The sequence below is a fragment of the Ruegeria sp. BJ5 genome, assembly GCF_056537865.1.
Window position 1 is genome coordinate 280,383 of sequence record NZ_JBQFSH010000002.1, and the last position, 56,508, is coordinate 336,890.

The window sequence follows — 56,508 nt, forward strand, 5'->3', positions numbered from 1 at the left end:
AATGGGTCGGCGCTTTTTTGTTGAAGCACGGTGCTCTATCGTTCATTCACTCAAGAGTTTCAGGTCAGCATGACCGAATGTCCCGAGGTGCCGTTGCCAAAGCAGGAGATGCCATGACAGAGCGCAAGCAGAAGGTTCTGGATGCAATTGATACGGCCAATTCGGCCGATCCCACCCAGGAAGACGGCCGCCCCGCCGCGCTGCTTTATGGCGAACGGATGAGCGCTGAGTTGGATCGACTGTTCCCCGACGCCTCCGAGCCGTTGCAGATCGCCGCCCGCGGCCAGCATGTCGAGCGCTGGAAGCTGGCCCGCTCGGAATACCCTGAAGGGCGCGCGGGCTATCTGGCCTGGCGCAAGGCCCAGGCCGAGCATCACGCGCAGGTCGTGGCCGAGTTGATGTCCGAGGCCGGTTACGATCAGGCCGAGATCGACGCCGCCCGTCGCATGTTGCGCAAACAGGGCATCAAGCGTGACGACGACGTTCAGGCGCTGGAGGACGTGATCTGCTTTGTCTTTCTGAAATGGTATTTTGCGCCCTTCGCCACGAAACACTCGGACGAAAAGATCCAGCGCATCGTCGAAAAGACCGCCCGCAAGATGTCGGCCGAGGCGCGCCGACGCGTGCTGGACGAGTTCGACCTACCCGAAGACCTAGCCAGCGCCTTCAAGGATTGACGGGTCATGACTGATGACATGCAGCTGTTGATCGACCTGCACCTGCCCAACGACCGGCAAGGCCCCGGCAGCGACGCGGCAACGCAACTGGCGCTGACGCTGGCGGGCGTACAAGCCGATCCCGGACTGAAGATCGCTGATATTGGCTGCGGAACCGGCGCGGCGGCCTTCTGCCTTGCGCGCCATCTCGGCGCATCGGTTACGGCAGTGGATTTCCTGCCGGAGTTTCTGGCCGAGTTAAACAGGCGTGCACAGGACTCGGGTCTGGCGGCCCGGGTTCAGACGCTTGAGGCGTCGATGGAGGACCTGCCCTTCGACGATGCCAGCCTTGACGTGATCTGGTCGGAAGGCGCGATCTACAACATGGGGTTCGAGAACGGTTTGAAAGCCTGGCGTCGGTTCCTGAGACCCGGCGGGGTCCTGGCAGTGTCCGAGCTGACCTGGCTGACCGATCGACGCCCCGAACCGCTGACAAGGCACTGGGATGAGGCCTATCCCGAAGTTGCAACCGCCGGAGAGAAGATCCGCCAGATCGAGACCGCTGGCTATGAACCAGTCGGCTATTTCCCGCTGGGCACCGACTGCTGGATGGAGAACTACTACCTCCCCCTTCAACGCAGCTTCCCTGCCTTCCTTCACAGGCATGGCAATTCCGAGCAGGCCAAAGCCATTGTCGATGCCGAACAGGCCGAGATCGCTTTGTATGAAACCTATTCCGACTATGTCAGCTATGGGTTCTACGTGGCACGGCGTCTGCCGGACTGACCGAATCCGTCATGGCCCGGCGGTAAACCTCGATCATCCAGCCCAGCATGGTGGCGTTCAGGATGTGCCACATGAAATGCGTTCCCATCGGGATGCGGGCGCAAAGCGGAGCATCGAGCGCACGGAAGGTGATCGACGCGATCAGGATCGCAGCCCCGACCGCCAGGCCCCGGGCCAATTGCGGCCTGCGCACGCGAAAAAGATACGCATAGATCAGGATCAACAACGGCACCGGAGCATATGCGGACGACCCGCCCAGCCCGGGAACCAGTTGAAACAGCGGAATGGTTAACGCCGCATAGGGAATGAACAAGGCCGTCAGCCCCACCGCCTTCGGCGTGGATAGCCGCCAGATGTCCCGGTTCACAGCGAAGATATAGACAAGGATGAACAGCAGAATCGGCGTCGTATCCGCCAGCGCGGCCCAGACCTGCGCATGGGTATGAAACAGATAGCTGCCAATGCCAATCACCGCCAGAATGGCGACCAGCAGGTTGGCCAAGGGCAGACCCTGCCCCCGCACCCGCCGCCACATCACCCATGCCGCCAGCAGAAAGGCCGCGTTGGTCACGGCGTTTACGGGTTCGGCCCAATAGGCCGGCGACAGGCGCTCGCAATAGCCGTCGATTTCTCGCATCCAGTCCATGGATTTTTACATAGCCGATGCTAGGCTGGCCCTGAACCGGTTTCAGGAGGGTCTTTCATGAAAATCATCTGGTTGGGGCATGGCAGCTTTCGAATTCACGCGGCGGGACAGGTCCTGCTGATCGACCCCTGGCTGAGCGGCAACCCGATGCTGCCCGAGGATCAGCACGACGCGGCCGCCCAAGGCGCCACGCATATCCTGTTGACCCACGCGCATTTCGACCACGTCGCCGACGTTCTGCCGTTGGCCAAACGCCTGAACATTCCCGTCGTGGGCCAATACGACGTCATGGCGCATTGGGCCGAGGCCGAAGGGATCGAGACCATCGGCTTTAACAAGGGCGGCCGGGTCGACCTGAACGGGGTCAAGGTCGACATGGTGCCGGCCTCGCACAGCTCGACCTTCGCCACACCCGATGGCCCTCGCACCGGTGGGTCCGAGGTGGGGTTCATCCTGTCGGCCGATGGTCACACGGTCTATGTCTCGGGCGACACCACGATCATGGCCGACATGGAGTGGATCGGCGACTATTACAAACCCGATATCGGCGTTTTGTCGGCGGGCGGCTATTTCACGATGGACATGAAAGCCGCCGCCTATGCCGCCCGGCGGTATTTTGACTTCAAGACGGTGATCCCCTGCCACTACCGGACTTTTCCGATCCTGGAACAATCCGCCAAAGACCTGGCGGATGGGCTGCCGGGCGTGACCGTCATCGAACCCGAGGTCCTGCAGGAGATCGAGCTTTGACACCCGCGCTGGCCTTCTCGGCGGAAGAATACGCGGCGCGGCTGGCCAAGACCCGGTCCGCGATGGCCCAGCGGGGTGTCGAGACCCTGCTGGTTGCGGACCCGTCGAACATGGCCTGGCTGACGGGCTATGACGGCTGGAGCTTCTACGTCCCGCAGATGGTGATCGTCCCCCGCGACGGCGCGCCCTTGTGGTGGGGCCGGACGCAGGACAAGCCCGGCGCGGCGCAGACCACCTGGCTGGACCCCGCCGACCTGTTCGACTGGCCCGAGGAACATGTGCAGCACCCCGACCATCACCCGGTCGAGTCGCTGGCATCGCTGCTGCGCACGCGCGGCTGGACGACCCATCTGGGTGTCGAGCTGGACAATTATTACTACTCGGCCGCCAGCCACCGGATCCTTGAGACCGCGTTCGGCCGCGATGCGCTGGTCGACGCGACCGGGTTGGTGAACTGGCAGCGCGCGGTCAAAAGCGAGGCCGAGATCGCCTTGATGCGCAAGGCCGGTCAGTTGACCGCACACATGCACGCAGTGCTGCGCGACGGGTTCCGCGCCGGGGTTCACAAAAACGTGCTCGTGGCCGAGGTTCAGGCGGCGGGCATCGCCGGGCTGCCGGGGCTTGCGGGCGACTATCCCGCGATTGCGCCAATCGCGCCCTCGGGGGCCGAGGCCTCGGCCTCGCACATCACCTGGAACGACCGTCCGCTGACACCGGGCGAGGCGACCTATTTCGAGATCTCGGGCTGCCACCGCCGTTATCACTGCCCGGCCAGCCGCAGCCTGTTTCTGGGTGACCCACCCACCGATATCCGGCGCGCGGAAACCGCGATCCTGACCGCGATTGAGGACACGCTGGCCGCCGCCCGCCCCGGCGCCACCTGCGAAGAAATCGCCGCCTGCGTCTATGACAGCTTTGCCCGGGCCGGCTATGTCAAAGGCAATCGCACGGGCTATCCGGTGGGCCTGAGCTATCCGCCCGATTGGGGCGAGCGCACCATGAGCCTGCGCCCCGGCGACAGCACCGTTCTGCAGGACAACATGACCTTTCACCTGATGCCGGGCCTGTGGACGCCGGATTGGGGGCTGGCCATCACCGAAACCTTCGTGGTCACGCCGACGGGCGGGCAACCCTTGGCGGACATACCCCGCGAACTGGTCGTGAAACCGGCCTGAGCGCGCCTCAGCCCTTGGATCCGCCGCCACCGCGCTGCGCGGCAAAGAAATCGCGCAACAACCGGACGCAGTCCTCGGCCGCCATGCCGTCATAGACCTCCGGCCTGTGATGGGCCTGAGGGTGCGAGAACACCCGCGCCCCATGCGCCACGCCGCCCGATTTCGGATCGGCGGCCCCGTAGTAGACCCGCCGGATTCGCGCCGCCGCCAGCGCCGCGGCGCACATGGCGCAGGGCTCCAGCGTGACATACAGGTCATGCCCCGTCAGCCGCTCGGACCCGACGGCCCGGCAGGCGGCGCGCAGGGCCAGGATCTCGGCATGCGCGGTCGGGTCATGCAACTCACGCGTACGGTTGCCGTCTGCCGCGATGATCCGCCCATCGGGCGCCACGATCACCGCGCCCACCGGAACCTCGCCCCGATCACCTGCCGCGCGCGCCTGTTCCAGCGCCTTGTCCATATGCGTTCTGAAGACCATGCCCCTGACTGCCCCAGAAACCCACCTTTCGCAAGGCGCGCCGATGCGCTATGCGCAGGGCATGAGCAACACCCCTCCTCCTGGCGACCGGATCGCCAAAGTGCTGGCCCGCGCCGGCATCGCCTCGCGCCGTGAGGCCGAACGCATGATCGAAGCCGGCCGCGTAACCGTGAACGGCAAGACCATCGACAGCCCGGCGCTGAACGTCACGCCCAGCGACAAGATCACCGTCGACGGCAAGCCCGTGGCCGAGCCCGAACCCGCGCGTCTGTGGCTGTATCACAAGCCAACCGGCCTTGTGACCACGAACCGCGACGAAAAAGGCCGCCCCACGATCTTCGACAACCTGCCCGAGGACATGCCCCGCGTCATGAGCGTCGGCCGGCTGGACCTGAATTCCGAGGGCCTGCTGCTGCTGACCAATGACGGGGGCATCAAGCGCAAGCTTGAATTGCCCTCGACCGGCTGGCTTCGCAAATACCGGGTGCGGATCAACGGCCGCCCCAAGGACGAGGATTTCGCCCCCCTGCGCCAGGGCCTTGTGATCGAGGGCGAAAGGTTCCAGCCCATGACCGTGTCGCTGGACCGCCAGCAAGGTGCGAATGCATGGCTGACGATCGGACTGCGCGAGGGCAAGAACCGGGAAATCCGCCGCGCGATCGAAGACATCGGCTTTACCGTGAACCGGCTGTTGCGCGTGTCCTACGGGCCGTTCCAGCTGGGCGATCTCAAACCCGGCGAGGTCGAGGAAATCCGCCGCCGCGTTCTGCGCGACCAGCTGGGCCTGGAACCCGAAACCCCACCGGCTGTTGCGAAACGCCCAAGCCGCCCTCAAAGATCCCGCAGGCCGGTCGGCAAGAAATCACGCAATTGACGCGGGTTATCGAACCTTCCCCCTAGCGCCAAGCCCCTTGATCCCCTAGGTTTTCAAGGGGACAACCGCAGTTGGAGGACGTCATGTCCGGGACCGGAGTGCAAAAAATGGCCTACGCGGCCCTGCTGGTGCTGTTGTTCGGCGTCTGCACCGGTTGGCTTGGAGGGCTCTGACGCCATGGCCAAGCGATACGGCGGAAAGTTCAGCCCCGACGGCCAGTCTGACGCCGACGCGCCCGCCCCACGCGGGCAATACGATGGGGCCCGGGTAAACCCGGTCGGCGCACGCGCCAATGTCATGTTCGTTCCGGCGATCCCGCTGGTCTTTCTGTCGCTGAACGACGGCGCGATCGGGATGACCCTTGGATTGGTCGCCGCCGGCATTCTGACCGCTGCAGCTTTTCTGCTGCGCGAAGGGCTGAAGGCCGAGGATGCTTACAACGCGCGCCGCACCGCGCGCCGCCCAGCCTTTCCACGCAAGATCTTCTCATCCGTTTTGACCGGGCTGGGGGTGGGTCTGGCCGCCTATCGCAATGACTATCTGGATGCCGAGGCCGCCAGCCAGGTCAGCCTGCTGGCGCCGGTCTTGTTCGGCGGCGTGGCCACAGTGCTGCATTCCGTCGCCTTCGGCCTCGACCCGATGAAGAACAAGGGCATGGAGGGTGTGGACACCTATCAACAGGACCGGGTCGCCCGCGTAGTCGAAGATGCCGAAGCGCATCTGAACCAAATGACGGATGCCATCAAACGGGCCGGCGACCGCAGGATCGAAGCCCGGGTCGAGCGGTTCCAAACTACCGCCCGCGACCTGTTCCGTACGGTCGAGGAAGACCCGCGCGATCTGGCCGGTGCCCGCAAATACCTGACCGTCTATCTGCAGGGCGCCCGCGATGCGACGATCAAGTTTGCCGATGTCTATGCGCGCACCCGCGACCCTCAGGCTCTGTCAGATTACTCGGCGCTGCTGGACGACCTCGAGCAGAATTTTTCGGCCCGCACCCGAAAGATGCTATTGGATGACCGCAGTGATCTGACGGTCGAAATCGACGTGCTGCGCGAAAGGCTGCAGCGCGAAGGCGTCCGGCTCGACTGACCGGCCAAACCAAGAACAGGGAAGCTTCTCATGTCTGACGAAATCAAGAAAAAGGCGGCCGAGGCCGAAACGCTGGTTCAGGAAGTTGCAGCCGTCTCATTGCCCGAGCCGAGTTCCGAGATCGTGCCACTGGAAGAAGCCGACGAACCGGTGGGTGCCGAAATCCGCAAGCGCATGTCTGAAATCGACATGGGCGACACCAACTCGATCGTTGCTTTTGGATCGGCTGCGCAGGCCGAGCTGCAGGAAATCAGCCAGGCCATGCTGGCTGACGTGCGCAACAAGGACGTCGGCCCCGCCGGTGACAGCCTGCGCGACATCGTCACCACGATCCGCGGCTTTTCCGTGTCTGAACTGGACGTGCGCCGCGAGCGCAGCTGGTGGGAGAAACTGCTGGGCCGCGCCGCACCTTTCGCCAAGTTCACTGCGCGCTACGAAGAGGTTCAGGATCAGATCGACCGGATCACCGACAACCTTCTGTCGCACGAGCACACGCTGCTGAAGGACATCAAGTCGCTGGACCTGCTGTATGAAAAGACGCTGGATTTCTATGATGAACTGGCGTTGTACATCGCCGCCGGTGAAGAGAAGCTGACCGAACTTGACAGCCATGACATCCCCGAGAAAGAGGCCGAGGTGCAGGCCGCCCCGGAAGATCAGCAGGTGATGAAGGCGCAGGAACTGCGCGACCTGCGGGCGGCCCGCGACGATCTGGAACGCCGGGTGCATGACCTGAAGCTGACGCGGCAGGTGACGATGCAATCGCTGCCCTCGATCCGGCTGGTTCAGGAAAACGACAAGTCGCTGGTGACCAAGATCAACTCGACCTTGGTCAACACCGTGCCACTTTGGGAAACCCAGCTGGCACAGGCGGTCACCATCCAGCGCAGCGCCGAGGCCGCTGCCGCCGTGCGCGACGCCAACGATCTGACGAACGAGCTGCTGACCTCGAACGCCGCTAACCTGCGCCAGTCGAACAAGATGATCCGCGAGGAAATGGAGCGCGGGGTGTTCGACATCGAAGCCGTCAAGAAGGCCAACGAGGATCTGATCGGCACGATCAATGAAAGCCTCGCCATCGCTGACGAAGGCAAGGCGAAACGGGCCGCCGCAGAAGAAGAGCTGAAGAAGATGGAAGCCGAGCTGCGGGACACCTTGGCTTCGGCCAAGGCCCGGAAAGACGGGCTGGGCGACACGGCCGGAACCGCCGTTCCGGGCTAAGGAGAGATCGCAGGTGCGGCTTCGAAGATTTCTAGGGCACGGGTTGGGAGCAGCTGCTTTGCTGATCTTGGCCAATTGCGATGACGCGCTCGAGTCCTCGATTGCCCCGCAGGCGCGCCCGTCCCAGCCGCAGTTGGCCAATGCTTATGTCGAACCTTCGGCGGCAAGCCGGGATCTGGCGCGTTATTATCAGCGCGTCGAGCGCGACCTGTTGACCCGTGGCCTGATGCGTACAGACGGTGGCGGGCCGGACACCCCGTTTGATGCGGATGATTTGGCGCGGAATTTCGAAGCCATCGCGTTCTACAGCGAGTATCCCGGCGCCGCCGTATCCGGCAGCAGCCAACGCACCAGCGGAAGGCTAAGCCGCTGGTCTGGCCCGGTCCGAATACAGGCAGAGTTCGGGCCGTCAGTACCACTAGACCAACGCGCGGCCGACAAGGCACAGATCCGGGCCTATACCGAACGCATGTCGTCCTTGACTGGCCACCCGATCGCGACCGCAACCAGAAACGCGAACTTCCATGTCTTCGTCGCCGGCGATGACGATACGGAATTCGTGCAAACGCGACTGCGCCAGTTGTTTCCCAGTATCGGACAGGCTCAGTTGAACCTGTTTCAGGATTTACCGCGCTCGTTCTATTGCTTTGTCTTTGCCTCGGCGTCGAACGGGGCACCGAACACCTACACTGGTGCGGTTGCGTTGGTGCGGGCCGAGCACCCTGACTTGATGCGGCTGAGCTGCATCCACGAGGAAATCGCCCAAGGGCTGGGCTTGCCCAATGACAGCCCCCGGGCACGACCGTCGATCTTCAACGATGATGACGAATTCGCCCTGCTGACCAGCCATGACGAAAAGCTGCTGACGATGTTGTATGATCCGCGCCTGAAACCCGGCATGACCGCGCAGGAGGCCGCGCCGGTGGTGCGGATCATCGCCCGTGAATTGATGGGGCAGTCGCTCTGACCCCTTTGACAGGAGAACCCAGATGGGAATTTTTGATTTTCTGACCGGAGAATTCATTGATGTCATTCATTGGGTGGACGACACCCGCGACACGATGGTCTGGCGGTTCGAGCGCGAAGGCCACGAGATCAAGTATGGCGCCAAGCTGACCGTGCGCGAGGGCCAGGCGGCGGTGTTCGTACACGAGGGCCAGCTGGCCGACGTGTTCACGCCCGGCCTCTACATGCTTGAGACCAACAACATGCCGATCATGACGACGCTGCAGCACTGGGATCACGGATTCCAATCGCCGTTCAAGTCCGAGATCTATTTCGTCAACACGACCCGGTTCAACGACCTGAAATGGGGCACCAAGAACCCGATCATGCTGCGCGACCCGGAATTCGGCCCGACCCGGATCCGCGCCTATGGCACCTACACGATCCGGGTCAAGGACCCGGCCCGTTTCCTGGTCGAGATCGTGGGTACCGATGGCGAATTCACCATGGACGAGATCAGCTTTCAGATCCGCAACATCATCGTGCAGGAATTCAGCCGGGTCATCGCAGGCTCGGGCATTCCGGTTCTGGACATGGCCGCCAACACCGCCGATCTGGGCAAGCTGATCGCGGCCGAGGTCTCGCCCGTGCTGGACGGCTACGGCCTCGAGATACCGGAATTCTACATCGAGAACATCTCGCTGCCGCCGGCGGTCGAGGCGGCGCTGGACAAGCGTACCTCGATGGGGCTGGCGGGGGATCTGGGCAAATTCACCCAGTATTCGGCGGCCGAGGCGATGACGGCGGCCGCCAGCAACCCGAACGGAGGCGGTGGCATGGGTGCTGGCCTTGGTATGGGCATGGGAATGGCGATGGCGAACCAGATGTCGAACATGGCAACGGGTCGGCCGTCAGGCCCGTGGGGCGCGCCCGCGCCCGCTGCCCCGCAAGCGGCCGCGCATTTGGCCCCTCCGCCTCCACCCCCGGTCGAGCATGTCTGGCATATCGCGGTGGACGGACAGACCAGCGGCCCGTTCTCGAAGGCCAAGATGGGGCGCATGGCCAGCGACGGAGAAATTACGCGGGACACTTTCGTGTGGACGCCCGGTCAGGACGGATGGAAGAAAGCGGGCGAGGTGCAGGAACTCGCGCAGCTGTTCACGATTCTGCCGCCTCCGCCGCCCGGGGCGTGAGGCATCGGCATGTCCGCATTGCGGAAACGCTCGAAGACAGGCGGGCGCAAAGCGCCGCAGCCGCCACAATTCATCTGCCCGTGCTGCGGGTATGTCACCCTGGCCGAGCGCGGGGCCTATCTGATCTGCGCGATCTGCTTTTGGGAGGACGAGGACATTCTGTACGACAAGAACCCCCGCGAGCCCTCTGCCGCCAACCACGGCCTGACACTGGCCGAGGCGCGCGAGAATTTCAGGGCAATCGGTGCCTGCGAGGCCGCGATGCTGCCGCATGTCCTGCCCGAGGAGCAGCGCGCAGCCTATCTTCACGTTCCCCTCGACAAGTGACCACCTATGATCCAGCCCATTGCCCCGCCACCCGGTTCTGCGGAACACCGTTTTCCATGTGACAATTGCGGCGCGGACTATCGGTTCGACCCGCAATCCGGCGCGCTGACCTGTGACCATTGCGGCCATTCCGAACCGATCGGGGCTGGCCCCTGGGGCGGCGCCAGCCTGCGCGAACTGGACTTCGACGCGGCCATCGCCGACCGCCTGCCCGACAGCGAGATCGAAGAGACGCGGGTTCTGACCTGCCCCAACTGCGCGGCCCAAGTCGAGTTCGACCCCAACACCCACGCCGCGGAATGCCCGTTCTGCGCCACCCCGGTCGTGACCGATACCGGCGTGAACCGGCACATCAAGCCGCGCGGCGTACTGCCCTTTGCGCTGGACGAACGCGCCGCACACAAGGCCATGAGTGACTGGCTGGGGCGGCTGTGGTTCGCGCCGAACGGACTCAAGGACTATGCCCGCAAGGGCCGTAGGATGCAGGGCATCTATGTGCCCTATTGGACGTTCGACGCCGACACAAAATCGGCCTATCGCGGCGAACGGGGCGTGGTGTATTACGAAACCCGGACGGTGATGCGTGACGGCAAGCGGGTGCAGCAGCAGGTGCCCAAGGTGCGCTGGACACCGAAATCCGGCCGGGTGGCCCGGTTTTTCGACGACGTGCTGGTGCTGGCCTCGCAATCGCTACCCAAATCATACACCGACGCGCTGCAACCCTGGGACCTGCCCGCGCTCGAGCCCTATCAGCCCGAATACCTGGCCGGGTTCCGGGCCGAGGCCTATACGGTCGATCTGCAGCAAGGCTATCAGGAGGCCCGCGGCCACATGGCCCGCGTGATCGAGCGTGACGTCCGCTTTGACATCGGCGGTGATCGGCAGCGCATCCATTCGATCGACACCGACATCCGCGACGTGACCTTCAAGCACATCCTGCTGCCGGTCTGGATGGCCGCGTACAAGTATCGCGGCCAGACCTATCGCTTTGTCGTCAACGGCCGCACCGGTCAGGTGCAGGGCGAACGGCCCTGGTCGGCGATCAAGATCACGATTGCGGTGGTGCTGGGCCTGCTGGCGGCGGCCGGCATCGGGTATCTGGTGGCGACCGGACAGCAATGACCGCTGGGTTCCGTCGCCGAAAACTCTGCCGCGGAACCCCTTGAACATCCCCGGCTTCTCACCCATCCTGCCGCCGGCTGCCCCGGAGGAGAGGACGACGTGACCCTGGCCGATCTGAACACGCTTCTGACTGCGCGCCATTCCTGCCGCGCCTTCCGGCCCGATCCGGTGCCGCGGGGTGACATCGAACAGATCCTGACCAGCGCCGCCAGAGTGCCCAGCTGGTGCAACGCGCAGCCCTGGCAGGTGGTCGTGACCGGTGGTGCAGAAACCGATGCATTCCGCAGCGCCTTGCGGGCCGAAGCCGAGACCGGCCAGGCGCAGCCCGACCTGCCTTCTCCGACCGGCTATTCCGGCATCTATCAGGACCGGCGCCGCGCCTGCGGATGGGCCCTGTACGAGGCAGTCGGCGTTGAGAAGGGTGACCGCGCCGGGTCGGCCCGGCAGATGATGGAAAACTTCAACCTGTTCGGCGCCCCGCATTGCGCCATCCTGTCCAGCCCGGCGGAACTCGGTCCCTATGGCGCGATGGATTGCGGCGGGTTTGTCACGGCTTTCACCTTGGCGGCACAGGCCTTGGGCATCGCCACGATCCCGCAGGCGGCGGTGGCCGCCTATGGGCCGTTCCTGCACCGCTATTTCAACATCCCCGATGACCGGCTGATCCTGTGCGCGATTTCCTTCGGCTATCCGGATGCCGATCATCCGGCCAACCAATTCCGGACCGAGCGCGCCACGCTGGACGAATTCGTCACCTGGCGCGGGGCTTCGACCGAGTAAGCGAACTTTGAGAAAAACATCGACATGCGCGCATTGATACAAAGAGTGTCCGAGGCATCGGTCTCGGTCGAGGAGCAAGTCATAGGCCAGTGCGGGCCGGGGCTGCTGGTGCTGGTCTGCGCCATGCAGGGCGACGACGAGACCCGGGCCGAGCAACTGGCGGCCAAGATTGCCAAGCTGCGGATCTTCAAGGATGACGCGGGCAAGATGAACCGGTCGGTGCTGGATATCGGCGGCTCAGCCCTAGTGGTCAGCCAGTTCACGCTGGCCGCTGACACGTCGCGCGGGAACCGGCCCGGATTTGCGGCGGCGGCCGATCCGGCAACCGGTGAACGCCTGTACGAACATTTTGCCCGCGCGCTGGCCGCGCTTGGCGTTCCGACCGAAACCGGGTCTTTCGGTGCGGATATGGCGGTGTCCCTGATCAATGACGGCCCGGTCACGATCTGGATGGACATGTGATGACGATGCAGGATCAGGCGATCGCGATCTGGAAGGCGGGCGTTGCCGCCGTTGACGGCTATGGCGCGGTCAAGGCGGCGCTGTCCGATGTTCCGCGCCCCGATCAGATTCTGGCGGTGGGCAAGGCCGCGGCAGCGATGATAAACGCGGCGCAGGACCATTTCGGCAAAACACCGGGCATTGTGGTCACGAAAGACGGCCATGCCGTAGGGCTGCCGTCGCATCTGCAGGTCATCGAAGCCTCTCACCCCGTGCCCGATGCCCGCAGCCTGAAGGGCGGTCAGGCTCTGCGCGCGGCGGTTCAGGCCATGGAGCCCGGCACACATCTGTTGCTGCTGGTCTCGGGCGGTGCGTCCTCGCTGGCTGAGGATCTTGTGCCGGGGGCCACCCTCGAAGATCTGGCGCGGCTGAACGCGCAGCTGCTGTCCGAGGGGCTGGACATCACCGCCATGAACGCCCGCCGGCGCGAGATGTCGCGGATCAAGGGCGGCGGTCTGCTGGCCGGTTTCGGCGGAGCACGCGCGACGGTCCTGGCCATCTCGGACGTGCCGGGGGACGATATCGGCGTCATCGGATCGGGCATCGGCGCCTTGCCCGAAGCCCCTCAATTCGAATCGAGTGTCGAGATCATTGCCTCGAACGCCCATGCGCGCCGCGCCGCAGCCAACGCAGCACGTGCCGCCGGAAAGGAAATTCTTGCCGAGGAAGAGGCCCTGCACGACGACTATCTGTCCGTCGCCGCAGATATCGCCGCGCGGCTGCGTCAGATGCCGCCGGGCGCGATGATCTTTGGCGGAGAGCCGACCGTTGTCCTGCCCGAAAACCCGGGCCGAGGCGGACGCAACCAGGCGCTGGCCCTGGCGCTGGCGCGCGAGATTCAGGGATGCGAGGGGCTGTGTGTCGTGGTCGGCGGAACCGACGGCACCGACGGGCCGACCGATGCGGCCGGCGGTGTCGTGACCGGCGCGACATGGGCCGATGGGGCGGACCAAGCCTTGCGCGATGCCGATGCGGGGTCGTTCCTTGAGCGTGTTGGTGCTCTGCTGGTGACCGGCCCCACGGGAACCAATGTCATGGATCTGCTTGTCGCAACGAAGGAATGAATTGACGCTTTTCCTCGCACACCATCCGCCGAACCGCCTGAGACTGGGCACATGACTCAGGCGAAGAACTCACTGGCCGAGATCGAAGAGGTTCCGGATCAGGGCATCATTCTGTCGGACGGCTGCCGCCTGTCGGCGCGGATCTGGCGGCCTGTCGATGCGCCGCAGCACCCGGTGCCCGCCATTCTGGAATACCTGCCTTATCGCAAGCGCGACGGCACGACGGCGCGCGATGCCCTGACCCATCCCTGGTTTGCCAAACGTGGATACGCCTGCATCCGCGTCGACATGCGCGGCAACGGCGACAGCCAGGGACTGATGGAGGATGAATACACCCAGCAGGAACTGGACGACGCCGTCGAAGTGATCGAATGGCTGGCCCAACAGCCCTGGTGCAGCGGTGCGGTCGGGATGATGGGGATCAGCTGGGGCGGCTTCAACGCGCTGCAAGTGGCGGCGCTGCACCCCGCGCCGTTGAAGGCCATCATCACCCTGTGTTCGACCGCCGACCGCTATGCCGATGACATCCACTACAAGGGCGGCTGCCTGTTGAACGAGAACCTGGGCTGGGGGGCCACCATGTGGTCGTATTCGTCCCGCCCGCCCGACCCGGCGCTGCGTGACGACTGGCGCGAGATGTGGCTGCAGCGGTTGACGGCCGAACCGTTTCTGCCCTCGGTCTGGCTGCGGCATCAGACCCGCGATGCCTATTGGCGACATGGGTCTGTCTGCGAAGACCCCGGCGCGATCCGAGCCGCGACACTGGCGGTGGGCGGCTGGGGTGATGCCTACAAGAACACGGTGCCCTGGCTGGTCGAGAACCTGACTGCGCCGGTCAAGGGCATCGTCGGCCCCTGGGTGCACAAGTACCCGCATTTTGCCGTGCCCGAACCACGCATCGGCTTCCTGCAAGAGGCGCTGCGCTGGTGGGACCGCTGGCTGAAGGGCAAAAAGACCGGAGTTGAACAGGACCCGGCCTATCGCGCCTATCTGATGGATGGCGTGCGCCCGGCGCGCTGGTATGCCGAACGCCCGGGCCATTGGATCACCGAGGATGCCAGCGCCACGTCCCACCTGCCGACGGTCACCCTTCCGCTTTCCGAAGCCGGGCTGGGTAAGGACGGCCCCTTGGATACCAAAATCCGCTCGCCGCATCATTGCGGCATGGATGGCGGCGAATATTGCGCCATCTGGCTGGGTCCGGACATGCCGGGCGACCAGCGGGCAGATGACGCTCTGTCCGCCTGTTTCGACACGACCCCTCTGACCGCAGATCTGGACATTGTCGGTGCCCCGCGCCTGCGCTTGAAGCTGAGTGTCGACAAACCACAAGCCCAGATTGCCGTTCGGCTGAACCAAATCCACCCCGACGGAGCTGCGACTCGGATCACCTATGGTGTATTGAATCTGACCCATACGGAGGGGCATTCGTCCCCCAAAACGTTGATACCCGGACAGGTCTACGACATCGAAGTTGTGCTGGACCACGTCGCCTACCGGGTTCCCAAGGACCACAGCCTGCGCGTTGCCGTCTCAAGCGCCTATTGGCCGCTGATCTGGCCTTCGCCGGAAACAGCGGAGCTCCACCTGACAGGCGGCACGTTCACGATCCCCCAGCGCGACAGGTCGGATCGGGATGAATGGCAATTTGCCCCACCCGATGCGGACTCTCCGTGGCAAGTGACCCAATTGCGAGAGGCGACCCATGCGCGGCGCGTCGAAACTGACATGACGACCGGCGTCATCGATCTGGTCATCGAAGATGATTTCGGCTTGGTCGAAGACGCGGATCATGGTCTGGTCAGCGGCGGAACCGCTTTTGAACGGTGGTCGATCCATCCGGACGATCCGCTGAGCGCGCGCGGTCGCTGCGAATGGGTACAAGAGACCCGTCGCGACGGCATCCAACTGCGAACCGAGGCCAATTGCGAGATGTGGTCGGACCGATCCAGCTTTCATCTGCGCGCGACGCTTGATGCCTTTGAAAACGATGTGAAGATTTTTTCCAAAACCGTGGAGGACACCATACCTCGTGATCAGATGTGATTTTGCTGGTGGCAAGTCCCCGAGATTTGACCTTGCCCGCCGAGACGAAATGCGCCAACGTTGACTCATGCGTCAATAAAAAGCCCGTAAAACGGGCACACAAAACACTCAACTGGGAGATATCCGAATGAACGAACAACTCACTCACATGGCCAGCCAGGTGACCGCCGGGAAACTGACCCGACGTGAATTCATGGGGAAGGCAGCCGCATTGGGTGTATCGGCTGCCATGGCCAGCACCGTCTTCGCCGACGCGGCCCGCGCCGCTGGCGCCAAGAAAGGTGGCGATCTGAAACTGGGCCTGCAGGGCGGTGAATCCACGAACTCGCTGGACCCGGCCACCTATGCCAGCTCGGTTCCGTTCCAGAACGGCAAGCAGTTCGGCGACCAACTGGTCGAAGTCGCCCCCGACGGCACGATCGAGCCGCGCCTGGCCGAAAGCGTTGAAGGCAGCGCCGATGCCAAGGTGTGGACGTTCAAACTGCGTCAGGGGGTCGAGTTCCACAACGGCAAGACCATGACCAGCGAAGACGTGCTGAAAACGATGCAGCGCCATTCGAACGAAGATTCGAAGTCGGGCGCATTGGGCATCATGAAGGGCATCGAGTCGATGAAGGCCGATGGCGAGTATTTTCAGGTCACCCTGAACGAGCCGAACGCCGATCTGCCTTACCTGATGGCCGACTACCACCTGATCATCCAGCCGGACGGCGGAATGGACAACCCGGGCGCCGGTATCGGCACCGGTCCGTACAAGCTGGAAGCGGACGAGCCCGGTGTGCGCCACCTGTTCTCCAAATTCGAAAACCACTGGAACCCGGATTTCGGCAACTTTGACAGCGTCGAAGTTGTGGTCATCAACGATGCCACGGCCCGGACGGCCGCGCTGCAGTCGGGTCAGGTCCACGCGATCAACCGGGTTGAGCCCAAGGTTGCCGACCTCTTGGGTCGTGCACCCAACCTGACCGTACACTCCACGGCAGGACGCGGCCACTACGTGTTCATCATGCATTGTGACACGGCGCCGTTCGACGGCAACGAACTGCGGACCGCTCTGAAATACGCGATCAACCGCGAAGAGCTGGTCGAGAAGGTACTGCGCGGCTATGGCTCGGTCGGGAACGACATGCCGATCAACGCAGCATACCCGCTGTTCGATGAGACGATCCCGCAGCGTGAGTTCAGCGTCGAAAAAGCCGCCGAACATTACAAGAAGTCCGGCCATGACGGGTCGCCCATCATTCTGCGTGTGGCCGACGGAGCCTTCCCTGGCGCCGTGGATGCCGCAGCCCTGTTCCAGCAGACCGCCCAGCAGGCCGGCATCCCGCTTGAGATCAAGCGCGAGCCGAATGATGGCTACTGGTCCGAAGTCTGGAACGTACAGCCGTTCTGCGCGTCCTACTGGGGCGGCCGCCCGGTGCAGGACCAGATGTACGCAACTGCCTATCTGTCCACCGCCGACTGGAACGACACCCGGTTCAAGGTCAAAGAGTTCGACGACCTGCTGTTTGCCGCGCGTGCCGAGCTGGATCCGGCAAAGCGCAAGGCCATCTACAGCCAGATGGGCATGATGGTCCGTGACCAGGGCGGCCTGATCTGCCCGATGTTCAACGACTTTGTCGAGGGCATCAGCAACCAGCTGGATGGCTGGGAGACTGATCCGACCCAAGAGATGATGAACGGCAACATGTCCCGCAAGATGTGGTTCGTCTAACTCGGATCGACAGGTATGCATCCTATTATCAAACTGGTTTCCCAGCGCCTGGCGCTGGGATTCCTCTTGCTGTTTGGCGCTTCGGCCCTGATTTTCGGGTTGACCGAGGCCCTACCCGGAGACGCCGCGCAAGCCGTCCTGGGGCAGTCCGCCACCCCTGAATCCCTTGCCAACCTCCGTGAGGAGATGGGGCTGAACCGTCCCGCCTTGACCCGGTATTTCGAATGGCTTGGCGGAATTGTCCAAGGTGACATGGGCACGTCCCTGACCAACAAGCTGGACATCGCCGAGTCGGTCAGCAACCGATTGGGCAATACGTTGTTTCTTGCCTTTTGGGCGGCCATCGTCTCGGTGCCCCTTGCAATTTTTCTTGGCCTCGTCGCGGTACGCTACCGCAACCGCTGGCCCGACAAGCTGATCTCAGCCGTTACTCTGACGACAATCTCGATCCCGGAATTCCTGATCGGCTACGTCCTTGTCTATTTCATCGCGGTCAAGCTGGGCATGTTCTCGCCGCTGGCGATGATCAATGACAGCATGTCCATTTGGCAAAAGCTGAACTCGATCGCGCTGCCCGTCATCGTGCTGACCATGGTGGTTCTGGCGCATATGATGCGCATGACCCGCGCCGCGATTTTGAACGTGATGCAGTCGGCCTATGTCGAAACGGCCGAACTGAAGGGCCTGAGCAACTTCAAGGTCATCTGGCGCCATGCCTTCCCGAACGCCATCGCCCCCATCGTCAACGTGGTGATGCTGAACCTGGCCTATCTGGTCGTGGGTGTCGTCGTGGTCGAGGTCGTGTTCGTCTATCCCGGCATGGGACAGTACCTGGTGGACCACGTGACCAAACGCGACGTGCCGGTGGTTCTGGCCTGCGGTGTCATCTTCGCCGCCATCTATATCGGGCTGAATATGGTTGCCGACATCGTCGCGATCCTGGCCAACCCAAGGCTGAGGCACCCGAAATGAAGAACATCCCAATCTCTGCAATGATCGGGCTGGCCTTCACCGCCCTGTATTTCATCATCGCCGTCTTTGCACCCTTCCTGGCGCCCTACGGTATGGCCGAGGTTGTGGGCGACGTATGGGAGCCCTCAAGTTCGCAATTCTGGCTGGGCACCGACAATATCGGCCGCGATCTTCTCAGCCGCATGATCTATGGAGGGCGCACGACGATATTCATCGCCACCGCCGCCACCATCCTCAGCTTCGTCACCGGTTCGATCCTGGGCTTTCTGGCCGCCGTGCTGGGGGGCTGGGCCGATCAGGTGATGTCTCGGACCGTGGACCTGATCATGTCGATCCCGTCGCTGATCACCGCACTGGTGGTTCTGGCGATGGTGCCGGTCACCATCCCCGTCCTGATCGTGGTCATGGGCCTGCTGGACGCCACCCGCGTCTATCGTCTGGCCCGGGCCGTGGCTGTTGACATCGAAGTCATGGACTATGTCGAGGCCGCCAAGCTGCGCGGTGAGGGCCGCGGCTGGATCATCTTCCGCGAGATCCTGCCCAACGCGCTGTCACCGCTGGTGGCCGAACTGGGCCTGCGCTTCATCTTCATGGTCCTGTTCGTCTCGACCCTGTCATTCCTGGGCCTGGGCGTTCAGCCCCCGCTGGCCGATTGGGGCGGCATCGTGAAAGAAAACAAGGACGGCATCGTCTATGGCATCGGCGCGGCGCTGTATCCGGCAGTGGCCATCGCCACATTGGCCATCTCGGTCAACCTGGTGGCCGACTGGATCCTGAACCGCACCACATCGCTGAAAGGAGGCCGGGGATGAGCGATACCCTTCTCAAGGTCCGCGACCTCAAGATCGGCGCAACCGTATATCCGCCGGGCGAAAAGCCCCGTGACATCGAAATCGTGCACGGGGTCAGCTTTGACCTCGAGCGCGGCAAGGTGCTGGGTCTGATCGGGGAATCCGGTGCCGGGAAGTCGACCATCGGGCTGGCCTCGATGGCCTATGGCCGGGGCGGCGTGAAGATCACCGGCGGCGAGGTCTGGGTGAACGGGCGCGACATCCTCAAGACGTCGCTGTCGGATATCCGCAAACTGCGCGGCGGCGAGGTGACCTATGTGTCGCAATCGGCGGCAGCGTCCTTCAATCCCGCAAAGAAGATCATGGATCAGGTGGTCGAAGCCGCGGTCGAGCAGAAGAAGTTCAGCCGCAAAGAGGCCGAGGCCCGTGCGCGTGGACTGTTCGCCAAGCTGGGTCTTCCCGACCCGGACAACATCGGCAACCGCTATCCGCATCAGGTCTCGGGCGGGCAGTTGCAGCGTTGCATGACGGCGCTGGCGCTGTGTCCCGAACCGGATCTGGTGGTGTTCGACGAACCCACGACCGCGCTGGACGTGACCACGCAGATCGACGTCCTGATGGCCATCAAGGAAGCAATCCGCGACACCGGTGTGGCCGCGCTGTACATCACCCACGATCTGGCGGTGGTGGCGCAGGTCAGCGATGACATCATGGTGCTGCGCATGGGCGACACGGTCGAATACGGCACCACCGACCAGATCATCAACAACCCGCAGGAAGAGTACACGCAGGCGCTGGTTTCGGTCCGTTCGATCGAACACGAGGAAAAGCAGCCTACGCCCGAACCCGTGCTGCAGGTTGATGGCATCACGGCCCGTTACAAGGGGTTGAACTTCGACGTGCTGCACAACGTCAATGTCGAGCTTCATCCGGGGCAGACGCTGGCGGTCGTGGGGGAATCGGGATCGGGCAAATCCACGCTGGCTCGGGTGATCACCGGCCTGCTACCCCCGCGCGACGGCGAGATCACCTTTGCCGGGCGCAAGCTCAGCCCCGATCTGGCCGGACGCTCGCGCGAGGACCTGCGCGAGTTGCAGATGATCTATCAGATGGCCGATGTTGCGATGAACCCGCGCCAGACCGTGGGAACCATCATCGGCCGGCCGCTCGAGTTCTATTTCAACATGCGCGGCGCCGAGAAGCGCAAGCGCATCATCGAACTGTTGGACGAGATCGAACTGGGCGAAGGTTTCATCGACCGGTATCCGGCGGAGCTGTCGGGTGGTCAGAAGCAGCGTGTGTGCATTGCCCGCGCGCTGGCGGCCAAGCCCAAGATGATCATCTGTGACGAGGTCACCTCGGCGCTGGATCCGCTGGTGGCGGACGGCATTCTCAAGCTGTTGCTGGACCTGCAGAAGATCGAGGACGTGGCCTATCTGTTCATCACCCATGACCTGGCGACGGTGCGCGCGATCAGCGACAGCATAGCCGTGATGTATCAGGGGCGCGTGGTGCGCTATGGATCCAAATCGCAGGTGCTGAGCCCGCCATTCGACGATTATACCGATCTGCTGCTCAGCTCGGTGCCGGAAATGCATCTGGGCTGGCTGGAAGAGGTCGTGGCCCACCGAAAGATGGAGAGCGCCGGCAACTGATGCCGCAGGCTGTGAACGCCGGCAAAACACTCTGAAATCCCGACACTTTGTTTGTATCGAAGTGTCGGGATTTGCTCATTCCGGGCGCGAACGGGCAGCCTTGGCTGACCGAATCTCCTAGGGTGAGGCAAACAAGCCATCCAACACGAGGGCCATGCGATGGACCGCAAACTGCTGCTGATCATTCTCGACGGGGTGCCGTGGCGCAATTTCCGCCGGCTTTTCGGCAACCTCGAAGGCTGGGTCGACAGCGGCGAGGCGCGGGTTTGGAAACACCGCTCTGTGCTCCCGTCGATTTCGGCAAGCTGCTATGCCTCGATCCACACTGGCGTGACACCGCAGGAGCATGGCTGCACCGGAAACGGCAACGTATTCCGACTGGACCACAAAGACATCTTCAGCCAGGTGCGCGAGGCCGGCGGCGTGACCGGGGCCGTCACCCATAGCTTCTGGTCGCAGTTCTTCAATCGCCACCCATTCGACTATGTGCGCGATGTGGAATATGACGAACCGGACAGCCCCACCATCAACCACGGCCGCTTCCACTCGATGACGGGCTATGGCAAGGCCAACCAGATGACGCCGTCCGATGTCGACCTGTTCGCGACCCTGACCAACCTGTGCCTGCGCTTCGGGCTGGATTACGGCATTCTCCATACCTGTACGCTCGACAGCATGGGGCACCGGTTCCATCACGACTGTGAAGAGATGGATCACGCCTGTTTCGTCATGGACGAGATGCTGGCCCCTTTCATCCCCCGCTGGCGGCAGTTGGGATACGAGGTGATCGTGACCGCCGATCACGGCCAGGACGAGCGCGGCCACCACGGCGGGCGCAGCGCGATGCAGCAGGAAACGGCGCTGTACTACTTCGGCGATGCCGAGGGTCCCGATGCCGATACGGTCATCGATCAGTTGCAGTTGGCGCCCACGGTTCTGACCCGCATGGGCGCGCCGGTTGCCGAGACGATGAAGGCCAGGCCGTTCCTGCGCTGAGCGCGGTCAGTCGTAATTCCACAACCCCTGCCCCAGCGCCTCGACCGCGATCGAGATCCGCTCGAAGCTGTCGGCGGCGCGGGTCACCGAATGGCGGGCGCGCAGGTAGCCATGCACGAGTCCGGCCTCGTTGATCCAATGCGCCTGCCCGCCGGCAGCGGTGATTTTGGCGCAGTACACGGCTCCGTCATCACGCAGGGGATCGCAGTCGGCGGTCACGACCACCGTCGGCGGCAGCCCGGAAAAGTCGGTATCGTGCAGGGGGGCGAATGTGGGGTCATGTTCCGGGACGGCGCCGCCACACCGGACTTTCTCATAGAACTGGACCTCGTCGCGCGTCAGCATCGGGGCGTGGGCGTGTTCGATATACGATCCCTGGTTCGGGTCGCCCCCCAAACCGGGATAGATCAGAACCTGCCCTAGGATGTTCCCGATGCGCGCGCGCGCGTGATGGGCGACGGCTGCGGCCACGTTTCCGCCCGCGCTGTCCCCGGCCAGAACCAGCGGATCGCCGAATTCGGATTCCACCCAGTTCACCGCGGTCCAGCAATCCTGGAACTGCGCCGGATGAACATGTTCAGGACACAGGCGGTAGTCGACCGCCACCACCCGATAGCCAGTTTGGGCGCACAGTTCGGCGCAGACGTCATCGTGGCTGTCCAGCCCGCCGACGACGAAACCGCCGCCATGCATGTAGACGACGGTTCGGGTGGGATCTCCGCAGGAATAGACGCGCACCCCGACCCCATCGGCCGAGCTGTCCCGCGTTTCGACGCCCGGTGGACGCGGCTGCCGAAACGCGCGGCACATGTCGTCATAGACGCGGCGCTGGTCCTCGATGGACCGATCCACCGCGTCTTCGGGATAGCTTTCGGCGGTGCGCCGGATGAACGCCCAGGTCTCCTCGTCGATCAGACGTTCATAGTCCATTGCCCCTCCGGATCAGTCGGCCCACTCCCACGGCCGGGTGAAGTTGCCCAGCACTTGGTTCACATCGTCTTCGGATGAGCCGTTCGCGTCAAGCTGCGCGACAAGGCCGCGCTTTTTGTCGTCGATGACCGACACGACTCGCGCCGCAACGCCGGCGGTTTCCAACGCCTGGTTGTAGACCCGCGTGATCGCCTGTTTGCGCAGTTCTGGCTTGAAGACCTTGCCCACCGCCGTCTTCGGCAGTTCGGGCAGGATGGTCATGTGCTTGGGATGCGCCGCGCGTTCGTGCACGTGCACCTTGCAGTATTCCAGCAGTTCTTCCTCGGTCACGCTGGCGCCTTCGACCAGTTCGACAAAGGCACAGGGAACCTCGCCCGCATGGGCGTCGGGCTGGCCGATGGCGCCGGCAAAGGCCACCGCGTCATGGCCCAGCAAGGCCTCTTCGATCTCGGCCGGGTCGATATTGTGGCCGCCGCGAATGATCAGATCCTTGGCCCGGCCCGTGATCCACAGATACCCGTCCGCATCGAACCGCCCCAGGTCGCCGGTGCGCAGGTACTTGTCGAAATAGTAGAGATCGACGTTTTTGTCCTCCTCGGTATAGGTGTTCCCGGCATAGACACCCGGGTTCGACACGCAGATTTCGCCCACTTCGTCCACCGCGCATTCCTTGGGCCCGTCGGGGCTGTCGCGCAGGATCTTGACGTCGGTGTACGGGAACGGAATCCCGATCGAGCCAATTTTCTTCTCGCCATCCACCGGGTTGCAGGACACCAGGCAGGTGGCCTCGGTCAGGCCATAACCTTCGACGATGGTCACACCGGTCGCTTTCTCGAACCGGCGGAACAGTTCGACCGGCAGCGGAGCCGAACCCGAGAAGGCCGTCTTGACGGTCGAGATGTCGGCATCCACCGGGCGCTGCATCTTGGCCGAGATCGCCGTGGGCACGGTGATGATGAACGACACCTTCCAACGTTCGATCAGCTTCCAGAAGTTGTCGAACACGCCGTCGCCGCGATAACCGGCGGGGGTCGGGAACACCACATGGGCGCCCGACGACACCGCCGCCATCACGATCACATGGCAGGCAAAGACGTGGAACATCGGCAGCGGGCACATGATCACGTCCTCTTCCGAGAACAGCAGCGTGTGGCCCAGCCACCCATTGTAGATCATGCCGGAATATTTGTGCTGCGCGACCTTCGGCATACCTGTGGTGCCGCCGGTATGGAAATAGCAGGCGACCCGGTCCTCTTTGCTGTCCTCGAAGGTCAGCGTGGTGGGTTGCTTCGCCAGTTCCTTGTTGAAATCCAGGTAGTCGGCGTGGGCCAGATGCTCTTTGTCGGCCATCTTGGGCCGGACCAAAGGCACGATCCACGATTTCGGCGGCGTCAGGTACCGGTTCAGGTCAATCTCCAACACGGTGTTGACACCCGGCGCGTGGCGCACGGCCTCGGCGACCTTCTGCGCGACGTCCGTTTTCGGGAATGGCTTCAGCGTGACCACGACCTTGGCCTTGGTCTCACGCAGGATCGACGCGATCTGCTCTGGCTCGAGCAGCGGGTTGATCGGGTTCACGATCCCGGCCACCGCGCCGCCCATCATGGTGACCAGCGTCTCGTTGCAGTTGGGCAGCACATAGGCCACCACGTCGTTTTCCTTGACCCCCAAAGAGCGGAACAGGTTGGCCGCCTGGTTCGTCTTGGCCAGCAGTTGCGACCATGTCAGGGTTTCGGCCTTGTCCTTAGGGCCGGACAGGATCTGGAAACTGATCGCGTTGCGATCCGGGAACTTGGTGGCCGTCCGCGAGAGCAGTTGATGGAACGTGACGGGGACATCGCGGTCCTCCCACGGCATTTCCTGCTCCATTCTCAGTTTGTCTTCCTTGCCCACAAAGGCCATGTGGTTCCTCCCCTTTTTTACCCTGCATTTTTGCAGGCTGTCTTGCGTCCAAGATGTAAGCAAATGCAGCCCTGCGCAAGCGAGGGCTTACCCTCGGGCAAGGGGAAAAAGTAGAATGACGCTACGGCGGTTCGCGAAATGCCCGCGCGTCACCTCACTCGGCGGCCACACCATCGGTGAACTGGAGACGCGCCAGACGCGCATAAAGCCCATCTTGCGCCACCAGATCGTCATGGGTGCCCTGCGCCACGATCCGGCCGTTCTCCATCACCACGATGCGATCGGCCTTTTTCACGGTGGCCAGACGGTGCGCCACGATCAGGGTGGTGCGCCCGGCGCGCATCTGGTCGACAGCGGCCTGAACGGCGCGCTCGCTCTCGGCGTCCAGCGCCGAGGTCGCCTCGTCCAGCAGCAGAACCGGAGCGTCGCGCAAAATCGCCCGCGCGATGGCGATGCGCTGTTTCTGACCGCCCGACAGCATCACGCCGCGTTCGCCGACGAAACTGTCATAGCCTTCGGGCAGGGCCGAGATGAAGTCATGCGCCGCGGCGGCACGGGCCGCGGCCTCGACCTCGGCATCCGAGGCGTCCAGCCGTCCGAACCGGATGTTTTCGCGCGCCGAGGCCGCAAAGATCACCGGGTCCTGCGGAACCAGCGCCATGTGCTGCCGGAAATCCGAGCGGCGCATGTCGCCCAGATCGATCCCGTCTAGGCTGACCTGACCGGCCTCGGGGTCGTAGAACCGCTGGATCAACTGGATCACGGTCGTCTTGCCCGCGCCCGAGGGTCCGACGAAGGCCACGGTCTCGCCCGGGTTCACTGTCAGCGACAGGTCGTCCAGTGCCAGGACGTCGGGCCGGGCCGGGTAGCGGAAGGTGACGTTGTCAAAGGTGATCTGTCCCTTGACCGGCTGCGGCAGCGCCTTGGGTTGTGTCGGGTCGTTGACCGTATCTTCGGCGTTCAGCAACTCGACCAGCCGCTCGGTGGCGCCTGCGGCACGCTGCAGCTCGCTCCAGATTTCGGAAAGGGCGGCTACGGACCCGGCCATGATGATCGAATAGATCACGAACTGGATCAGCACGCCTTCGGTCATCACGCCGTTGCGCACATCGTTCGCCCCCATCCACAAAACGCCGACGATCCCCGAGAACACCAGGAAGATCACGATCACGGTCAGAACCGCCCGCGTCTGGATACGGCGCAGGGACACATGGTACGAGGTCTCGGTCATGTCGCCAAACTGGCGGCGGCTGGCGTCCTCATGGGTGAACGCCTGTACGGTCTGAACGGCGCCCAGCGCCTCGCCTGCATTGCCCGACGAGGCGGCGATCCAATCCTGGTTTTCGCGGCTGATGACCCTCAGCCGACGCCCGAGAACCAGGATCGGCACCACCACCACCGGGATCAGCAGCAGAACCAGCCCGGTCAGCTTGGCCGAAGTCAGCAACATCAGCACAAGCCCGCCGATGAACATCAGGAAATTCCGCAATGCGATCGACACTGACGACCCCAGAACGGATTGGATCAGCGTGGTATCGGTGGTGATACGGCTCAGGACCTCACCGGTCATGATGCGTTCGTAGAAGGCGGGGCTCATGCCGATGACGCGGTCAAAGACGGCCTTGCGGATGTCAGCCACGACCCGCTCGCCCAACCGGGTCACCAGCATGTACCGGATACCCGTTCCCACCGCCAGAACCGCCGCGATGCCCAGCGCCGCCAGGAAATACCAATCGAGCAGCTCACCGTCTTCAATGCGGAAGTTGTCGACCACGCGCCGCACGGCCAATGGCAACGTCAGCGTCATGCTGGCCGTCAGAACCAACGCCAGCGTCGCCCCAAGCATCAGCAGCCGGTAAGGCTTCATGAAAGGCCACAAAGAGGCCAGCACGCTCAGCTTCCGGGATCCAGGTCGATCTTCATGAGCACCGGGCGCTTGCACGTTTGCTTGGTTGGCGGAGCGTGTTCTTGCCATGCCTGACCCTTTTTACCTTCTGGGACTCGCGATACGGCTTCTTGGCGGTGCAGGCGCGCCGGGTCAAGGAGACTGCGCGGAATAGCACCCCGACAAGGGCTTTTTGACGCAACTTATTCCGGAGATTTTGGAGCGGGTAGACGGAATCGAACCGACATAGCCTGCTTGGAAGGCAGGGGCTTTACCATTAAGCTATACCCGCTTGGTGAAGGGCTGAGTAGTCCATGCCCGGGCCGTCGTCAAGAACCGAAATCCACCTGCGCATCGCTTTTGCGGCTGTCTGCGTGCGGTCACCCGGGACGGGCTGCGCGGCCAACCGCCAATCGCTCTGAATTGCACTTGTTTTGGGGCCGCGCACTGGCGCAGCATACGATTGCAGTGCTTGCCGTTCGCGAGAACCTGCCTAGCGTGTGTACCGCCCCAAACGGTTAATGGGGTTGTTAAGTACCTGTAACAATCAGTTCCTAAATCCGTTTCACAAATTCATTCCGACAGCGAGGAATCATCCAATGAAAGACGTTGATCCAGCCACCCTTTCCGCCGACAACTGGGACGAACTGCATTTTCCCCGCCCCGACGAAAACGACTTTGACCGCGTCGTCGAAAGCGCCCTGTCGCGACGCGGCTTTCTGGGCGGAGTGTTGGCCTTCGGGTCGGGCGCTGCGGCCATGGGCAGCGGTCTTTGGGGGTCGACCTCAGCCCACGCGCAGACCGCCTCTCGTTTTGCCTTCACTCCGATTGCGGCCCAGACCGATGGTACCGTGCATGTCCCCGAGGGGTATGAATGGAAGGTCCTCATGCGCTGGGGCGATCCGCTGTTCTCCGAGGCTGACGGGTATGACATCACCGATGGTGGACCGGTTGAAAACTCGGACAAGGTTTTTGGCGAAAACACTGATGGCATGGAGACCTTCTCGTTCCAAGGGCACCAGTTGATCGCCATCAATCACGAGTATCCCAACCGCAAAATCAACCTGCCCGCAGCGCAGGAAGGTGTACCCGCGAACGCGGATGACGTTCGAAAGTTGCAGAACCTGCAGGGTGTGACGGTGATGGAAATCGCCGAAACCCCGGATGGCTGGACCGTGGTTAAGGACAGCCCGTTCAATCGCCGCATTCACCACAACACACCCATGAAGATCGTGGGGCCAGCAGCTGGCCACGACCTGCTGAAGACCGAGGCGGACCCGACCGGCACAACGTCGCTGGGCACCATGAACAATTGCGGGTCGGGCAAGACACCTTGGGGTACCTACCTGACCTGCGAAGAGAACTTCAACGGCTACTTCGGCTCCAGCAACGAAAGCGCGACTTATACTCCCAAGGTCGCGGATGGCTTCAAGCGATACGGCATCAAGGCCGAGAGCTGGAACGGATACGAGCTGTTCGATCCGCGGTTTGACACCTCGAAGAACCCCAACGAACCACATCGCGTCGGCTGGGTGGTCGAAATCGATCCGACCGATCCCAACAGCACCCCGGTCAAGCATACCGGACTTGGGCGGTTCAAACATGAAAACGCCGCGGTCGAGCTGGCCAAGGATGGTCGCATTGTCGTCTATATGGGCGATGATGAGCGGGGCGAATACCTGTACAAATTCGTCTCGAACGGCGTCTACACCCCCGGCGGGGATACCGAAGGTCTGCTGGATGACGGCACGCTTTATGTGGCCAGATTCAACGACGACATGTCCGGTGAATGGGTGCCGCTGACACCGGAAACCACCGGCATGGACGAGGCCGAGATTCTGATCTTCGCCCGCATCGCTGCGTCTGAGGCCGGCGGAACCACGATGGACCGACCGGAATGGGTTGCAACCAGCCCGGTTCTTGCCGAGGCCTATTGCTGCCTGACCAACAACAAGAACCGTGGCGTCAAACCCAACGCGGGTGGCGATGATACTTCGGTCAATGGCCCCAACCCCCGGGAAGCCAACAAATACGGGCAGATTGTTCGCTGGCGGCCTGCCAACCAGGATCATGCAGAAACCGCGTTTCAGTGGGATCTGTACGTCATGGCCGGCAACCCGACAGTGCATTCCGATGCATATGCCGGGTCCGAGAACGTAAACGAAGGCAACCTGTTCAACTCGCCCGACGGGATGATGATCGACAGCACCGGTGTGGTCTGGATCCAGACCGACGGGAACGACGACAACGAAGGCGATTTTGCAGGCCACGGCAACAACCAGATGCTGGCCGGCGACCCGATCACGGGTGAAATCGTTCGCTTCATGACCGGCCCGAACGGCTGCGAGGTGACCGGTCTGACATGGTCGGCCGACCGCCGGACCATGTTTGTAGGCATCCAGCACCCCGGTGGATCCTGGCCAGATGGGGGCACGCCGCGTTCCTCGATCATCGCGATCAAACGCAAGGACAACGGACTGGTCGGCTGAACCGTCTTACCTCAGCGATCACCCCCGGCGAAGCGTCGGGGGTGACAGCGCTGTTCAGAGATCTTGGCCCGGCATCGCCAAAGGCCCACCATCGGCTGCAAGATGACGCTCGGGCAGCCACGGGTTCAGTTCCAGCGCCTCTGCCAGAGCAACGCGGGCTTCTTCCATTCTCTGCAGACCCATGAGGGTCAGCGCACGACCGCTCATCGCTGCGATATGGCTCGGCGACAGTTCCAGTGCGCGGTCCAGATCGGTCAGGGCCGATTCAAAATCCTGACGCAGGAAATTCACGAATGCGCGCTGGTTGTAGCCCTCGGCATACTCGGGGCAATACGCAATCAAACGATCGAAATCCTGAAGCGCGCCCAACAGATCCCAGGCATTTCGTCTGGACATGCCCTGATCCAATACGGTCTGCGCGGCCTCGTCAGGTGCGTCGGCCCACAGCTCCCACATCTGGTTCGAGATCTCGCGCGCTGCCATCTCGGTTTCGGCCTGCTGGATCTGACCGATTAGTTCACCCAGCCGGGCGGCGTGATCGGGCGCAGGCGGACAGGTCTCAGCAATTGCCGGGATCGCAACGCCCGCGCTCAGAACTGCGGAAAGAACTAGGTGTCTCATAGTTCAATGGTGACGCGGATCGCCCTTTCGTCAACCCGCGCCATCAATGGCATCGGCCAGCCCGGTCTCTTTCACCGCCTCCATCGCCACGAAGGTCGAGGTGCTGGCCACATGCGGCAGCGACGAGATCTTTTCGGCCAGAACCGCGCGATATTCCGTCATCGACCCGGTCCGTACCTTCAGCAGATAGTCGAAATTCGACGCGATCATATGCGCCTGTTCGATCTCGGGCACTTTGCGGACAGCCGCGTTGAATTCAGCCAGCGCCTTTTCCCGCGTGTCGGTCAGGCGCACCTCGACAAAAGCCACATGGTCCAGGCCCAGGCGGATCGGGTCCAGCATGGCCCGGTAGCCGGTGATGATCCCCTCGGACTCGAGCCGTTTCAGCCGCGCCTGTGTCGGCGATTTCGACAGCCCGATCCGCCGGGCCAGATCAGCGACCGAGATCCGCCCGTCCTCGGCCACGATGGACAGAATCGCGCGGTCGAACCGGTCCAACCCCGGAAAGTCGTTTCGCATGGCGTTTGATCCAAAATTCAGGACATCGGGCGCTCGATACTTCAATTTCGGTCCGATGTCCCGCAAAATCGCAACTATACTGCGTGAAAGACCGGAGGACACATGACTCACAGCCTGCGCCACACCATCGATTCCATGACCTACGCGGACCAGACCGCGTTGCTGAAATCCCTGACCGATCAGGCCGCCCTGACCCAAGCCGACCGCACCGCCATCTGCGAGGCGGCTGCGCAACTGGTGCGCGACATCCGGTCCAGCACATCGCCGGGGCTGATGGAAGTGTTTCTGGCGGAATACGGCCTGTCGACCGATGAAGGCATCGCCCTGATGTGTCTGGCGGAGGCACTGTTGCGCGTTCCCGACGCCGACACGATCGACGCGCTGATCGAGGACAAGATCGCGCCCTCGGACTGGGGCAAACACTTGGGCCACTCCTCGTCGTCGCTGGTCAACGCCTCGACCTGGGCGCTGATGCTGACGGGCAAGGTTCTGGACGAGGGCAAGGCCTCGCCGGTCAGCGCCCTGCGCGGCGCCATCAAGCGGCTGGGCGAGCCGGTGATCCGCACCGCTGTCGGGCGCGCGATGAAGGAAATGGGCCGGCAGTTCGTTCTCGGTGAGACCATCCAGTCCGCCATGAAACGCGCCGCCGGGATGGAGGCCAAGGGCTACACCTATTCCTACGACATGCTGGGCGAGGCCGCCCGCACCGAGGCGGATGCCGCGCGCTATCACCTTTCCTATTCCCGTGCCATCGCGGCGATTGCCGATGCCTGTACGCAGGACGACATCCGCGCCAATCCCGGCATCTCGGTCAAGCTGTCGGCGCTGCATCCGCGCTATGAGGTTGCCCAGGAACAGCGCGTGATGGACGAGCTGGTGCCGCGCCTGCGGGCGCTGGCCCTGCTGGCCAAGGCGGCCGGCATGGGCCTGAACGTGGACGCCGAAGAGGCTGACCGCCTGTCTCTGTCGCTGCAGGTGATTGAGGCGGTGCTGTCCGAGCCAGCGCTGGCCGGATGGGACGGGTTCGGCGTGGTGGTGCAGGCCTATGGGCCGCGTGCCGGGCTGGTGCTGGACACGCTTTATGACATGGCCGAGCGGTATGACCGCAAGCTGATGGTGCGTCTGGTCAAAGGCGCCTACTGGGACACCGAGATCAAGCGCGCGCAGGTCGAGGGCGTCGACGGCTTCCCGGTCTTCACCAACAAGGCGGCAACCGACATCTCTTACATCGCCAATGCCCGCAAGCTCTTGGGCATGACCGACCGGATCAATCCTCAGTTCGCGACCCACAACGCCCACACGGTCAGCGCGATCCTGCACATGGCCGAGGGCCAGCCCTTCGAGTTCCAGCGCCTGCACGGCATGGGCGAGACCCTGCACCAGATCGTCAAGGACCAACACAATACCCGCTGCCGCATCTACGCGCCGGTTGGCGCGCATCGCGACCTGCTGGCCTATCTGGTGCGGCGGCTGCTGGAAAACGGCGCCAACAGCTCGTTCGTCAACCAGATCGTGGACGAAGACGTGGCCCCCGAAGTGGTGGCCGCCGATCCGTTCGAGGCCGTGCGGAAACCTGCACGCCACATCCCAACCGGACCCGAACTGTTTCAACCTGAAAGACCAAACTCGCAGGGGTTCGACCTGCATCACACGCCGACATTGGACCGGATCGATGCCGCCCGCGACGCCTTTCGCGCGCATCACTGGTTCGCGCAGCCCCTGCTGGCCGGTGACGCGGCGCCCGAGGCCGAGGAACCTGTCATCAACCCCGCCCTGCCCGAGGACCGGCCAGGCGCGATCGCCCCGGCCAGCGCCGCGGATGTGGAGCTGGCGCTGGCCGCAGCTGCTCCGTGGCAGGCGCCAGCGGCCGAGCGCAGCCGCATCCTGAATGCCGCCGCCGACCTCTACGAGGAGCATTATGGCGAGCTCTTCGCCCTGCTGGCGCGCGAGGCCGGCAAATCACTGCCCGATGCGGTAGCCGAGCTGCGCGAGGCGGTGGATTTCCTGCGCTACTACGCCGCCAACATCCCCGACGCCGATCCGGCCGGGACCTTCACCTGCATCAGCCCGTGGAACTTCCCGCTGGCGATCTTCACGGGGCAGATCTCGGCAACGCTTGCCGTGGGCAATGCGGTTCTGGCCAAACCCGCGCCGCAGACGCCGCTGATCGCCCACCGGGCCGTGCAGCTGCTGCATCAGGCCGGCGTGCCGCGCGATGCGCTGCAATTGCTGCCGGGCGGGCCGTCGGTGGGCGCCGCGCTGACATCCGACCCGCGCGTTTCGGGCGTGGCCTTCACCGGCTCGACCGCGACGGCGCTGAAGATCCGCGCTGCAATGGCCGATCACATGCAGCCCGGCACGCCGCTGATCGCGGAAACCGGCGGGCTGAACGCGATGATCGTGGACAGCACCGCCCTGCCCGAACAGGCCGTGCAGTCAATCATCGAAAGCGCCTTCCAGTCGGCGGGCCAGCGGTGCTCGGCCCTGCGCTGTCTGTATCTGCAGGATGACATCGCCGATGACGTGCTGACCATGCTCAAGGGCGCGATGGACGCCCTGTCGGTGGGCGATCCGTGGCTGCTCTCGACCGATTGCGGCCCGGTGATCGACGAACAAGCCCGGCAGGGCATCGCCGATCACGTCGCCAAGGCCCGCGCCGAAGGTCGTGTGTTGAAAGAACTGGCGCTGCCGCCCGAGGGGATCTTCGTGGCGCCGACGCTGATCGAGGTCCTTGGCATCGGCGCGCTGGAACGCGAGATCTTCGGCCCCGTCCTGCACGTCGCAAGGTTCAAGTCGCACGAGATCGACCAGGTGATCGCCGACATCAACGCCACCGGCTACGGCCTGACCTTCGGTCTGCACACTCGAATCGACGACCGCGTACAGCACGTGACCGAGGCGATCCACGCCGGCAATATTTACGTGAACCGCAACCAGATCGGCGCGATCGTCGGCTCGCAGCCCTTCGGCGGCGAAGGTCTGTCCGGCACCGGCCCCAAGGCGGGCGGCCCGAACTATCTGGCCCGTTTCTGCGCCCCGGACCGACAGGTCGCGGCCGCGGAATGGTCCGCCCCAGCCGACCTACCCGCACCGATCGGGCAGCCTGCCGCGCCGACGACCCGTTCGATGCCCGGACCGACCGGCGAATCGAACCGACTGACCGAGTTCCCCCGCGCGCCGTTCCTGTGCCTGGGCCCCGGCCCCGAGGCGGCCAAGGCGCAGGCGGATGCCATACTCGCGCTTGGCGGCACCGCGATTCGGGCCGAGGGCGCGCTTGACCTGCACCGGCTTGAGAACCTGCCGGGAATATCTGGGGTTCTGTGGTGGGGCGATGCGGACACCGCGCGCCAGATCGAGCGCCATCTGGCGCGGCGAGACGGCCCCATCCTGCCGCTGATCCCCGGCTTGCCCGACCGGTCGCGGGTGATGGCCGAGCGCCATGTCTGCGTCGACACCACGGCCGCCGGAGGGAACGCCGTACTTCTGGGCGGTGCGGCATAAGCTGACTTGACGCTGGGCCGTGAAAAGCCCAGCGTCCCCCCATGTTTCCAATTCGAGACCACAACCCTTCGGGACGGACGCCCTTTGTCGTCTATGCGCTGATCGCGGCGAATGTCCTGATTTTCCTCAGCTATGTCGGATTCATGGACGACGCCCGGCTGATCAACCGGTTCTATTTCGACTATGCGATCATCCCTGCCCGCATCAGCGACGGCGTGGCGCTCGAGACGTTGGTGACGTCGATGTTCCTGCATGGCGGCTGGATGCACCTGATCGGCAACATGCTGTTCCTGTGGATCTTCGGCGACAACATGGAGGACGAGATGGGCCACCTGCCCTTCCTGCTGTTCTACATGGTCGCGGGTATCGGCGCCGGGCTGGTCCATATCGTCACGGCTCCCGGGTCGTTGGTTCCCACCATCGGCGCGTCCGGCGCAATTGCGGCCGTGATGGGGGGCTACCTGCTGATGTTCCCAAAGGCGCGTGTCGATATCCTGCTGATTCTGATCATCTACTTCCGGGTCTTCACCATCCCGGCCTTCGTGATGCTGGGCGTCTGGCTGGGAATGCAGTTCCTTGGCAGCGTGTCCAGCAACCCTGACGCCGGCGGTGTCGCCTATTGGGCGCATACGGGTGGCTTTGTGATCGGTTTGGTTCTGTGCATCCCGATGTGGCTGAAACGAGGCGGACCAGCTTATTGGAACCGTAACCATGGTCACCCGCCACATCCCGAACACCGCTACAAGCTCAGCCAGTCCCGTATACCCAGAGTACCTCGCCGATGACCCGAATGACTGCCATCTGCCATTGCGGCGCCGTGAAGATCGAGGCCGAGTTCCCCGGTGGCCTGTCCACGGCTGCCCGATGCGACTGTTCCTTCTGCATCCGCCGCGGGGCCGCCGCCGTGACGGCCACGACCGAGAGCCTGCGCATTCTTGAAGGCGCCGAGAACCTGAGCCTCTACACGTGGGGAACGCACACGGCGAAACACTATTTCTGCAAGACCTGCGGGATATACGTTCATCACCAAAGACGCTCGGATCCGGCGGAGTGTGGCGTCAACCTTGGCTGCATCGAGGGCGGAAACCCCAGAACCCACGGGCCGATTCCCTGGAACGACGGGGTCAATCACCCCTCTGATCGGCCTGACTGATCCGGACTTTGACCACCGCTTAGCCGCGTGATCTCTTGCGCAGCCTGAACGACGTGGGCGGCAAGCTCGGGTGCCCGGTCCGGATTGAATCGCGCGGTCGGCCCCGAGACAGAGATCCCGGCGCAAGGCTCCTGCTTGTCGTTGTAGATCGCTGCTCCGATGCAGCTCATGCCCGAGTGGCGCTCCTCTCGATCATAAGACCATCCGCGCAGCCGCGTTTCGGTCAGATCCTCGCGCAAGGTATCCAATGTGGCGCAAGTATTGGGCGTATACGGCACAAGCTGGGTGTCCGCCAACACCTTGGCCCGGGATGCCTCGGTCATGGCCGCCAGGATCGCTTTGCCCGTACCCGAGGCATACATCGGCGTACGAGCGCCCGGCGGAAAGAACGCCCGGATCGGGTTCGATGTCTCGACTTGCCCGACAAACACAACTTCCGACCCGTCGGGAACTGCAAGGTTCGCAGTTTCTCCGCTGTCCTGCATCAGGCGTCTAAGAACTGACCGGCCGATCTCGACAACGCTGTTGTGCCGCAGAAACGAAGCGCCTGTGCGATAGGCTTCGACTCCGATCATCCATTCCTGACGTTCTTCGCTGAAGCTGACGAACCCATGCTTTTGCAAGGTCGTCAGGATGCGATGCGTGGTTGCAGTAGGCACGTCGATCTCACGCGCGAGGTCGCTGAGCGCGGTGCGTTCAAGCCGTGCGACCGTGGTCAGGACCCCCAGCGCACGGTCCAACGCCTGCATGGTTCCGGCCGAGCTTTCCTTGAACAACGACTTGGGCCGTCCGCGCGGCCGCTTCTGGGCTGACATTGTGATTCTCCCTCATTTTGGCCGAACGGCCGTCTGGCTTTCTCAGTTGATCACAAACACTCAGCGAAATGAGAAAGTGAATATCCTGCGTTTATGGCAGGTTACGAATTTTTTCGAAATAATGAAAATATTTTTCAAGAAAATTGCATCATCGCCGACGCGGAAACAGACTTGGGGCAAAGCGGAGGACATGATGATGTCAAAACAGAACCCGGTCTTCATTCCCGGCCCGACGAATATCCCGGATCGCCTCCTGCGCGCGATGCAGGTCCAGACCATTGACCACCGCGCGCCGGATTTCGTTCAGGCCTTTGCTCCGGTACTCGAGGGCCTCAAGCAGGTCTTCCGGTCGACCACGGGTCAGATTGTGACCTTTCCATCCAGCGGCACAGGTGGGTGGGAAGCTGCGATCAGCAACACACTGAGCCCGGGCGACAAGGTTCTTGTGGCCCGCCATGGCGTATTCAGCCATCGCTGGATCGACCTTTGCCAACGGCATGGGCTGGATATGCAAGTCATCGATTGCCATTGGGGCAGCGGAGCACCTGCCGAACGGTTTCAGTCGATCCTCGCCGACGACCGGAACCACGACATTCGGGCGGTTCTGGTGACGCACAATGAAACGGCCACCGGCGTGCGATCCGATATCCAGTCGATCCGATCGGCGATGGATGCCTCGGCGCACCCTGCCCTGCTGATGGTCGATTGCGTCAGTTCGCTGGCCTCGATGCCGTTCGAATTCGATGGCTGGGGCGTCGATATTGCGGTTTCGGGGTCGCAAAAGGGGTTCATGCTGGCCGCTGGAATGGCAATCCTGTGCGTCAGCCCCAAAGCGCTGGCAGCGATGGATGGTGCGCGGCTGCCCCGCACCTATTTCGACTTTCGGGACATGTTGGACGCCAATGCCTCGGGCGGGTTTCCTTACACGCCGCCGCTGCAACTGATCTGCGGGCTGCAGGAAAGCCTGTCGATTCTGTTCGATGAAGGCCTGGACAACGTCTATGCCCGTCACTTCCGTCTGGCTGAAGGCGTGCGTCGGGCCGTCGACGCGTGGGGATTGAACCTGGTCGCTCAATCACCGGACCTCTACTCGGACACTGTCAGCGCAGTCTATGTACCCGATGGGTTCGACAGCAATGTCCTGACTAACCATACCTATGACACCTATGGAGTGTCCTTCGGGATCGGCCTGGGCCAATTGAACGGCAAGGCGTTTCGCATCGGGCACCTTGGCAGCCTGACGGACGTCATGGTTCTGTCCGGCCTCGCCACGATCGAGATGGCGATGGCCGATCTGAACTACCCGATACAACTGGGCAGCGGCGTGGCGGCAGCGCAGGAATACTTCCGTGCAAACGGCACCAACCGCTCGCGTGCTGCGGCTTGAGGAGATCGGTATGTTGGACACGCTTTCGGCTGCAGAGCTGACGATCGACGACATGCGCGCTGCGCATGAACGGATCAAACCACATATCCGGCGTACACCCGTCCTGTCGTCGGAGTATCTGAACGCACAAACTGGCGCGCGGCTCTTTTTCAAGTGCGAGAACCTGCAGGAGGCCGGAGCCTTCAAGGTCCGCGGCGCCTGCAATGCGGTATTTGGATTGCCCGACGAGATCGCCGGCAACGGCGTCTGCACCCACTCCAGCGGGAACCATGCACTGTCCCTGTCATATGCTGCCGGTCGGCGGGGCATTCCCTGCAACGTCGTCATGCCACGCACCGCACCTCAGGCCAAAAAGGACGCGGTTCGCAGGTTTGGTGGCACGATCACCGAATGTGAGCCTTCGACAACATCGCGCGAAGCGACCTTTGCCCAGGTGCAGGCCAAAACGGGTGGCGAATTCGTGCACCCCTACAACGATCCGCGTGTCATTGCAGGACAGGCCACATGCTCGGCCGAGATGCTGGAACAAACAGGTGGGCTTGATGCCGTTATCGCTCCGATCGGCGGCGGCGGTATGGTTTCGGGCACGTGCCTGACAGTATCGAATCTGGCCCCTGACACCGCGATCTATGCCGCGGAACCTCAGCAGGCTGATGACGCATACCGATCTTTCAAAGCCGGTCGGATCATCGCCGACGACGCACCCAAGACGGTGGCCGACGGCCTTCTGGTTCCGCTCAAGGAAAACACCTGGCACTTCGTGTCGCGGAACGTTGCCGACATCTTCACGGCCTCCGAAGACGAAATCGTGGCGGCCATGAAACTGGCCTGGAAACACCTGCGACTGGTGATTGAGCCATCTTCGGCCGTTCCGTTGGCAACCATTCTCAACAACCCCGAGGTTTTTCGAGGCAAACGCGTCGGCGTGATCCTGACCGGCGGCAATGTGGATTTGGACAAGCTGCCCTGGCTGGCCGGGCAAGGAGGAGAAGGATGAACAAACCCGTGAACATCGATCAGTTGGACGTCGGCTTCGACATCCCCGCAGCAATCGGCATGGATGAGAGCGAAATCCAGACTCCTTGCCTGATACTGGACCTCGACGCGCTGGAGCGGAACATCCGCAAAATGGGCGCCTACGCCAAAGCGCACGGCATGCGCCATCGGGTGCATGGCAAGATGCACAAGTCTGTGGACGTCGCGCGCCTGCAGGAAAAACTGGGCGGGGCAGTTGGCGTGTGCTGTCAGAAGGTCTCGGAGGCCGAGGTTTTTGCGCGCGGCGGGATCAAGGATATCCTTGTGTCCAACCAGGTGCGCGATCCGGCCAAAATTGACCGCTTGGCTCGGCTGCCGAAGCTGGGCGCGCGAACGCTGGTCTGCGTGGACGACATCGCGAATGTGCCCGAGCTGTCCTCTGCGGCGCAGACCCATGGAACGCAGCTGGAGATCCTAGTCGAGATCGACTGCGGCGCGGGGCGCTGTGGGGTGACCAGTACGGCTGACGTCATAGCCATTGCCCGCGCGGTCGAGGAGGCGCCGAACCTGAAGTTCACCGGCCTCCAAGCTTATCAGGGTGCGATGCAACATCTCGACAGCTATGACGCGCGAAAGGAAAAACTGGATGCAGCAATCGCCATGGTGCGGGACGCCGTCGACGGGTTGAAGGCGGACGGGATTGAGTGCGAACTGGTCTCGGGTGGCGGGACGGGATCCTATTATTTCGAAAGCAATTCTGGCGTTTACAACGAATTGCAGTGCGGGTCCTACGCGTTCATGGATGCCGACTATGGGCGGATTCTGGACCGGAATGGCCAAAGGATCGACCGGGGCGAATGGGAAAACGCCTTGTTCATTCTGACCAGCGTCATGAGCCATGCCAAACCGGATAAGGCGATCTGTGACGCAGGGCTCAAGGCGCAGTCGATCGACAGCGGTTTGCCGGTGATTTTTGGCCGCGATGATGTCGAATACCTGAAATGTTCGGACGAACACGGTGTGATCGGCGACCCCAACGGCGTGCTGCGGGTGAACGAAAAGTTGCGTTTGGTCCCCGGGCACTGCGATCCGACCTGCAACGTGCACGACTGGTATGTTGGCGTGCGCAACGGAAGGGTCGAGACCCTGTGGCCGGTCTCTGCTCGGGGCAAGGCGTTTTGATCATGAGGGACGAGATGAACGCTGAAACCAATTTGATACAGATCGTTGGCGAAGACCTCTGCAAGCAGCTGTTCAACCGCAAGCTGGCGTTTGACGCAATCCAAGACGTGTTCTCAGCGATGGCACGCGGCGGAGCGCGCAACTTCCCCGTCATCCGCGAAGGGCTGGGTCATGCCGGCGCCGTATATGGGTTCAAATCCGGCTTTGACGCCGAAGGCCTGGTTCTGGGTGTCAAATCTGGTGGATATTGGCCGGGAAACGCCGATCGCGGGCTGACCAACCACCAATCCACCGTCATCCTGTTCGATCCCGATACCGGGCGGCCCTCCGCGCTGGTCGGAGGAAACTACCTTACGGCTATCCGCACGGCTGCGTCCTCGGCAGTGTCGATTGCGCACCTGGCCCGCACGGACGCCAAGGTGCTTGGCATGGTCGGCGCGGGCCATCAATCGGCCTTTCAGTTGCGCGCCGCCGCCAAGCAGCGCGACTTCGAAAAGGTGGTGGCATGGAATCCCCATCCCGAAATGCTTCCGAAACTGGCCGCCGTCGCGCAGGACATCGGACTGGATTTCGAATCCGTCTCGCAGCGGGAACTGGGGGCACAGGCCGACGTCATCATCACGATCACATCGGCGTTCGAACCGATGTTGATGCGCGATTGGATCAAGCCCGGAACGCATCTGGCCTGCATGGGAACCGACACGAAGGGCAAGATGGAAGTCGACCCCGAACTGGTTGCTTCGGCTCAGGTCTTCACCGACGAGGTTGCCCAGTCCGTCACCATAGGTGAGGCGCAACATGCCGTGGCTTCGGGAGCGCTGGATCCTGACGTCATCACCCCGATTGGAGCGGTGATCAATGGCGATCATCCTGGCCGGACAAAGGTTGATCAGATCACCCTGTTCGATGGGACCGGAGTTGGGTTGCAGGACCTGGCTGTGGCATCCGTGGCCGCGCGGCTGGCCTCCGAGGCAGGTCTGGCAAGTACTGTACGGCTTTGAAACAAAACGCGCGGCCAATTCGGCCGCGCGATCTTAGAAATTGGTTCTGGTCGTTTCCGGCCGCCGTATTGACGGATCAGCCGCGGATCACCTTGGCGAACTGGTCGAAAATCGGTTCGTTGGCGCAGATGACTTCCCCGTCGGACAGAATGCTGCCTTCGGGGTTCAACGATTGAACGAACCCACCCGCTTCTTTCACGATGATGATGCCGGCGGCCATATCCCAGGCGTTCAGGCGACGCTCCCAGAAGCCTTCGTAGCGGCCAGCGGCAACATAGGCCATATCCAGCGCAGCTGCACCCCAGCGACGCACACCCGCGCACGCGGGCATCAGACGGGCCAGGTCCTGCAACGTGGCGGGCAGGTCCGAGCGGCCCCCAAACGGCAAACCGGTCGAGAAGATCGATTCGATCATCCGGCTGCGGCTCGACACGCGGATACGCATGTCGTTCATCCAGGCACCCTCGCCCTTTTCGGCAAAGAACATCTCGTCCTTCGCGGGATCGTAGATGACACCCGCGACGATCTTGCCTTTGTGTTCAAGTGCGATCGAAACCGCCCAGTGCGGCAGGCCGTGAAGAAAATTGGTCGTTCCATCCAGAGGATCAACGATCCAACGCCGGGTCGGGTCTTCGCCCTCGATCACGCCGCCTTCTTCGGCCAGCCAACCGTAGGTGGGGCGCGCGCCCAGCAGTTCTTCTTTCAGAATGTTCTCGGCTGCAATGTCTGCCTTCGAGACGAAATCACCCGCGCCCTTCATCGACACCTGCAGGTTCTCGACTTCGCGAAAGTCTTTTACCAGCGATCGGCCCGCTTTGCGCGCGGCCTTGATCATGATGTTGAGATTTGCACTGCCAACCATAGTTCCGAGGCTCCTGTCCGGTCAAACCGCGCGTATACTGGCGCAACGCCCCCTTGCCAAGAGGAATGATGCGCATAGCAGCATGCCGTTTCCCGCGTGGCCAAAACCTTATTGTTGCTGCAGCTTGCGCGCCTCTAGGCTGGCCAGCTTGACCAATTCCTGCACAAAGGGTTTTTCCATGTCCTCGGTTCGCACCGCGGCATAAAGCCGGCGCGTGATGCCATCCTTGGTCAGCGGACGGGTCACATAGTCCGAGTTGTACTTGACCTCGCGCACCACCCAGTCGGGCAGAACGGATATTCCACGGTTTGACGCCACAAGCAGCAGGATCACGGCGGTCAACTCGACTTGCCGGATCGCAGCAGGCTCCACGCGGGCCGGGATGAGAAGCTGGCTGAAGATATCGAGCCTCGTGCGTTCGACCGGATAAGTGATCAGCGTCTGACCGCGAAAATCCTCGGCCTCGATATACTGTTTCTCGGCCAGAGGGTGGGTCGATGCGGCGACAAAGACAGGATTGTAGTCGAACAGCTCGATGAACTCGACGCCCGGCAGGTCTTCGGGGTCCGAGGAGACGACCAGATCAACCTCCTCCTTCTGCAGCGCGGGCAGCGCGTCAAAGGCAAGGCCCGGCCGAATATCGACATCGACATCCGGCCACGACTTGCGGAAAGCCTCGAGCACCGGAAACAGCCATTCGAAACAGGCGTGGCATTCGATCGCGATGTGCATCCGCCCCGTGCGCCCGTCGCGTAGCGAAGAAAACTCCTCCTGCATCGCTTCGACCTGCGGCAGGATCTGTTCGGCCAGTCGCAACAGGCGCAGCCCTGCGGCCGACAGTTTCATCGGTTTCGACCGGCGCAGGAACAGTTCAACGCCGGCCTGATCCTCCAGCCCTTTGATCTGATGGCTGAGCGCCGACTGCGTGATGTTCAGTTGATCCGCCGCACGGGCCAACCCACCACATTCATGGATGGCTTTGATCGTGCGCAGGTGTCGAAATTCAATATGCATCTTTCGCGTCATTCATGTTGTTCTTGAATAATATGAGTTTGTCTCACAAAGAACTCCATGGCACAAGAGCCGCAACACAACCTGCGAGACTGCCATGACCCAGCCCGAGATTTCCTTTGAATTCTTTCCGCCTCAGACGCTCGAAGCGTCGTTTCGCCTGTGGGATACGGTCCAGACACTGGCGCCACTGGCACCCCGTTTTGTCTCGGTCACATATGGTGCGGGGGGCACCACCCGTGAATTGACCCGCGACGCGGTGGCAACGTTGCACAAATCCTCGGGATTGAAAGTCGCGGCCCATCTGACCTGTGTCGACGCTTCACGCAGCGAGACCTTGGCCATTGCCGACAGCTTTGCCGCGGCCGGCGTCACCGACATCGTTGCGTTGCGCGGCGACCCACCCAAGGGGCAGGAACGGTTCGTCCCGCATCCCGATGGGTTCGCCCACTCGGTCGAATTGATCGCAGCACTGGCGGAATCCGGCAGTTTCACCATCCGGGTCGGAGCTTATCCCGACACTCACCCCGAAGCGCCACATGCACAGGCTGACATCGACTGGTTGAAAGCCAAGTTGGACGCCGGCGCAGACGAGGCTTTGACGCAATTCTTCTTCGAGGCCGAAACGTTTTTGCGCTTTCGCGATGCCTGCGCCAAAGCAGGGATCGACAAGCCGATCGTGCCGGGCATCCTGCCAATCGAGAACTGGGCCGGTGCGAAGAAATTTGCCAAACGCTGTGGCGCCCAGGTGCCGGACTGGGTCGATCAGGCCTTTGACAAAGCGATCCGTGACAACCGGCACGACCTGTTGGCCACCGCGCTGTGCACCGAACTGTGTTCAGACCTGATCGACGAAGGCGTGGACAAGCTGCATTTTTATACGCTGAACCGCCCCGAACTGACCCGCGATGTGTGTTTTGCTCTTGGGATCACGCCCAAAGCCGATCTGCAAAACGTCGCCTGACTGTTCCTTGCATTTGCAGCGGCCAAAGGGGGATTGCCCTCTGCGGCCCGCTGCAAGGCGCGAACAATTCCCCCTGCAACGGCGCACTGTCCCCGTCAAGCCCACCAATTCACTGGATAATTTGACAGAAACTCAAGGCTCCGGAAAATAGGAGCCAGTTGTTTTATCGAGTGATTTTGGTATGGAGCCAGTCGAGAAAATTCAGGCTCGCGTAGAAGCACTGCACGTCTTGGGCCTTGATCAGACCGCCACCGCATCGGACATCCGGAATGCGTGGCGTGACATCGCCTTTCATGCACATCCCGACCATACAGGCGGTGACTGCAATCAGTTCGCACGGGCGAAGTCGGCATATGACTATCTCCGCAAAAATGGGTTGGCAGGCAAAGGCGCCGGGCCGGCCCAACCGCGACGCCCGAAACTCAGAAAGCGTATCATCGAGCTGGACGAGAAGGATATTTCCGCCTGTCTGAAACTGCTCGATCCAAGTCGCGCCCTATCCTTTGGCGAGACCAGCGCGGAAGACTGCCCGCAATCGGCGCGCAATTCGGACCATGTACCAGAGGCGATCGGATGCTATGGCCGCGACCTGACCTATTTCGTTGCGACGCCGGTTTGCGAGGGTGAAAACCGCGTTGCCCTGCCGACATCCGTTCTGGCAGGCTTTCGGACGGTCGAAACCGAAATACTGTCCTTTCAGGCCAAGAATGGCGGAGCCGGCGAGGTCGTTGTTCCCGATACCATTCGAGAACGCAAATTTCCCGGCGCGCGCAGCGTCAGGATCAGGTTCGAGGCGGATCAGGCCACCCGGGATCAGTTCTGGCAGGCTTGTTGAAAACCCAGCATTGAAAAAAGGCCCGGTGGGTCTGCCGGGCCTGCAACGCGCGTCACGTCAGTTTGCGATCGGGCCTTCGGACGTGAATTTCGGGATCACGTTGGTCGAGGCGTCATTAACCTCGAGACCCGGCCAGTTCCCCTCAGCTAGGTTGATATTGCCCGGGACGTCTTCTTCCCAGAAACCGACCACGACGTCGGTGATGTTCAGGTACAGCTTGTCGTCAACGATCCGCCAAAGGTTGGGGTTGCCGGGAACCTTGCCACCCTTGGACACGCCATAGGCGCAATGGCCATCATATTGCGGCGCATAGAACGCGGGGTTTTCAAGGAACTTCGCGCGGTTTTCTTCGGTCGCAAAGGCCCAGGTCGCCCCGTTGTATTCCGCAGTGATGTCCGACCGTCCGCGCACGCCTTCGGGCTGGGATTGTCCAATCGGCGATTGTGCAAGCCCACGGTAGGCCACCACATCATATCCGGACACGGCGAAGCCGGTCCCATCGACATATTGCGGGCCGGCAAAGGCGGGCACGGCCAACGCCATTGCAGCAGCAAAGGTCATAGCAAATCTGTTCATGTTTCATGTCCTCGTGTCTTGACGGGTTGCAGGGCCGGAGTGGCTGTCTGCAGAGACAATAAGCAATTCCCTTCGTCGGCGAAGACCCGTTAACGCCGCTGTGACCATTGACGAGCAAACGTGAGCAGTCTTGCCGCAATTGTTACAGAACAGCCGCCACGTCGGGGGTTGGCGTTCTTGTTCTGCAACACTAACTCTAGTCGGGCTGGGCGCGGCTCGGCTCTGGGACGAAAGGCAGAAGATGAGCGACACCACCACATACACCCCACCGAAAGTCTGGACATGGGATAGTGAAAGCGGAGGGCGTTTCGCGAACATCAACCGCCCCATTGCAGGGGCGACCCATGACAAGGAATTGCCCGTCGGCAAACATCCCTTGCAGTTGTATTCGCTTGCAACGCCAAACGGGGTGAAAGTGACGGTCATGCTGGAAGAGCTTTTGGCCTTGGGTCACGCGGGCGCGGAATATGACGCATGGCTGATCAATATCGGTGACGGCGATCAGTTCGGCTCGGATTTTGTCGCGATCAACCCGAACTCGAAGATCCCCGCTCTGATGGACCGCTCGGGTGAAACGCCGATCCGGGTGTTCGAAAGCGGTTCCATCCTTGTCCATCTGGCCGAAAAATTCGGTGCATTTCTGCCCGCATCCGGTCCCGAGCGCACCGAAGTGATGAACTGGCTTTTCTGGCAGATGGGCAGCGCGCCTTATCTGGGTGGCGGGTTCGGGCATTTCTACGCTTATGCGCCAGAGAAATGGGAATATCCGATCAACCGCTTTGCAATGGAAACCAAACGCCAGCTGGATGTTCTGGACCGCGAGCTTGCGGACAAAGCTTTTATCGCCGGCGCGGACTACTCCATCGCCGACATGGCGATCTGGCCGTGGTATGGGCAACTGGTTCTGGGTCGTTTGTACGACGCCGCCGAGTTCCTTGATGTCAAATCCTACAAGAACGTCATGCGATGGGCGCAAGAGATTGACGCGCGGCCAGCCGTGAAGCGGGGCCGCATGGTCAACCGCGCATTCGGAGAGTTGCACACCCAACTGCGCGAACGGCATGACGCAAGCGACTTCGAAACCCGTACGCAGGACAAGCTGGAAACAGCGGCCGAATAACTCTGTTCATTTGGCGCAGGGAGCAAATCATCCCTGCGCCGAAGCCTCGATTTCACTTCAAGATCGGGGGACTGTCCGGGTCGCTTCCGGGCGCTGGTCGGAACCCAGAGGCGCGCACTGGCTCGGGGATATCAAATCGCAGGCCCACTTTCGCCAATGCTGCGGCGGCAGGATCGCTGGCTGCGAAAAAACCGACATCCAAGGCACCAGCCTCAATCCCCGAGAATGTAAGAGATTCGGACACCGCCTTGGCCAGGGCCGTCTGGGCACCAGGCACCGCGTCAACGAAACCAAGAAGATGACCCTGCCCGCCGCCCTCGGCGCGGGTTCCGGCGAGATATGCGGCGGAGGCCAGACCTGAAGCTGTGGCCAGTTTGGTGTCCAGCGCCGTCAGCAAAATGTCGGGCAACCCCGCGGGCGCAAGGAACTCCGTCAGACGGGATTGCACTTCTTGCGGGGCATGGCTGAGGGTTTCCGCAAGCCAGGCCAACGCTTCGGCAGGGATGAGCATCGACGACGGCGCCACCTCGAGGTTCAGCCCCAAGCCGATGCCCTGCCCTGCAAGCATCCCCGCCAGAACACGTCCGGACAGAGCGGCATATGGGGCAGGACGGCCCGCAAACTGCGCCAGTCTGTCTTCGCGATCAAAGGCCAGCACAAACCGACCATCAGCCACGTCAAACAGCTCGGGCGAGATGTTTTCGTCTCGCGCCTCTTCGGTCAGCAACAGAAACAGTTCGTTGTCCGCGAGCCGTTCGAAAAACCTCAGCCGCGCGGCATCGTTCTGAGGGTCGGCCTCCATCTGGGCATGCGCAGTGTCCAACGAAGTTGTGTCAGTCATCCATCACCTCTTTGACCCGGGCACGCAGCACCGGCAGCAGGTCCGTTTCGAACCAGGGATTTTTCTTCAGCCATGCCGTATTGCGCCATGACGGATGAGGCAAGGCAAATACCCGCGGCGCATGCTGTTGCCAATTGCGCACCGTATCGGTCACCGAAGTTTGTGCGCCTAGATGGAATTTCTGCGCGTGCCCACCGACAAGAATGGTCAATGGAACATCGCCAAGTTCACTCATCACCCTGTGATGCCAGGTCTTCTTGCAGATCGCCGGCGGCGGCAAGTCCGCCTTTCGCGCATCGTACCCCGGAAAACAAAACGCCATCGGAACGATCGAAACCCGGGCCTGATCGTAGAATTGCTCTTCCTCCAACCCCAGCCAATCCCGCAGCCGGTCGCCAGAGGGGTCGGTGAACGGTCGGCCGCTCTCATGGACCCGTGCCCCGGGAGCTTGCCCTGCGATCAGGATGCGCGCACCGGGGCGGAACCACACCACCGGGCGCGGCTGATGCGCGGTCGCAGTCGCAGCGAAGCGGTCGGCGCACAAACGGCACGATCTGATTTCTTCCGCAAGTGGCTTCAACTGATCTCCAGCCCTTTGACGCTTGTTGCAATCCTAGGATGGATCATAGTCGTTCCCGCAAACCGATCCAGTTGTCGGCTCTGTGCGTCACAATTGTGGCCAGGCGTTTCGAACGCACATTGAACATTTGTTTCATATTTCGACATAATGTGGCCAACATGGAGCGGTAGAACACCCGGCCGTCAGCCAGCCACCGGTGGGCGCACCCAAAGCAAAAACATGAGCAGGCCGTGAATGCTTGAGTTCGAGAATGTCAGCAAGTCCTTCTGGACCGGGACTCGCCGCAAGGTGATCCTGGACAGGGTCTCGTTCCGGGTCGAACTGGGAAAATCACTTGGCGTTCTGGCCCCGAACGGCACCGGAAAAACCACGCTTATCAACATGATGGCCGGGCTCGAAAAGCCCGACGAAGGCGTTATCCGCCGAGAGTGCCGGGTGTCTTTCCCCATGGGCTTTGCCGGCGGCGTTTCCAAGAAGATGTCCGCGCTCGAGAATGCCCGTTACATCGCCAAGATTTATGGAATGGACCCCGACTATGTCGAGGCTTACTGCAGCTGGATGTGCGACTTGGGCGAGTATTTCAACCAACCCTTGGCGACATACTCAGCCGGCATGCGCGCCCGTTTCACATTTTCGTTGATGCTGGCCCTGGATTTCGACATGTACCTGATCGACGAAGGTATGCCTGCCACCACCGATGTCGAATTCAACAAAAAAGCAGGTTCAATCCTGCAGGAACGCTTGCGAACCACGACTTTGGTGATTGTGTCACACAATCCCAAAACCCTCGAAAAATTCGCCCGCCAGGCCGCCGTGCTTGTGGATGGGCAGCTTCATATGTTTGACTCCTTGGAAGAGGCGACGCAGCTATATGACTACCAAACCCAAGGTTAAAAAATACGACCCGAACCATGCCACGCATGCCGAAGGCACGGTCGAGGCGCGTGCCGAGGCGATTTCGCGCATCCGAAAAGCAACCCAACCGGCCGAGGAAGCCCCGGCCGGAACTGAACTGGATGCCATCAAGAAGGAAGGGTTGACCGGTCGTCAACTGCGCATAGCCCGACGCATGGCGCAGAAACACGGTCTGGCTGCGACGTCGGACTACGATGCCGTGCGTCTGCTACGAAAAAAGGGGATCGATCCGTTTCCGCGCTCCAACCTTCTGGATTTTGCGGCGGGTTCTTCCGATACCGCGGATGCGGAAGACCAGCCAAAAGACAAGGTCACGATCCAGCTGCCGCAAACGGTGAAAGAAAAGCAACAGACCCTTCCCGGCCCCGAATGGAGCCCGGCACAGCGGCGCGAATTCGAAATCGGCCAGATTCAGAAGGATATCGCCCGTCGGCGCAGACGAAAGCTGTTTGGTCTGTTTGCCCGTCTATTCGCCTTTGTTCTGCTGCCCACGATTATTGTCGGCTATTACTTCTATCGCATAGCCACTCCGATGTACGCCAGCGAGTCCGCGTTTTCCATTCTACAGGCAGATGGTGGCGCTGGTGAGATCGGCGGGCTTTTGGCCGGGACGCAATACGCAACCACGCAGGACTCGGTCGCGACCCAGGAGTTCCTTGAATCCAAGGATGCGCTCAACCGTCTGGAACGGGACACTGGTTTTGCCGAGATTTTCAAGCAGGACTGGATCGATCCGATTCAAAGACTGCCTCAGGACGCCACGCTGGAAGAGGCGTTCAAACTGTACAAGCGCATGGTCACAATCGGCTATGACCCCAGCGACGGCATCATCCGGATGGAGGTTGCAGCACCCGACCCGGACACTGCCGTCGACCTGTCAAATCTGCTGATCTCCTACGCCGAAGAAAAAATCAACGGCCTCACCGAGTTGAAGCGCGAAGATCAGATGCGGGACGCTCTGCAGTCCTTCGAGGACGCTCAGGAAGAACGGCGCAAAGCCCAGGAAGCGCTGATCGAACTACAGTTGCAGGGTGCCGTTCTGGACCCCGAAAACGTGATTGCCGGGCTGCGCGCCCGCATCAACGAGATCGAGATACAGCTTCAAGACAAGGAATTGGAACTGGCGGCGTTGCTGGACAACCTTCGGCCGAACAAAGCCAAGGTCGACGGCGTCCAAGCCGATATCAACCGGCTTGAGGCCGTGCTCGAAGAGCTCAATGCCGAGATGCTGGACGCCTCCGCCGGCGAAAACTCGCTGGCGCGGTTGAGCGTTCGGATCCAGATGGCACAGGCCGATCTGGCCGCACGGGACATGATGCTGCAATCGGCCATGCAGCAAATGGAAACCGCCCGGACCGAGGCCAACCGCAAGGTTCGATACCTCACCGTTTCCGTGAACCCGGTCGCCAGTCAGGAACCCACCTATCCGCGAAAGTTCGAAAATACGATTTTGGCTTTCCTGTTGTTTGCTGGTATCTACCTGATGATTTCGCTGACTACGTCAGTCCTTCGTGAACAGGTATCCTCGTAGAGCTCATGAAACATGTAAAAATAGCCAACGTCACCGTTGGCAACGACCTTCCGCTGACCATCATCGCGGGCCCTTGCCAGCTTGAAACGGCGGATCACGCACAGATGATCGCGGGAAGGATGAAAGAAGCCTGTGAAGCCGCGGGGGCACAGTATGTGTTCAAGGCCTCATATGACAAAGCCAACCGTACGTCCCTGTCCGGGAAACGCGGCATGGGGATCGAGGCCGGGCTGAAGGTGCTGGATGACATTCGCAAAACGATGGGTATTCCGGTCCTGACGGATGTCCACACTGAAGCGCAATGTGCCATCGCGGCCGAAGCAGTGGATATCCTGCAAATCCCGGCCTTCCTGTGCCGCCAGACAGACATGCTGCTGGCAGCCGGAGAAACAGGCAAGGCCGTCAACGTCAAGAAGGGTCAGTTCCTGGCCCCCTGGGAAATGCCAAACATCGTCGAAAAGATCGAAAGCACGGGCAACCACAACATCCTGCTGACCGAGCGCGGAACCTCGTTTGGCTACAATACGCTTGTCGCCGACATGCGATCCCTGCCGCAAATGGCGCAAACCGGGTATCCGGTTGTCATGGATGCAACCCATTCCGTTCAACAGCCCGGTGGCCGAGGCGGCTCGTCCGGCGGGCAGCGGGAATTTGCACCGGTAATGGCCCGCGCGGCCGTGGCCCTGGGCGTCGGTGCCGTATTCATTGAAACGCATCAGGATCCGGACACGGCGCCGTCTGATGGGCCGAATATGATCCCGTTGGACCAAATGGGCCAACTGATTGACACATTGATGCGTTTCGATGCCCTGGCCAAGGCCAACCCAGTTCAGATTTAACGATCGAGATTTTCCATGACCAAACCAATCCCCGAGGTGACCCCGAACACCTGGAGCTTTCTGCGCGATGCGATGATCAAACCCACCGGGTTTCGGGAATACGATGCCCGCTGGAAATACCCGGACGAGATCAACCTGCCGGGGATGACGGCTCTTGGTCTTGGTTTGGGCACTCAGATGCACAAGCGTGGGATCGAGCCGCTGATCGCGGTCGGCAACGACTACCGCGACTATTCTCTGGCGATCAAGAATGCGTTGATTCTGGGCCTCATGCAGGCCGGTATCCAGGTCAAGGATATTGGCCCTGCGCTGAGCCCGATGGCGTATTTCGCCCAATTCCACCTGGATGTTCCCGCGGTCGCCATGGTGACGGCCAGCCACAATCCCAACGGCTGGACCGGGGTGAAGATGGGCTTTGACCGTCCTCTGACCCACGGCCCTGACGAAATGGCCGAGCTGCGCGATATCGTGCTGAACGGCGAAGGCGTGGCACGCCCCGGCGGGTCCTATGAATTCGTGGACGGCGTGAAAGAGGCCTATATCGACGATCTTGTCGGTGATTTCAAAATGTCGCGCCCCCTTAAGGTGGTCTGCGCGACAGGGAACGGCACCGCATCTGCCTTTGCCCCCGAGATCTTTGAGCGGATCGGGGTCGAGGTCGTTCCCAGCCACAACCGGTTGGATTACACCTTCCCCAACTACAATCCGAACCCCGAAGCGATGGAGATGTTGCACGACATGGCTGACGCCGTCAAAGCCAGCGGGGCGGACCTGGCGCTTGGGTTTGACGGAGACGGCGATCGCTGCGGTGTGGTCGATGACGAGGGCGAGGAGATCTTTGCCGACAAGGTCGGTGTCATCATGGCGCGTGATTTGGCCAAGCTGCATCCCGGCGCGACCTTCGTGGCCGACGTTAAATCGACCGGCCTGTTTGCAAGCGATCCCGAACTGCAGGCCCATGGCGTCAAGGCGGATTACTGGAAAACCGGCCACAGCCACATGAAACGGCGCGTGAAGGAAATCGGCGCGTTGGCCGGGTTCGAAAAGTCGGGCCATTACTTTCTGGCCGAGCCAATCGGGCGTGGATACGACTGCGGAATGCGGGTCGCGGTGGAAATCTGCAAACTGATGGACCGCAATCCGGGACAGAGCATGTCCGATCTGCGTCGCGCCCTGCCCAAGACATGGTCGACCCCGACCATGTCGCCCTATGCTGCCGATACCGAAAAATATGACATCCTCGCCCGGTTGGTGGACAAGCTCGTTGCCAAGGCCGAGGCGGGCGAAACATTGGCCGGTCGGCCGATCAAGGAAGTCGTGACGGTCAATGGTGCCCGCGTCATCCTCGACAATGGCAGTTGGGGCCTGGTCCGGGCATCTTCGAACACGCCCAACCTAGTGGTGGTCTGCGAAAGCAGCGAGAGCGAAGATGAGATGCGGGCAATTTTCGCCGATATCGATGCCGTGATCCGTACCGAACCGGGTGTGGGCGACTACGACCAGACGATCTGAGCAAAAAAAGGGGCGCTGAGGCGCCCCTTTCTCAATCCCGTCCGAGCAGTTTCAGCAAGCCCTTTTTGGCCTCATCTTCAAGCTTTTGCTTCAGTGCATCTTCGACCTGTTCGCTGTCGGAGATGGTTGTATTCAACTCCTCTCCGGCCTTCTTCAGCGCCTTGTCCTTCGCGTCCTGCTCCAGTTCCTTGAGCTTCTCTTCCGTCGCAGCTTCAATCACCTTGCTCAGGTCGGGCTTGATCGACGGATCACTCCACGGCCCCTTGATCCGCACAGGCACGGCAATGCCATTGCCCCCGTTTGCCCGCAGCGCGACCGGTGTGAACACATAGTCGATATCGCGCGCACCCAGCCCGACACGGCCCGCGCCATCGGCACGGAAATTGTCAAGCTGCATCAGAAGATCGTTGTTCGTCAGGTTGCCGTCCTGCATCGTGTAGGTGGCAGTCAGGCTGTTGAAGACGGTGGTTCCTCCACTGCCTTCGCCGCGCCCCATCAAACGATCCAGATCAAACCCGGAGATCACCCCCTTGCCGACGTCCACACTGCCCTTGCCGCTGAGTGAGCGCATAATCTGCGCTTCGGTTTGCCCCACCCCCAGGAATTGCAACGTTCCCGACGCAGTACCGGACAGACGTTCGACACCGCCCAACGTGGTCAAAGCCTGCTTGAGGTCGATACCCGTGGCGGTCAGGTTGCCCCCGACCGACAGTCCGTTTCTATTGTTGGCCACGACTTCTCCGGTCAGCTTTCCGGAAAACAGCGTGGCCGGTTCCATTTTCAGAACCGCACGCGACCGATCCAGGCTGAGGCTCAGATCGCTGGGACCAAAGGTCATATCAGGAATGGCGATCGAATTGGCTTTCAACCGGATAGTTCCATTTGCCAACGAAAGGGGTGACGCGTCGATCGGCGCCTGGGACCAGCCTTCGGGCGCCTGTTTCCCTCCGCCCGTGCCGCCGCCGCTGCTGGGCGCGCTGCCGGCTGTTGCCTGCGTCAGGTCAAGGTCACCGGTACTCAGCCGCGCACTAATCTTTGGTGGGTTTGCGATAACAATATCTGCGGCACCGTCAAAACTGTTCTGATCTAGAACGGCGCGCATATCCCGCAAGGAAATGCGCCCATCCTTGGTGTAGGTCATCTGGCCGGACACATCCGCGACCCGTCCAAGTCCCATGGGGACTGACACCCCGCCCTGACCAAAAGCGGCCAGCATCGCGTCGGTGTTTGTGGTCCGGACATGAGTTTTGCCGTCCATTTCACCGGCCAGGTTGACGCGTCCGTCAAAGCTGATCTCTCCGCCCGGCGCTGTCAGGCCAAGAACCAATGGCGTCACCGCGCCACTGGAAAATGCAGGCAAATCAGGAATTTCCAAATCAACCTCAACCGCGCCACCGGGCACCGGCATTGATGCGCTCATCTTCATCGGCGCAGTGACATCGGGCCAATTGGCCTTCAGATCGACCCCGGAAAAATCCATCTGAGGGTCACCGTTTTCCACATAAACCAGACGCGCGTTGCTGAGCTCCAATCGGTCCAGGGTCACGGTTCCTGTTTCGGCCGGCGCCGCAGAGTTGGGTGCGGGTACATTTGCATTGCCAGAGCCCGTGTTTGACGCTCCGGTTTGCGGCGCCGTCATTTCCCAGTTGCCCCGCCCTTGTGACAGTTCCAGCCGCAAGACGGGATCCTCAGCCACGACGCGCCGGATACGCACATCCCCCGCCAGCAGCGCTGAGGCATCGACGCCAACTGCCAGGCTTTGCGCGCTCAGCATCGGTTCGGAGCTGGCCCAGGGCGCGTTCCCAAAAGTAACCGGCCCGGTTTCCATTCCCAGAACCGGCCAAAAGGATAGGCGGACATCGCCGGACAACGTCAGCTCACGTCCGGTCTGCGCCTTGACCTGTTCGGCGAGGATCTTGCCCAGCTTGTCGCCGGGCATCAATAGCAACGCCCCGATCACCAGCCCCGCGACCGCAACCAGAATGAATAGAATGCGTATCAGCCACTTCATGATTTGCTCTCTGCCTTGCCGGCTTTTAGCCTCATCTTCGATGTTCCTTGCGTGCGAAGGATTTGCAAGGGGAAGATTTCCCCACTATATGCCGCGCAATGAGCACCAACCCGCCAAACCTACGCCCCGATCTGGCACCCGCAGCCCGGATCACCGACGCACCGCGCAGCGGCCATCCCACCATCGGAATGGTGTCCTTGGGGTGTCCCAAGGCACTGGTCGACAGCGAGCGCATCCTGACGCGCCTGCGCGCCGAAGGATACGGGATCTCGCCCGACTATTCAGGTGCGGATGCCGTGATCGTGAACACCTGCGGGTTTCTGGACAGTGCCAAGGCCGAAAGCCTCGAAGCAATCGGCGAGGCGCTGGTGGAAAATGGCAAGGTCATCGTGACCGGGTGCCTGGGCGCGGAACCTGACTACATCCGCGAACATCACCCCCGTATCCTGGCCGTGACCGGGCCGCACCAGTATGAACAGGTGCTGGATGCCGTTCACGCCGCCGTTCCGCCTGATCCCAATCCATATGTGGATCTGTTGCCGCCTTCGGGCGTGAAGCTGACCCCGCGCCACTACAGCTATCTCAAGATATCCGAGGGCTGTAATCACAAGTGCAAGTTCTGCATCATCCCGGATATGCGCGGAAAACTGGCCAGCCGACCGGCCCACGCCGTTCTGCGCGAGGCTGAAAAACTGGTCGACAGCGGTGTGCGCGAATTGCTGGTGATCAGCCAGGACACCTCGGCCTTTGGTCTGGATCGCAAGTACGACGTAAACCCCTGGAAAGACAGGGAGGTGCGCAGCCACATTACCGACCTTGCCCGCGAATTGGGCCAACTGGATGCGTGGATACGACTGCACTACGTATACCCCTATCCACATGTGCGCGAGCTGATCCCGCTGATGGCGGATGCAGGCAGCAACCTTTTGCCCTACCTGGACATCCCGTTCCAACACGCGCATCCGGACGTTCTGAAACGAATGGCGCGCCCCGCTGCCGGCGCCAAGACACTGGACGAGATCGCCGCCTGGCGCGCGATATGCCCCGACATCACGCTGCGATCGACCTTCATTGTCGGCTACCCCGGGGAGACCGAGGCCGAGTTCCAGACCCTGCTGGATTGGATGGACGAGGCGCAGTTGGATCGCGTCGGGTGCTTCCAATACGAAAACGTTGAAGGGGCCCGCTCGAACGACTTGCCGGATCACGTCCCGGATGAGATCAAGCAAGAGCGCTGGGAGCGTTTCATGCAAAAGGCCCAGGCGATTTCCGAAGCCAAACTGGCGTCGAAAGTTGGTCAGAGAATCCAAGTGATCGTGGATGAGGTGGATGCCGAGGCCGCCACCTGCCGCACCAAGTCAGACGCGCCTGAGATCGATGGCAACCTGTTCATCGACGACGGTCATGAAAACCTGAAACCCGGCGACATCGTCCATGTTCAGGTCGACGAGGCTGGTGAATACGATCTGTGGGGGAAGCTGGTGCGCTGAACCGCCATCCGGCGGAAGAAGGCAGACGGCCCCCAAATCGGGACCGTCCGCAAAAAGCTTATTGAGTGACCGGGTTACACACGGTCTGGCCGGCCTCGGTGGTGGCCAGTTCATAGCCTGCCGAACAGCTGGGCGAGCCATATTTGTCATAGCTTGGCTGAACGTAAACCGGGGTGGGCTCTTCCTGCTGCGAGCAAGCAGTCAGGATCAAAACAAAGGCGCCGGCGGCAGCGAATTTCAGTTTCATGTCCATCAATCCTTTAATACTTTTCTGATATTGCCCAACTTTTCGGGGCCAGGTTAAGGATACGGGCAGTTCGGCTTTCTGGCAACAGATACGGTCACATCCGTGTGATCAGAGGCGAATCCACGCTTGCACCGCGACGTGACACCGCCGAACCGGGACGCGCGAACTACACATTTCTCTGCGTTGGGCTAAGCTTTCGGATGTCCCTTTCAACAGCCGGAGCGCCAGAATGCCAAAAGGATCTCAAATCGCCCAGAAATCGCCCTACCCCATCGAAGTGACTGAAGGCAAAAGCTACTTCTGGTGCGCTTGCGGACGCTCCAAACGTCAGCCATTCTGCGACGGTTCGCACAAGGAAACCGGGATCGAGCCGGTAAAATATGTAGCAGAATCAAGCAAGAAGGTCTTCTTCTGCGGATGCAAGCAAACCGCCAATCCGCCGCTGTGCGACGGAAGCCACTCCAAGCTTTAGGCCAATCAGGTCAGCGCATTCAAAGCTTTGGCATTGGCGCAAAAATCCGGGGCAGCGGTCGCCCGGCTTTGTTGGCACGCAAGCCAGACAGCACATCTTTCGCTGCAGTCAGCGGCTCGGCATCGGGTCACCATTTCGCTGTATCCCTGCGCGCTCAGCCGCCCTTCGGCGATGGCTTCGGACAGCGAGATTTCCATGCAGCGCGCAACCGACCGCGTCAGCCAGAAGTGTTTTTCTATGTCTCCGAGTCGCACATGTTTCATTGTTTTTCCTGATTCTGCAGCGTCTTAAGTTTGGCGAATCGGTTCCTGTTCGGGCATGTCTCCGGGGCCTCAACCCTGTCACCTCGGTGCGTCTGCCAGTCACTGCAGTCGCAAGCCCACTCGCAGCCCCGGCACCGTCCCACCATGCGCGCCCATTCGTCGGGACTGAGCCGACCCGTGCGATGGGCATTTACAAGGTCAACGCCGGTCGCCTGCCCCATCCGCAGAACAAGGCGTACATGCTTCATGGTCTGGCCAAGGACGTTCATGGTTCTGCCCGTCCGCGCTAGGGTGC

At 61.9% G+C, this 56,508-nt stretch carries 54 protein-coding genes, 1 tRNA gene and 1 pseudogene (1 of these 56 cut by a window edge); 37 read left to right on the forward strand and 19 right to left on the reverse strand.

Annotation, left to right across the window (positions count from 1 at the left end; all coding sequences use genetic code 11):
- Positions 1–113: 113 nt before the first annotated feature.
- Together ACR0NY_RS08870 and ACR0NY_RS08875 are read left to right on the forward strand one after the other, a co-directional pair.
- Positions 114–677, forward strand: a complete 564-nt coding sequence (locus tag ACR0NY_RS08870) for a DUF4202 domain-containing protein (RefSeq protein ID WP_170357207.1) — start codon at positions 114–116, stop codon at positions 675–677.
- Between the two features lie 6 nt (positions 678–683).
- Positions 684–1,442, forward strand: coding sequence for a class I SAM-dependent methyltransferase (locus ACR0NY_RS08875; protein WP_170368063.1), 759 nt, complete (start codon positions 684–686; stop codon positions 1,440–1,442).
- On the opposite strand, the gene ACR0NY_RS08880 is transcribed toward ACR0NY_RS08875, so the two are convergent.
- On the reverse strand, positions 1,402–2,088 hold the full coding sequence (locus tag ACR0NY_RS08880; RefSeq protein ID WP_170368061.1) for a ceramidase domain-containing protein: 687 nt from the start codon (positions 2,086–2,088) through the stop codon (positions 1,402–1,404). The two genes, ACR0NY_RS08875 and ACR0NY_RS08880, sit on opposite strands and share 41 nt — an antisense overlap.
- A gap of 57 nt (positions 2,089–2,145) precedes the next feature.
- Here ACR0NY_RS08880 and ACR0NY_RS08885 point away from each other — a divergent pair, with 57 nt between their 5' ends.
- Both ACR0NY_RS08885 and ACR0NY_RS08890 read left to right on the forward strand, forming a co-directional pair.
- The gene (locus ACR0NY_RS08885) at positions 2,146–2,838 is read left to right on the forward strand and encodes a metal-dependent hydrolase (protein ID WP_170340134.1); all 693 of its coding nucleotides are present in this window, start codon (positions 2,146–2,148) and stop codon (positions 2,836–2,838) included.
- Positions 2,835–4,013: a M24 family metallopeptidase gene (locus ACR0NY_RS08890; protein WP_170368059.1), complete on the forward strand. Its 1,179-nt coding sequence runs from the start codon at positions 2,835–2,837 to the stop codon at positions 4,011–4,013. The genes ACR0NY_RS08885 and ACR0NY_RS08890 overlap by 4 nt, the downstream gene beginning before the upstream one ends.
- A 7-nt stretch (positions 4,014–4,020) precedes the next feature.
- Here the strand turns inward: ACR0NY_RS08890 and ACR0NY_RS08895 are convergent, their stop codons facing one another.
- The gene (locus ACR0NY_RS08895) at positions 4,021–4,491 is read right to left on the reverse strand and encodes a nucleoside deaminase (RefSeq protein WP_170340130.1); all 471 of its coding nucleotides are present in this window, start codon (positions 4,489–4,491) and stop codon (positions 4,021–4,023) included.
- 61 nt (positions 4,492–4,552) lie between these two features.
- Between ACR0NY_RS08895 and ACR0NY_RS08900 the strand changes: the two are divergent.
- The 16 genes and pseudogenes from ACR0NY_RS08900 to ACR0NY_RS08975 all read left to right on the forward strand — a co-directional run.
- A pseudogene (locus ACR0NY_RS08900) lies at positions 4,553–5,350 on the forward strand (pseudouridine synthase); the annotation flags it as partial.
- 192 nt (positions 5,351–5,542) lie between these two features.
- Positions 5,543–6,457 carry a 5-bromo-4-chloroindolyl phosphate hydrolysis family protein gene (locus ACR0NY_RS08905; protein ID WP_170368055.1) on the forward strand — a complete coding sequence of 305 codons (915 nt, stop codon included), beginning with the start codon at positions 5,543–5,545 and terminating at the stop codon, positions 6,455–6,457.
- A gap of 30 nt (positions 6,458–6,487) precedes the next feature.
- On the forward strand, positions 6,488–7,678 hold the full coding sequence (locus ACR0NY_RS08910) for a toxic anion resistance protein (RefSeq protein ID WP_170340124.1): 1,191 nt from the start codon (positions 6,488–6,490) through the stop codon (positions 7,676–7,678).
- Between the two features lie 13 nt (positions 7,679–7,691).
- Positions 7,692–8,645 (forward strand): DUF2927 domain-containing protein, encoded by a 954-nt coding sequence (locus ACR0NY_RS08915; RefSeq protein ID WP_170368053.1) that lies wholly within the window; start codon positions 7,692–7,694, stop codon positions 8,643–8,645.
- A 22-nt stretch (positions 8,646–8,667) separates the two neighbouring features.
- Entirely contained in the window at positions 8,668–9,816 is a 1,149-nt protein-coding gene (locus ACR0NY_RS08920; protein WP_170368051.1) for an SPFH domain-containing protein, read from the forward strand.
- A gap of 9 nt (positions 9,817–9,825) precedes the next feature.
- A complete protein-coding gene (locus ACR0NY_RS08925; protein WP_170340118.1) occupies positions 9,826–10,143 on the forward strand; it encodes a CPCC family cysteine-rich protein in 318 nt (105 codons plus the stop codon).
- 6 nt (positions 10,144–10,149) lie between these two features.
- The gene (locus ACR0NY_RS08930) at positions 10,150–11,265 is read left to right on the forward strand and encodes a TFIIB-type zinc ribbon-containing protein (protein ID WP_170340116.1); all 1,116 of its coding nucleotides are present in this window, start codon (positions 10,150–10,152) and stop codon (positions 11,263–11,265) included.
- A gap of 99 nt (positions 11,266–11,364) precedes the next feature.
- Complete coding sequence (locus ACR0NY_RS08935; protein WP_170340114.1) at positions 11,365–12,045, forward strand: nitroreductase; 681 nt, start codon at positions 11,365–11,367, stop codon at positions 12,043–12,045.
- 24 nt (positions 12,046–12,069) lie between these two features.
- Positions 12,070–12,507, forward strand: coding sequence for a D-aminoacyl-tRNA deacylase (gene dtd, locus ACR0NY_RS08940; RefSeq protein WP_170340112.1), 438 nt, complete (start codon positions 12,070–12,072; stop codon positions 12,505–12,507).
- The gene (locus ACR0NY_RS08945) at positions 12,507–13,610 is read left to right on the forward strand and encodes a DUF4147 domain-containing protein (protein WP_170368049.1); all 1,104 of its coding nucleotides are present in this window, start codon (positions 12,507–12,509) and stop codon (positions 13,608–13,610) included. Before dtd ends, ACR0NY_RS08945 begins: the two co-directional genes overlap by 1 nt.
- 51 nt (positions 13,611–13,661) lie before the next feature.
- A complete protein-coding gene (locus tag ACR0NY_RS08950; protein WP_170368046.1) occupies positions 13,662–15,656 on the forward strand; it encodes a CocE/NonD family hydrolase in 1,995 nt (664 codons plus the stop codon).
- 127 nt (positions 15,657–15,783) lie between these two features.
- Complete coding sequence (locus ACR0NY_RS08955) at positions 15,784–17,370, forward strand: ABC transporter substrate-binding protein (RefSeq protein WP_170368044.1); 1,587 nt, start codon at positions 15,784–15,786, stop codon at positions 17,368–17,370.
- A 15-nt stretch (positions 17,371–17,385) separates the two neighbouring features.
- Positions 17,386–18,342, forward strand: coding sequence for an ABC transporter permease (locus ACR0NY_RS08960; protein WP_093964729.1), 957 nt, complete (start codon positions 17,386–17,388; stop codon positions 18,340–18,342).
- Positions 18,339–19,154, forward strand: a complete 816-nt coding sequence (locus ACR0NY_RS08965; RefSeq protein WP_170340106.1) for an ABC transporter permease — start codon at positions 18,339–18,341, stop codon at positions 19,152–19,154. The genes ACR0NY_RS08960 and ACR0NY_RS08965 overlap by 4 nt, the downstream gene beginning before the upstream one ends.
- Positions 19,151–20,788, forward strand: a complete 1,638-nt coding sequence (locus ACR0NY_RS08970) for an ABC transporter ATP-binding protein (protein ID WP_170340105.1) — start codon at positions 19,151–19,153, stop codon at positions 20,786–20,788. The genes ACR0NY_RS08965 and ACR0NY_RS08970 overlap by 4 nt, the downstream gene beginning before the upstream one ends.
- Before the next feature lie 159 nt (positions 20,789–20,947).
- The gene (locus ACR0NY_RS08975; protein ID WP_170340104.1) at positions 20,948–21,784 is read left to right on the forward strand and encodes an alkaline phosphatase family protein; all 837 of its coding nucleotides are present in this window, start codon (positions 20,948–20,950) and stop codon (positions 21,782–21,784) included.
- A 6-nt stretch (positions 21,785–21,790) separates the two neighbouring features.
- Here ACR0NY_RS08975 and ACR0NY_RS08980 read toward each other — a convergent pair whose 3' ends face one another.
- From ACR0NY_RS08980 to ACR0NY_RS08995, 4 genes are all read right to left on the reverse strand, one after another.
- On the reverse strand, positions 21,791–22,714 hold the full coding sequence (locus ACR0NY_RS08980; RefSeq protein WP_170368042.1) for an alpha/beta hydrolase: 924 nt from the start codon (positions 22,712–22,714) through the stop codon (positions 21,791–21,793).
- A gap of 12 nt (positions 22,715–22,726) precedes the next feature.
- On the reverse strand, positions 22,727–24,616 hold the full coding sequence (locus ACR0NY_RS08985; protein ID WP_170368040.1) for an acyl-CoA synthetase: 1,890 nt from the start codon (positions 24,614–24,616) through the stop codon (positions 22,727–22,729).
- Positions 24,617–24,770: 154 nt separating this feature from the next.
- Entirely contained in the window at positions 24,771–26,591 is a 1,821-nt protein-coding gene (locus ACR0NY_RS08990; RefSeq protein WP_170368038.1) for an ABC transporter transmembrane domain-containing protein, read from the reverse strand.
- A 128-nt stretch (positions 26,592–26,719) separates the two neighbouring features.
- A tRNA-Gly gene (locus ACR0NY_RS08995) sits at positions 26,720–26,793 on the reverse strand.
- 307 nt (positions 26,794–27,100) lie between these two features.
- Here ACR0NY_RS08995 and ACR0NY_RS09000 point away from each other — a divergent pair.
- Positions 27,101–28,990: a PhoX family protein gene (locus ACR0NY_RS09000; RefSeq protein WP_170368036.1), complete on the forward strand. Its 1,890-nt coding sequence runs from the start codon at positions 27,101–27,103 to the stop codon at positions 28,988–28,990.
- Positions 28,991–29,044: 54 nt separating this feature from the next.
- Here ACR0NY_RS09000 and ACR0NY_RS09005 read toward each other — a convergent pair whose 3' ends face one another.
- Both ACR0NY_RS09005 and ACR0NY_RS09010 read right to left on the reverse strand, forming a co-directional pair.
- Entirely contained in the window at positions 29,045–29,611 is a 567-nt protein-coding gene (locus ACR0NY_RS09005) for a tetratricopeptide repeat protein (RefSeq protein WP_170368034.1), read from the reverse strand.
- A gap of 30 nt (positions 29,612–29,641) precedes the next feature.
- Positions 29,642–30,130 carry an Lrp/AsnC family transcriptional regulator gene (locus ACR0NY_RS09010; RefSeq protein WP_170368032.1) on the reverse strand — a complete coding sequence of 163 codons (489 nt, stop codon included), beginning with the start codon at positions 30,128–30,130 and terminating at the stop codon, positions 29,642–29,644.
- Between the two features lie 102 nt (positions 30,131–30,232).
- On the opposite strand from ACR0NY_RS09010, the gene putA reads away from it, so the two are divergent.
- The 3 genes from putA to ACR0NY_RS09025 are packed head-to-tail and all read left to right on the forward strand — an operon-like array spanning position 30,233 to position 34,784.
- A complete protein-coding gene (putA, locus tag ACR0NY_RS09015; protein WP_170368030.1) occupies positions 30,233–33,631 on the forward strand; it encodes a bifunctional proline dehydrogenase/L-glutamate gamma-semialdehyde dehydrogenase PutA in 3,399 nt (1,132 codons plus the stop codon).
- 41 nt (positions 33,632–33,672) lie between these two features.
- Positions 33,673–34,416 (forward strand): rhomboid family intramembrane serine protease, encoded by a 744-nt coding sequence (locus ACR0NY_RS09020; RefSeq protein ID WP_170340089.1) that lies wholly within the window; start codon positions 33,673–33,675, stop codon positions 34,414–34,416.
- Positions 34,413–34,784, forward strand: coding sequence for a GFA family protein (locus ACR0NY_RS09025; protein WP_170368028.1), 372 nt, complete (start codon positions 34,413–34,415; stop codon positions 34,782–34,784). Before ACR0NY_RS09020 ends, ACR0NY_RS09025 begins: the two co-directional genes overlap by 4 nt.
- Here the strand turns inward: ACR0NY_RS09025 and ACR0NY_RS09030 are convergent.
- Positions 34,760–35,599: an IclR family transcriptional regulator gene (locus ACR0NY_RS09030; protein WP_093964716.1), complete on the reverse strand. Its 840-nt coding sequence runs from the start codon at positions 35,597–35,599 to the stop codon at positions 34,760–34,762. The genes ACR0NY_RS09025 and ACR0NY_RS09030 overlap by 25 nt on opposite strands.
- A 196-nt stretch (positions 35,600–35,795) precedes the next feature.
- Between ACR0NY_RS09030 and bhcA the strand changes: the two genes are divergently transcribed.
- From bhcA to bhcD, 4 genes are read left to right on the forward strand one after another with little or no spacing between them, the layout of a single operon-like run.
- Complete coding sequence (gene bhcA, locus ACR0NY_RS09035) at positions 35,796–36,986, forward strand: L-aspartate--glyoxylate aminotransferase BhcA (protein WP_170368026.1); 1,191 nt, start codon at positions 35,796–35,798, stop codon at positions 36,984–36,986.
- A 10-nt stretch (positions 36,987–36,996) separates the two neighbouring features.
- The gene (bhcB, locus tag ACR0NY_RS09040; RefSeq protein WP_170340084.1) at positions 36,997–37,983 is read left to right on the forward strand and encodes a beta-hydroxyaspartate dehydratase BhcB; all 987 of its coding nucleotides are present in this window, start codon (positions 36,997–36,999) and stop codon (positions 37,981–37,983) included.
- Positions 37,980–39,143 carry a 3-hydroxy-D-aspartate aldolase BhcC gene (gene bhcC / locus ACR0NY_RS09045; protein ID WP_170340082.1) on the forward strand — a complete coding sequence of 388 codons (1,164 nt, stop codon included), beginning with the start codon at positions 37,980–37,982 and terminating at the stop codon, positions 39,141–39,143. The genes bhcB and bhcC overlap by 4 nt, the downstream gene beginning before the upstream one ends.
- Positions 39,144–39,157: 14 nt before the next feature.
- Complete coding sequence (bhcD, locus tag ACR0NY_RS09050) at positions 39,158–40,144, forward strand: iminosuccinate reductase BhcD (protein ID WP_217354832.1); 987 nt, start codon at positions 39,158–39,160, stop codon at positions 40,142–40,144.
- 76 nt (positions 40,145–40,220) lie between these two features.
- On the opposite strand, the gene ACR0NY_RS09055 is transcribed toward bhcD, so the two are convergent.
- Positions 40,221–41,006 carry an inositol monophosphatase family protein gene (locus ACR0NY_RS09055; protein ID WP_170340079.1) on the reverse strand — a complete coding sequence of 262 codons (786 nt, stop codon included), beginning with the start codon at positions 41,004–41,006 and terminating at the stop codon, positions 40,221–40,223.
- Positions 41,007–41,114: 108 nt separating this feature from the next.
- Positions 41,115–42,020 (reverse strand): LysR family transcriptional regulator, encoded by a 906-nt coding sequence (locus ACR0NY_RS09060; protein ID WP_170340077.1) that lies wholly within the window; start codon positions 42,018–42,020, stop codon positions 41,115–41,117.
- 94 nt (positions 42,021–42,114) lie between these two features.
- Between ACR0NY_RS09060 and metF the strand changes: the two genes are divergently transcribed.
- Both metF and ACR0NY_RS09070 read left to right on the forward strand, forming a co-directional pair.
- Positions 42,115–42,981 carry a methylenetetrahydrofolate reductase [NAD(P)H] gene (metF, locus tag ACR0NY_RS09065; protein WP_093964713.1) on the forward strand — a complete coding sequence of 289 codons (867 nt, stop codon included), beginning with the start codon at positions 42,115–42,117 and terminating at the stop codon, positions 42,979–42,981.
- Positions 42,982–43,162: 181 nt separating this feature from the next.
- Positions 43,163–43,816, forward strand: a complete 654-nt coding sequence (locus tag ACR0NY_RS09070; RefSeq protein WP_170340076.1) for a J domain-containing protein — start codon at positions 43,163–43,165, stop codon at positions 43,814–43,816.
- 57 nt (positions 43,817–43,873) lie between these two features.
- Here ACR0NY_RS09070 and ACR0NY_RS09075 read toward each other — a convergent pair whose 3' ends face one another.
- The gene (locus tag ACR0NY_RS09075; protein WP_170340074.1) at positions 43,874–44,392 is read right to left on the reverse strand and encodes a YHS domain-containing (seleno)protein; all 519 of its coding nucleotides are present in this window, start codon (positions 44,390–44,392) and stop codon (positions 43,874–43,876) included.
- Positions 44,393–44,633: 241 nt separating this feature from the next.
- Between ACR0NY_RS09075 and yghU the strand changes: the two genes are divergently transcribed.
- Complete coding sequence (gene yghU / locus ACR0NY_RS09080) at positions 44,634–45,512, forward strand: glutathione-dependent disulfide-bond oxidoreductase (RefSeq protein WP_170340072.1); 879 nt, start codon at positions 44,634–44,636, stop codon at positions 45,510–45,512.
- A gap of 52 nt (positions 45,513–45,564) precedes the next feature.
- Here yghU and ACR0NY_RS09085 read toward each other — a convergent pair whose 3' ends face one another.
- Both ACR0NY_RS09085 and ACR0NY_RS09090 read right to left on the reverse strand, forming a co-directional pair.
- Complete coding sequence (locus tag ACR0NY_RS09085) at positions 45,565–46,353, reverse strand: SseB family protein (RefSeq protein WP_170368021.1); 789 nt, start codon at positions 46,351–46,353, stop codon at positions 45,565–45,567.
- Positions 46,346–46,933: a uracil-DNA glycosylase family protein gene (locus ACR0NY_RS09090; RefSeq protein WP_170368019.1), complete on the reverse strand. Its 588-nt coding sequence runs from the start codon at positions 46,931–46,933 to the stop codon at positions 46,346–46,348. Before ACR0NY_RS09090 ends, ACR0NY_RS09085 begins: the two co-directional genes overlap by 8 nt.
- 234 nt (positions 46,934–47,167) lie before the next feature.
- Between ACR0NY_RS09090 and ACR0NY_RS09095 the strand changes: the two genes are divergently transcribed.
- From ACR0NY_RS09095 to ACR0NY_RS09110, 4 genes are read left to right on the forward strand one after another with little or no spacing between them, the layout of a single operon-like run.
- On the forward strand, positions 47,168–47,827 hold the full coding sequence (locus tag ACR0NY_RS09095) for an ABC transporter ATP-binding protein (protein ID WP_093964707.1): 660 nt from the start codon (positions 47,168–47,170) through the stop codon (positions 47,825–47,827).
- Positions 47,805–49,379 carry a KpsE/RkpR family capsule polysaccharide export protein gene (locus tag ACR0NY_RS09100; protein WP_170368017.1) on the forward strand — a complete coding sequence of 525 codons (1,575 nt, stop codon included), beginning with the start codon at positions 47,805–47,807 and terminating at the stop codon, positions 49,377–49,379. Before ACR0NY_RS09095 ends, ACR0NY_RS09100 begins: the two co-directional genes overlap by 23 nt.
- 5 nt (positions 49,380–49,384) lie before the next feature.
- Positions 49,385–50,218 carry a 3-deoxy-8-phosphooctulonate synthase gene (kdsA, locus tag ACR0NY_RS09105; RefSeq protein WP_170340066.1) on the forward strand — a complete coding sequence of 278 codons (834 nt, stop codon included), beginning with the start codon at positions 49,385–49,387 and terminating at the stop codon, positions 50,216–50,218.
- 15 nt (positions 50,219–50,233) lie between these two features.
- Positions 50,234–51,730 carry a phosphomannomutase/phosphoglucomutase gene (locus ACR0NY_RS09110; protein ID WP_170368015.1) on the forward strand — a complete coding sequence of 499 codons (1,497 nt, stop codon included), beginning with the start codon at positions 50,234–50,236 and terminating at the stop codon, positions 51,728–51,730.
- 31 nt (positions 51,731–51,761) lie between these two features.
- On the opposite strand, the gene ACR0NY_RS09115 is transcribed toward ACR0NY_RS09110, so the two are convergent.
- Complete coding sequence (locus tag ACR0NY_RS09115) at positions 51,762–53,741, reverse strand: AsmA family protein (protein ID WP_170368013.1); 1,980 nt, start codon at positions 53,739–53,741, stop codon at positions 51,762–51,764.
- Between the two features lie 98 nt (positions 53,742–53,839).
- On the opposite strand from ACR0NY_RS09115, the gene rimO reads away from it, so the two are divergent.
- The gene (gene rimO, locus ACR0NY_RS09120) at positions 53,840–55,231 is read left to right on the forward strand and encodes a 30S ribosomal protein S12 methylthiotransferase RimO (RefSeq protein WP_170368011.1); all 1,392 of its coding nucleotides are present in this window, start codon (positions 53,840–53,842) and stop codon (positions 55,229–55,231) included.
- A 58-nt stretch (positions 55,232–55,289) separates the two neighbouring features.
- Here rimO and ACR0NY_RS09125 read toward each other — a convergent pair whose 3' ends face one another.
- The gene (locus tag ACR0NY_RS09125) at positions 55,290–55,478 is read right to left on the reverse strand and encodes a hypothetical protein (protein ID WP_244952318.1); all 189 of its coding nucleotides are present in this window, start codon (positions 55,476–55,478) and stop codon (positions 55,290–55,292) included.
- Between the two features lie 229 nt (positions 55,479–55,707).
- Between ACR0NY_RS09125 and ACR0NY_RS09130 the strand changes: the two genes are divergently transcribed.
- Positions 55,708–55,950, forward strand: coding sequence for a CDGSH iron-sulfur domain-containing protein (locus tag ACR0NY_RS09130; protein WP_170340652.1), 243 nt, complete (start codon positions 55,708–55,710; stop codon positions 55,948–55,950).
- Between the two features lie 5 nt (positions 55,951–55,955).
- On the opposite strand, the gene ACR0NY_RS09135 is transcribed toward ACR0NY_RS09130, so the two are convergent.
- The 3 genes in view from ACR0NY_RS09135 to ACR0NY_RS09145 are tightly spaced (at most 17 nt apart) and all read right to left on the reverse strand, a layout consistent with a single transcriptional unit that may run on beyond the window.
- The gene (locus tag ACR0NY_RS09135) at positions 55,956–56,213 is read right to left on the reverse strand and encodes a DUF6455 family protein (RefSeq protein WP_170368009.1); all 258 of its coding nucleotides are present in this window, start codon (positions 56,211–56,213) and stop codon (positions 55,956–55,958) included.
- Positions 56,210–56,482, reverse strand: coding sequence for a DUF6455 family protein (locus tag ACR0NY_RS09140; protein WP_302477484.1), 273 nt, complete (start codon positions 56,480–56,482; stop codon positions 56,210–56,212). Before ACR0NY_RS09140 ends, ACR0NY_RS09135 begins: the two co-directional genes overlap by 4 nt.
- Before the next feature lie 17 nt (positions 56,483–56,499).
- A protein-coding gene (locus tag ACR0NY_RS09145; RefSeq protein WP_170368007.1) for a DUF6455 family protein crosses the window boundary here: on the reverse strand, positions 56,500–56,508 show its final stretch. The gene runs 243 nt beyond the window's last position; the window shows 9 of its 252 coding nt (coding positions 244–252); its start codon lies off the right edge, out of view; the stop codon is at positions 56,500–56,502.

Coding starts and splice junctions, on each gene's coding strand:
- ACR0NY_RS08870 (WP_170357207.1), top strand. CDS start 114: ATGACAGAGCGCAAGCAGAAGGTTCTGGATGCAATTGATACGGCCAAT.
- ACR0NY_RS08875 (WP_170368063.1), top strand. CDS start 684: ATGACTGATGACATGCAGCTGTTGATCGACCTGCACCTGCCCAACGAC.
- ACR0NY_RS08880 (WP_170368061.1), bottom strand. CDS start 2,088: ATGGACTGGATGCGAGAAATCGACGGCTATTGCGAGCGCCTGTCGCCG.
- ACR0NY_RS08885 (WP_170340134.1), top strand. CDS start 2,146: ATGAAAATCATCTGGTTGGGGCATGGCAGCTTTCGAATTCACGCGGCG.
- ACR0NY_RS08895 (WP_170340130.1), bottom strand. CDS start 4,491: ATGGTCTTCAGAACGCATATGGACAAGGCGCTGGAACAGGCGCGCGCG.
- ACR0NY_RS08905 (WP_170368055.1), top strand. CDS start 5,543: ATGGCCAAGCGATACGGCGGAAAGTTCAGCCCCGACGGCCAGTCTGAC.
- ACR0NY_RS08910 (WP_170340124.1), top strand. CDS start 6,488: ATGTCTGACGAAATCAAGAAAAAGGCGGCCGAGGCCGAAACGCTGGTT.
- ACR0NY_RS08920 (WP_170368051.1), top strand. CDS start 8,668: ATGGGAATTTTTGATTTTCTGACCGGAGAATTCATTGATGTCATTCAT.
- ACR0NY_RS08925 (WP_170340118.1), top strand. CDS start 9,826: ATGTCCGCATTGCGGAAACGCTCGAAGACAGGCGGGCGCAAAGCGCCG.
- ACR0NY_RS08930 (WP_170340116.1), top strand. CDS start 10,150: ATGATCCAGCCCATTGCCCCGCCACCCGGTTCTGCGGAACACCGTTTT.
- dtd (WP_170340112.1), top strand. CDS start 12,070: ATGCGCGCATTGATACAAAGAGTGTCCGAGGCATCGGTCTCGGTCGAG.
- ACR0NY_RS08945 (WP_170368049.1), top strand. CDS start 12,507: ATGACGATGCAGGATCAGGCGATCGCGATCTGGAAGGCGGGCGTTGCC.
- ACR0NY_RS08950 (WP_170368046.1), top strand. CDS start 13,662: ATGACTCAGGCGAAGAACTCACTGGCCGAGATCGAAGAGGTTCCGGAT.
- ACR0NY_RS08955 (WP_170368044.1), top strand. CDS start 15,784: ATGAACGAACAACTCACTCACATGGCCAGCCAGGTGACCGCCGGGAAA.
- ACR0NY_RS08960 (WP_093964729.1), top strand. CDS start 17,386: ATGCATCCTATTATCAAACTGGTTTCCCAGCGCCTGGCGCTGGGATTC.
- ACR0NY_RS08965 (WP_170340106.1), top strand. CDS start 18,339: ATGAAGAACATCCCAATCTCTGCAATGATCGGGCTGGCCTTCACCGCC.
- ACR0NY_RS08970 (WP_170340105.1), top strand. CDS start 19,151: ATGAGCGATACCCTTCTCAAGGTCCGCGACCTCAAGATCGGCGCAACC.
- ACR0NY_RS08975 (WP_170340104.1), top strand. CDS start 20,948: ATGGACCGCAAACTGCTGCTGATCATTCTCGACGGGGTGCCGTGGCGC.
- ACR0NY_RS08980 (WP_170368042.1), bottom strand. CDS start 22,714: ATGGACTATGAACGTCTGATCGACGAGGAGACCTGGGCGTTCATCCGG.
- ACR0NY_RS08985 (WP_170368040.1), bottom strand. CDS start 24,616: ATGGCCTTTGTGGGCAAGGAAGACAAACTGAGAATGGAGCAGGAAATG.
- ACR0NY_RS08990 (WP_170368038.1), bottom strand. CDS start 26,591: ATGGCAAGAACACGCTCCGCCAACCAAGCAAACGTGCAAGCGCCCGGT.
- ACR0NY_RS09000 (WP_170368036.1), top strand. CDS start 27,101: ATGAAAGACGTTGATCCAGCCACCCTTTCCGCCGACAACTGGGACGAA.
- ACR0NY_RS09005 (WP_170368034.1), bottom strand. CDS start 29,611: ATGAGACACCTAGTTCTTTCCGCAGTTCTGAGCGCGGGCGTTGCGATC.
- ACR0NY_RS09010 (WP_170368032.1), bottom strand. CDS start 30,130: ATGCGAAACGACTTTCCGGGGTTGGACCGGTTCGACCGCGCGATTCTG.
- putA (WP_170368030.1), top strand. CDS start 30,233: ATGACTCACAGCCTGCGCCACACCATCGATTCCATGACCTACGCGGAC.
- ACR0NY_RS09020 (WP_170340089.1), top strand. CDS start 33,673: ATGTTTCCAATTCGAGACCACAACCCTTCGGGACGGACGCCCTTTGTC.
- ACR0NY_RS09025 (WP_170368028.1), top strand. CDS start 34,413: ATGACCCGAATGACTGCCATCTGCCATTGCGGCGCCGTGAAGATCGAG.
- ACR0NY_RS09030 (WP_093964716.1), bottom strand. CDS start 35,599: ATGTCAGCCCAGAAGCGGCCGCGCGGACGGCCCAAGTCGTTGTTCAAG.
- bhcA (WP_170368026.1), top strand. CDS start 35,796: ATGTCAAAACAGAACCCGGTCTTCATTCCCGGCCCGACGAATATCCCG.
- bhcB (WP_170340084.1), top strand. CDS start 36,997: ATGTTGGACACGCTTTCGGCTGCAGAGCTGACGATCGACGACATGCGC.
- bhcC (WP_170340082.1), top strand. CDS start 37,980: ATGAACAAACCCGTGAACATCGATCAGTTGGACGTCGGCTTCGACATC.
- bhcD (WP_217354832.1), top strand. CDS start 39,158: ATGAACGCTGAAACCAATTTGATACAGATCGTTGGCGAAGACCTCTGC.
- ACR0NY_RS09055 (WP_170340079.1), bottom strand. CDS start 41,006: ATGGTTGGCAGTGCAAATCTCAACATCATGATCAAGGCCGCGCGCAAA.
- ACR0NY_RS09060 (WP_170340077.1), bottom strand. CDS start 42,020: ATGCATATTGAATTTCGACACCTGCGCACGATCAAAGCCATCCATGAA.
- metF (WP_093964713.1), top strand. CDS start 42,115: ATGACCCAGCCCGAGATTTCCTTTGAATTCTTTCCGCCTCAGACGCTC.
- ACR0NY_RS09070 (WP_170340076.1), top strand. CDS start 43,163: ATGGAGCCAGTCGAGAAAATTCAGGCTCGCGTAGAAGCACTGCACGTC.
- ACR0NY_RS09075 (WP_170340074.1), bottom strand. CDS start 44,392: ATGAACAGATTTGCTATGACCTTTGCTGCTGCAATGGCGTTGGCCGTG.
- yghU (WP_170340072.1), top strand. CDS start 44,634: ATGAGCGACACCACCACATACACCCCACCGAAAGTCTGGACATGGGAT.
- ACR0NY_RS09085 (WP_170368021.1), bottom strand. CDS start 46,353: ATGACTGACACAACTTCGTTGGACACTGCGCATGCCCAGATGGAGGCC.
- ACR0NY_RS09095 (WP_093964707.1), top strand. CDS start 47,168: ATGCTTGAGTTCGAGAATGTCAGCAAGTCCTTCTGGACCGGGACTCGC.
- ACR0NY_RS09100 (WP_170368017.1), top strand. CDS start 47,805: ATGACTACCAAACCCAAGGTTAAAAAATACGACCCGAACCATGCCACG.
- kdsA (WP_170340066.1), top strand. CDS start 49,385: ATGAAACATGTAAAAATAGCCAACGTCACCGTTGGCAACGACCTTCCG.
- ACR0NY_RS09110 (WP_170368015.1), top strand. CDS start 50,234: ATGACCAAACCAATCCCCGAGGTGACCCCGAACACCTGGAGCTTTCTG.
- ACR0NY_RS09115 (WP_170368013.1), bottom strand. CDS start 53,741: ATGAAGTGGCTGATACGCATTCTATTCATTCTGGTTGCGGTCGCGGGG.
- rimO (WP_170368011.1), top strand. CDS start 53,840: ATGAGCACCAACCCGCCAAACCTACGCCCCGATCTGGCACCCGCAGCC.
- ACR0NY_RS09125 (WP_244952318.1), bottom strand. CDS start 55,478: ATGAAACTGAAATTCGCTGCCGCCGGCGCCTTTGTTTTGATCCTGACT.
- ACR0NY_RS09130 (WP_170340652.1), top strand. CDS start 55,708: ATGCCAAAAGGATCTCAAATCGCCCAGAAATCGCCCTACCCCATCGAA.
- ACR0NY_RS09135 (WP_170368009.1), bottom strand. CDS start 56,213: ATGAAACATGTGCGACTCGGAGACATAGAAAAACACTTCTGGCTGACG.
- ACR0NY_RS09140 (WP_302477484.1), bottom strand. CDS start 56,482: ATGAACGTCCTTGGCCAGACCATGAAGCATGTACGCCTTGTTCTGCGG.